Origin of the sequence: Streptosporangium sandarakinum (assembly GCF_013409935.1) — a bacterium.
Taxonomy (GTDB): Bacteria; Actinomycetota; Actinomycetes; order Streptosporangiales; family Streptosporangiaceae; genus Streptosporangium; species Streptosporangium nondiastaticum.
Map to the genome: position 1 here is coordinate 1,253,622 of NZ_JACCCO010000001.1, position 56,436 is coordinate 1,310,057.

Annotated in this window: 52 protein-coding genes and 1 pseudogene (2 of these 53 running past the window's edge); 15 read left to right on the forward strand and 38 right to left on the reverse strand. The window is 72.6% G+C overall.

Going from position 1 to position 56,436, the window contains the following annotated elements; all coding sequences use genetic code 11:
* Nucleotides 1–490 carry the 5' portion of an NADPH-dependent F420 reductase gene (npdG, locus tag HDA43_RS05435; RefSeq protein WP_179818626.1) on the reverse strand. Its footprint begins 176 nt before the window's first position, so the window shows 490 of its 666 coding nt (coding positions 1–490); it begins with the start codon at nt 488–490; its stop codon lies beyond the left edge, outside the window.
* A 129-nt stretch (nt 491–619) separates the two neighbouring features.
* Between npdG and HDA43_RS05440 the strand changes: the two genes are divergently transcribed.
* A complete protein-coding gene (locus HDA43_RS05440; RefSeq protein WP_179818627.1) occupies nt 620–1,198 on the forward strand; it encodes a hypothetical protein in 579 nt (192 codons plus the stop codon).
* A gap of 143 nt (nt 1,199–1,341) precedes the next feature.
* Here the strand turns inward: HDA43_RS05440 and HDA43_RS05445 are convergent, their stop codons facing one another.
* Nucleotides 1,342–1,521 carry a hypothetical protein gene (locus HDA43_RS05445; protein WP_179818628.1) on the reverse strand — a complete coding sequence of 60 codons (180 nt, stop codon included), beginning with the start codon at nt 1,519–1,521 and terminating at the stop codon, nt 1,342–1,344.
* Between the two features lie 44 nt (nt 1,522–1,565).
* Here HDA43_RS05445 and map point away from each other — a divergent pair, with 44 nt between their 5' ends.
* The gene (gene map / locus HDA43_RS05450; RefSeq protein ID WP_179818629.1) at nt 1,566–2,414 is read left to right on the forward strand and encodes a type I methionyl aminopeptidase; all 849 of its coding nucleotides are present in this window, start codon (nt 1,566–1,568) and stop codon (nt 2,412–2,414) included.
* A 30-nt stretch (nt 2,415–2,444) separates the two neighbouring features.
* Here map and HDA43_RS05455 read toward each other — a convergent pair whose 3' ends face one another.
* The 4 genes from HDA43_RS05455 to HDA43_RS05470 form a co-directional block, all read right to left on the reverse strand.
* Nucleotides 2,445–2,855 carry a sensor histidine kinase gene (locus HDA43_RS05455; protein WP_179818630.1) on the reverse strand — a complete coding sequence of 137 codons (411 nt, stop codon included), beginning with the start codon at nt 2,853–2,855 and terminating at the stop codon, nt 2,445–2,447.
* 176 nt (nt 2,856–3,031) lie between these two features.
* Entirely contained in the window at nt 3,032–5,092 is a 2,061-nt protein-coding gene (locus HDA43_RS05460) for a bifunctional copper resistance protein CopD/cytochrome c oxidase assembly protein (protein ID WP_312873026.1), read from the reverse strand.
* Complete coding sequence (locus HDA43_RS05465; protein WP_179818631.1) at nt 5,089–5,715, reverse strand: copper resistance CopC family protein; 627 nt, start codon at nt 5,713–5,715, stop codon at nt 5,089–5,091. Before HDA43_RS05465 ends, HDA43_RS05460 begins: the two co-directional genes overlap by 4 nt.
* Before the next feature lie 145 nt (nt 5,716–5,860).
* Entirely contained in the window at nt 5,861–7,153 is a 1,293-nt protein-coding gene (locus HDA43_RS05470; RefSeq protein ID WP_179818632.1) for a helix-turn-helix domain-containing protein, read from the reverse strand.
* A gap of 991 nt (nt 7,154–8,144) precedes the next feature.
* Between HDA43_RS05470 and HDA43_RS05475 the strand changes: the two genes are divergently transcribed.
* On the forward strand, nt 8,145–11,048 hold the full coding sequence (locus tag HDA43_RS05475; protein WP_179818633.1) for an AfsR/SARP family transcriptional regulator: 2,904 nt from the start codon (nt 8,145–8,147) through the stop codon (nt 11,046–11,048).
* On the opposite strand, the gene HDA43_RS05480 is transcribed toward HDA43_RS05475, so the two are convergent.
* Nucleotides 11,035–12,789 carry a PucR family transcriptional regulator gene (locus HDA43_RS05480; RefSeq protein WP_179818634.1) on the reverse strand — a complete coding sequence of 585 codons (1,755 nt, stop codon included), beginning with the start codon at nt 12,787–12,789 and terminating at the stop codon, nt 11,035–11,037. The genes HDA43_RS05475 and HDA43_RS05480 overlap by 14 nt on opposite strands.
* Nucleotides 12,790–12,885: 96 nt before the next feature.
* On the opposite strand from HDA43_RS05480, the gene HDA43_RS05485 reads away from it, so the two are divergent.
* Both HDA43_RS05485 and HDA43_RS05490 read left to right on the forward strand, forming a co-directional pair.
* A complete protein-coding gene (locus tag HDA43_RS05485) occupies nt 12,886–15,279 on the forward strand; it encodes a molybdopterin cofactor-binding domain-containing protein (RefSeq protein ID WP_179818635.1) in 2,394 nt (797 codons plus the stop codon).
* Nucleotides 15,280–15,330: 51 nt separating this feature from the next.
* A complete protein-coding gene (locus HDA43_RS05490; RefSeq protein ID WP_179818636.1) occupies nt 15,331–16,707 on the forward strand; it encodes an NCS2 family permease in 1,377 nt (458 codons plus the stop codon).
* Nucleotides 16,708–16,816: 109 nt separating this feature from the next.
* Here the strand turns inward: HDA43_RS05490 and HDA43_RS34285 are convergent, their stop codons facing one another.
* A complete protein-coding gene (locus HDA43_RS34285; RefSeq protein ID WP_218911606.1) occupies nt 16,817–18,010 on the reverse strand; it encodes an excalibur calcium-binding domain-containing protein in 1,194 nt (397 codons plus the stop codon).
* 382 nt (nt 18,011–18,392) lie between these two features.
* Here HDA43_RS34285 and ald point away from each other — a divergent pair, with 382 nt between their 5' ends.
* The 3 genes from ald (at nt 18,393) to HDA43_RS05510 (ending at nt 21,166) form a co-directional block, all read left to right on the forward strand.
* Entirely contained in the window at nt 18,393–19,508 is a 1,116-nt protein-coding gene (gene ald / locus HDA43_RS05500; RefSeq protein WP_179818637.1) for an alanine dehydrogenase, read from the forward strand.
* Nucleotides 19,509–19,826: 318 nt separating this feature from the next.
* Nucleotides 19,827–20,303: a vitamin K epoxide reductase family protein gene (locus HDA43_RS05505; RefSeq protein WP_179818638.1), complete on the forward strand. Its 477-nt coding sequence runs from the start codon at nt 19,827–19,829 to the stop codon at nt 20,301–20,303.
* A 50-nt stretch (nt 20,304–20,353) separates the two neighbouring features.
* Nucleotides 20,354–21,166, forward strand: coding sequence for a DsbA family protein (locus HDA43_RS05510; protein WP_179818639.1), 813 nt, complete (start codon nt 20,354–20,356; stop codon nt 21,164–21,166).
* Between the two features lie 119 nt (nt 21,167–21,285).
* Here HDA43_RS05510 and HDA43_RS05515 read toward each other — a convergent pair whose 3' ends face one another.
* Entirely contained in the window at nt 21,286–22,020 is a 735-nt protein-coding gene (locus tag HDA43_RS05515; RefSeq protein ID WP_179818640.1) for a thioredoxin-like domain-containing protein, read from the reverse strand.
* Nucleotides 22,021–22,140: 120 nt separating this feature from the next.
* Between HDA43_RS05515 and HDA43_RS05520 the strand changes: the two genes are divergently transcribed.
* Both HDA43_RS05520 and HDA43_RS05525 read left to right on the forward strand, forming a co-directional pair.
* Nucleotides 22,141–22,791, forward strand: coding sequence for a DUF305 domain-containing protein (locus HDA43_RS05520; RefSeq protein WP_179818641.1), 651 nt, complete (start codon nt 22,141–22,143; stop codon nt 22,789–22,791).
* A gap of 121 nt (nt 22,792–22,912) precedes the next feature.
* Nucleotides 22,913–23,212: a DUF3467 domain-containing protein gene (locus HDA43_RS05525; protein ID WP_218911607.1), complete on the forward strand. Its 300-nt coding sequence runs from the start codon at nt 22,913–22,915 to the stop codon at nt 23,210–23,212.
* A gap of 163 nt (nt 23,213–23,375) precedes the next feature.
* On the opposite strand, the gene trpS is transcribed toward HDA43_RS05525, so the two are convergent.
* The 10 genes from trpS to HDA43_RS05575 form a co-directional block, all read right to left on the reverse strand.
* Nucleotides 23,376–24,413, reverse strand: a complete 1,038-nt coding sequence (trpS, locus tag HDA43_RS05530; RefSeq protein WP_179818642.1) for a tryptophan--tRNA ligase — start codon at nt 24,411–24,413, stop codon at nt 23,376–23,378.
* Between the two features lie 153 nt (nt 24,414–24,566).
* Nucleotides 24,567–25,631: a threonine aldolase family protein gene (locus HDA43_RS05535; RefSeq protein WP_179818643.1), complete on the reverse strand. Its 1,065-nt coding sequence runs from the start codon at nt 25,629–25,631 to the stop codon at nt 24,567–24,569.
* 166 nt (nt 25,632–25,797) lie between these two features.
* Nucleotides 25,798–26,439, reverse strand: a complete 642-nt coding sequence (locus HDA43_RS05540; protein WP_179818644.1) for an SDR family oxidoreductase — start codon at nt 26,437–26,439, stop codon at nt 25,798–25,800.
* Nucleotides 26,436–28,508 (reverse strand): DUF6421 family protein, encoded by a 2,073-nt coding sequence (locus tag HDA43_RS05545; RefSeq protein ID WP_179818645.1) that lies wholly within the window; start codon nt 28,506–28,508, stop codon nt 26,436–26,438. The genes HDA43_RS05540 and HDA43_RS05545 overlap by 4 nt, the downstream gene beginning before the upstream one ends.
* A gap of 255 nt (nt 28,509–28,763) precedes the next feature.
* Nucleotides 28,764–30,203 carry a sigma-70 family RNA polymerase sigma factor gene (locus HDA43_RS05550; RefSeq protein ID WP_312873027.1) on the reverse strand — a complete coding sequence of 480 codons (1,440 nt, stop codon included), beginning with the start codon at nt 30,201–30,203 and terminating at the stop codon, nt 28,764–28,766.
* A gap of 4 nt (nt 30,204–30,207) precedes the next feature.
* Entirely contained in the window at nt 30,208–30,543 is a 336-nt protein-coding gene (locus tag HDA43_RS05555) for a YciI family protein (protein WP_179818646.1), read from the reverse strand.
* A 246-nt stretch (nt 30,544–30,789) separates the two neighbouring features.
* Nucleotides 30,790–31,629 carry a phosphotransferase family protein gene (locus tag HDA43_RS05560; protein ID WP_312873028.1) on the reverse strand — a complete coding sequence of 280 codons (840 nt, stop codon included), beginning with the start codon at nt 31,627–31,629 and terminating at the stop codon, nt 30,790–30,792.
* Nucleotides 31,630–31,643: 14 nt separating this feature from the next.
* The gene (locus HDA43_RS05565; RefSeq protein WP_179818647.1) at nt 31,644–31,973 is read right to left on the reverse strand and encodes a glyoxalase superfamily protein; all 330 of its coding nucleotides are present in this window, start codon (nt 31,971–31,973) and stop codon (nt 31,644–31,646) included.
* A 92-nt stretch (nt 31,974–32,065) separates the two neighbouring features.
* On the reverse strand, nt 32,066–32,578 hold the full coding sequence (locus HDA43_RS05570) for an AAA family ATPase (RefSeq protein ID WP_179818648.1): 513 nt from the start codon (nt 32,576–32,578) through the stop codon (nt 32,066–32,068).
* Nucleotides 32,579–32,722: 144 nt separating this feature from the next.
* Nucleotides 32,723–33,673, reverse strand: coding sequence for a phosphotransferase family protein (locus tag HDA43_RS05575; RefSeq protein ID WP_179818649.1), 951 nt, complete (start codon nt 33,671–33,673; stop codon nt 32,723–32,725).
* A gap of 149 nt (nt 33,674–33,822) precedes the next feature.
* Between HDA43_RS05575 and HDA43_RS05580 the strand changes: the two are divergent.
* Nucleotides 33,823–35,015 (forward strand): annotated as a pseudogene (locus HDA43_RS05580) (RNA-guided endonuclease InsQ/TnpB family protein); the annotation flags it as partial.
* Between the two features lie 42 nt (nt 35,016–35,057).
* On the opposite strand, the gene HDA43_RS05585 reads toward HDA43_RS05580, so the two are convergent.
* From HDA43_RS05585 to HDA43_RS05595, 3 genes are all read right to left on the reverse strand, one after another.
* A complete protein-coding gene (locus HDA43_RS05585) occupies nt 35,058–35,765 on the reverse strand; it encodes a hypothetical protein (protein WP_179818651.1) in 708 nt (235 codons plus the stop codon).
* A 180-nt stretch (nt 35,766–35,945) separates the two neighbouring features.
* Complete coding sequence (locus HDA43_RS05590) at nt 35,946–36,581, reverse strand: DUF47 domain-containing protein (RefSeq protein ID WP_312873029.1); 636 nt, start codon at nt 36,579–36,581, stop codon at nt 35,946–35,948.
* The gene (locus HDA43_RS05595; RefSeq protein WP_312873030.1) at nt 36,578–37,531 is read right to left on the reverse strand and encodes an inorganic phosphate transporter; all 954 of its coding nucleotides are present in this window, start codon (nt 37,529–37,531) and stop codon (nt 36,578–36,580) included. Before HDA43_RS05595 ends, HDA43_RS05590 begins: the two co-directional genes overlap by 4 nt.
* Nucleotides 37,532–37,760: 229 nt before the next feature.
* Here HDA43_RS05595 and HDA43_RS05600 point away from each other — a divergent pair, with 229 nt between their 5' ends.
* Entirely contained in the window at nt 37,761–38,606 is an 846-nt protein-coding gene (locus tag HDA43_RS05600; RefSeq protein ID WP_179818653.1) for a class I SAM-dependent methyltransferase, read from the forward strand.
* 210 nt (nt 38,607–38,816) lie between these two features.
* The gene (locus HDA43_RS05605; RefSeq protein WP_179818654.1) at nt 38,817–39,470 is read left to right on the forward strand and encodes a TetR/AcrR family transcriptional regulator; all 654 of its coding nucleotides are present in this window, start codon (nt 38,817–38,819) and stop codon (nt 39,468–39,470) included.
* A gap of 120 nt (nt 39,471–39,590) precedes the next feature.
* Here the strand turns inward: HDA43_RS05605 and HDA43_RS05610 are convergent, their stop codons facing one another.
* The 3 genes from HDA43_RS05610 to HDA43_RS05620 are packed head-to-tail and all read right to left on the reverse strand — an operon-like array spanning nt 39,591 to nt 41,831.
* Nucleotides 39,591–40,403 carry a class I SAM-dependent methyltransferase gene (locus HDA43_RS05610; RefSeq protein WP_179818655.1) on the reverse strand — a complete coding sequence of 271 codons (813 nt, stop codon included), beginning with the start codon at nt 40,401–40,403 and terminating at the stop codon, nt 39,591–39,593.
* Between the two features lie 9 nt (nt 40,404–40,412).
* Entirely contained in the window at nt 40,413–40,868 is a 456-nt protein-coding gene (locus HDA43_RS05615; protein WP_179818656.1) for a GbsR/MarR family transcriptional regulator, read from the reverse strand.
* Between the two features lie 33 nt (nt 40,869–40,901).
* Nucleotides 40,902–41,831 carry an alpha/beta hydrolase gene (locus HDA43_RS05620; protein WP_218911608.1) on the reverse strand — a complete coding sequence of 310 codons (930 nt, stop codon included), beginning with the start codon at nt 41,829–41,831 and terminating at the stop codon, nt 40,902–40,904.
* A 453-nt stretch (nt 41,832–42,284) separates the two neighbouring features.
* Between HDA43_RS05620 and HDA43_RS05625 the strand changes: the two genes are divergently transcribed.
* The gene (locus HDA43_RS05625; protein ID WP_179818658.1) at nt 42,285–42,989 is read left to right on the forward strand and encodes a hypothetical protein; all 705 of its coding nucleotides are present in this window, start codon (nt 42,285–42,287) and stop codon (nt 42,987–42,989) included.
* Here the strand turns inward: HDA43_RS05625 and HDA43_RS05630 are convergent.
* The 10 genes from HDA43_RS05630 to HDA43_RS05675 form a co-directional block, all read right to left on the reverse strand.
* Nucleotides 42,929–43,618: a response regulator gene (locus tag HDA43_RS05630; protein WP_179818659.1), complete on the reverse strand. Its 690-nt coding sequence runs from the start codon at nt 43,616–43,618 to the stop codon at nt 42,929–42,931. The genes HDA43_RS05625 and HDA43_RS05630 overlap by 61 nt on opposite strands.
* 168 nt (nt 43,619–43,786) lie before the next feature.
* Entirely contained in the window at nt 43,787–45,001 is a 1,215-nt protein-coding gene (locus tag HDA43_RS35765) for a histidine kinase (RefSeq protein ID WP_179818660.1), read from the reverse strand.
* A gap of 79 nt (nt 45,002–45,080) precedes the next feature.
* Nucleotides 45,081–46,688, reverse strand: a complete 1,608-nt coding sequence (locus HDA43_RS05640) for a serine/threonine-protein kinase (RefSeq protein WP_312873031.1) — start codon at nt 46,686–46,688, stop codon at nt 45,081–45,083.
* A 5-nt stretch (nt 46,689–46,693) separates the two neighbouring features.
* Nucleotides 46,694–48,454, reverse strand: coding sequence for a hypothetical protein (locus tag HDA43_RS05645; RefSeq protein ID WP_179818661.1), 1,761 nt, complete (start codon nt 48,452–48,454; stop codon nt 46,694–46,696).
* A gap of 174 nt (nt 48,455–48,628) precedes the next feature.
* On the reverse strand, nt 48,629–49,225 hold the full coding sequence (locus HDA43_RS05650) for a Uma2 family endonuclease (RefSeq protein ID WP_179818662.1): 597 nt from the start codon (nt 49,223–49,225) through the stop codon (nt 48,629–48,631).
* A 39-nt stretch (nt 49,226–49,264) separates the two neighbouring features.
* On the reverse strand, nt 49,265–49,942 hold the full coding sequence (locus tag HDA43_RS05655) for an adenosylcobinamide amidohydrolase (RefSeq protein WP_179818663.1): 678 nt from the start codon (nt 49,940–49,942) through the stop codon (nt 49,265–49,267).
* Between the two features lie 25 nt (nt 49,943–49,967).
* Nucleotides 49,968–50,912, reverse strand: a complete 945-nt coding sequence (locus tag HDA43_RS05660; RefSeq protein WP_312873032.1) for an ABC transporter ATP-binding protein — start codon at nt 50,910–50,912, stop codon at nt 49,968–49,970.
* A 56-nt stretch (nt 50,913–50,968) separates the two neighbouring features.
* Nucleotides 50,969–51,973 (reverse strand): FecCD family ABC transporter permease, encoded by a 1,005-nt coding sequence (locus HDA43_RS05665; RefSeq protein ID WP_179822825.1) that lies wholly within the window; start codon nt 51,971–51,973, stop codon nt 50,969–50,971.
* 204 nt (nt 51,974–52,177) lie between these two features.
* Complete coding sequence (locus HDA43_RS05670; protein WP_179818664.1) at nt 52,178–53,140, reverse strand: helical backbone metal receptor; 963 nt, start codon at nt 53,138–53,140, stop codon at nt 52,178–52,180.
* A 405-nt stretch (nt 53,141–53,545) separates the two neighbouring features.
* Nucleotides 53,546–54,406 (reverse strand): Gfo/Idh/MocA family protein, encoded by an 861-nt coding sequence (locus tag HDA43_RS05675; protein ID WP_179818665.1) that lies wholly within the window; start codon nt 54,404–54,406, stop codon nt 53,546–53,548.
* A 196-nt stretch (nt 54,407–54,602) separates the two neighbouring features.
* Between HDA43_RS05675 and HDA43_RS05680 the strand changes: the two genes are divergently transcribed.
* Nucleotides 54,603–55,184, forward strand: coding sequence for a histidine phosphatase family protein (locus HDA43_RS05680; RefSeq protein WP_179818666.1), 582 nt, complete (start codon nt 54,603–54,605; stop codon nt 55,182–55,184).
* On the opposite strand, the gene HDA43_RS05685 is transcribed toward HDA43_RS05680, so the two are convergent.
* The 3 genes from HDA43_RS05685 to HDA43_RS05695 all read right to left on the reverse strand — a co-directional run.
* Complete coding sequence (locus HDA43_RS05685) at nt 55,181–55,486, reverse strand: hypothetical protein (RefSeq protein ID WP_218911609.1); 306 nt, start codon at nt 55,484–55,486, stop codon at nt 55,181–55,183. The genes HDA43_RS05680 and HDA43_RS05685 overlap by 4 nt on opposite strands.
* Nucleotides 55,487–55,610: 124 nt before the next feature.
* Nucleotides 55,611–55,847, reverse strand: a complete 237-nt coding sequence (locus tag HDA43_RS05690; RefSeq protein ID WP_179818668.1) for a DUF397 domain-containing protein — start codon at nt 55,845–55,847, stop codon at nt 55,611–55,613.
* On the reverse strand, nt 55,848–56,436 hold the 3' portion of the coding sequence (locus HDA43_RS05695) for a Sco1979 family transcriptional regulator (RefSeq protein WP_376770491.1). 272 nt of this gene lie beyond the right edge of the window; 589 of the gene's 861 nt are visible here — the last part of the coding sequence; its start codon lies off the right edge, out of view — the gene reads right to left on this strand; its stop codon occupies nt 55,848–55,850.

Sequence of the window (56,436 nt, forward strand, 5' to 3'; positions counted from 1 at the left end):
CGCCCAGCACGAGCACGTCCAGGTCGATCCGCTCCACCTCCGGGTCCAGCAGCAGGACGGCCGAGACGTGGTGGAAGGCGGCGACCACGCGGCTCTCCGGCAGGATCGAGGCGGCCTGCTGGGCGGCGCTGCCCTCCTCGACGTCCAGCGCGTAGGCGCCCTTCTTGTCGAAGCCGAGCGGGTTGACGCAGTCGATCACGATCTTGCCGGCCAGCTCGTCCCGCAGGGACTCCAGGGTGGGCCGGTGCCCCTCCCACGGGGTCGCCACGATCACCACGTCGGCCTCGGCCGCCACGGCCCGGTTGTCGGCGCCGCGGACCGGCCCGCCGACACTCTCGGCCGCCTCCCGCGCCCGGTCGGCGCTGCGCGAGCCGATCAGCACGGTGTGACCGGCCAGGGCGAACCGCCGGCCCAGTCCCTTGCCCTGGTCGCCGGTCCCGCCCAGGATGCCGATCGAGATGCCGCTCACGTCCGGGATATCAGTGCTCACTCATCGCTCCTCATGATCGTCGGCCGGCCGGACGCCCGGGGACGCCCGGCCCCGCCACATCCCCAGATCATGCCAGGCGCGTCCGGAGATCTCCTGGCGGGACCCCGGCGGCTGGTGCACGATGATCGGATGGACGCTCGGTCGGTCGCACTCCTCCGCGACATCCTCGGCTCGACCGGCTGGGTGGAGCGCACCCGCGCGCTCGGCCTGGCCCTGCGCACCACCCGGTCACCCGGCGGCCTGCTGGTGGTCGGCACCCCCGCCGAGGAGCCCTGGCACCTGGCCGCGCACCTCGGGGACGAGGCCCGGCTGGCGGGCCTGCCGCAGCTCGCCCCGACGCTGGTGCGCTGGAGCCCTCCCCCGGGCGCTCCCGCGCACCTGCGGATCGGGCTGGACCGGATCGAACGGGCCGGGCGGGGCGAGACCCTGTTCGTGGTGACCGAGGACCGGGCCCCCGAGGCGCTGCTGGAACGGGTCGGCGACGCCCGCCGTACCGGCGCGACGATCCTCGCCCTGGACGGCGGCGACCCCGACCTGGAGGGGCTGGCCCACGAGGCGCTGGCCGTCCCCGAGCGGGCGCCGCTGTCGTTCGACGGCGCCCAGCACCTGGTCAGCATGGCCGCGGGCGAGACCGGCCGGCGGCCGGGCCTGCGCGAACGGCTGGCCCGGCTGCTGGAGAGGGTCAGCGGCCCACAGATCGCCGAGTGACGGCGCGACGGCCGTCATCCGGCCGCTCCCGGTCCGGCCGCTCCCCCGCGCGATCATCCTCCGGGACACCGTCCGGAACGATGTCCGGGAGGATGTCCGGCGACCTCCTCGGCCGCCGGCCCCCGGCGCGGCCGGCCCGCCGTTCAGTCGTCGTCCCAGGCGCGGTCGGCCTCCCGCCACGCCTCGTTGCGCTCGGCCGCGGTCTTCATCGCGTCGGCCGCGGCCTCACGGGTCCCGTAGGGGCCCATCCGGTCCTTGTTGGGGCAGCCCTCGTCGGGCTCGACCGCCATGTGCTTCAGGCAGAACCACCACTGATCCCTCATGAGGGCAATCCTGCCCAGTGGGAAGCCAACTAGACTGGGGGACCATGACGACACTGCTCCAGCCCGGACGGATCTCACCCACCCGCAAGGTTCCCGCCGACATCGCGCGGCCGGAGTACGTCGGGAAGAAGGCCCCCAGGCTCGGCGAGTCCGACGTCAAGACCCCGGAGATCATCGAGCGGATGCGGGTGGCCGGAAAGCTCGCCGCCCAGGCCCTGGAGGAGGTCGGCCGGCACGTGGCGCCCGGCGTCACCACCGACGAGCTCGACCGGATCGGCCACGAGTTCCTCTGCGACCACGGCGCCTACCCCAGCACCCTCGGCTACCGCGGATACCCCAAGTCGCTGTGCACCTCGATCAACGAGGTGATCTGCCACGGCATCCCCGACGACACCGTGCTGCGCGACGGCGACATCGTCAACGTCGACATCACCGCCTTCATCGACGGCGTGCACGGCGACACCGACGCCACCTTCCTGGTCGGCGACGTCGACGAGGAGTCGCGCCTGCTGGTCGAGCGCACCCGCGAGGCGACCGCCCGCGCCATCAAGGCCGTCGCCCCCGGCCGCCAGCTCAACGTCGTGGGCCGGGTCATCGAGGCGTACGCCAAGCGGTTCGGCTACGGCGTGGTCCGCGACTTCACCGGGCACGGCATCGGCACCACGTTCCACTCCGGCCTGATCGTGCCGCACTACGACGACCCGTCGGTGGCGGTCACGCTGGTGCCGGGCATGACGTTCACGATCGAGCCGATGCTGACCCTCGGCACCATCGAGTACGACGTCTGGCCGGACGGCTGGACCGCCGTGACCAAGGACCGCAGGCGGACCGCCCAGTTCGAGCACACCATCCTGGTCACCGAGACGGGCCACGAGATCCTGACCCTGCCCTGACGCCCTGACGCCCCGCCGCTCCGGACCCGCCTACCGGCGGGGCAGCGTCCCGGTGACGGTGGTGCCCTCCCCCTTGACGCCGTGGACGCTCAGCGTGCCGCCGAGGGCCTCGAACCGGTCGCGCATGGCGTCCACCCCGCGTCCGGCGGCCTGCCCGGCGAAACCGGCGCCGTCGTCGCTCACCGTCATCCGCAGGCCGCCGCGGCCCAGGGTGACCGCGACGGAGACCACCCGGGCCCGGCTGTGCCGTTCGACGTTGGCCAGGGCCTCCTCCAGCACCGCCAGCACGGCCCCGGCCACCTCGGCTGACGCCTCCTCGCCGGGCAGCGCCCAGGTCTCGACGGCGATCCCGGTGCGACCGCTCCAGGCGTCCAGGCGCTCCCGGAGCTCCCCGGCGAGAGCCGGCCTCCACCCCTCGCGCGTGCGCGGTTCCTCGGACACTCCTCGACCTTCCCGGCGCGCGTGGCGCCCGCCGGCCCTCCGGCCGGCCACGTGGCTGATCCGTGAGCGGGCGCGCCGCGCCTCGTTGCGCGGCCGTCGCTGCGGATGCCCGAACCCCCTGAACTCAGGCTACCGGAGCCATCGCCGCGAAAGGGAGGAAGTGTCCGTCGTGCCGCCTACTCGGGCTCGGCGGTGCGGTCCCGCCGGTTGAGCCTGGCGAGGTAGTCGTTGTAGGCGTCCAGCTCGGCGTCGCCGGTGCCACCGGTGCGGGCCGCCACCGCGTCGGCCCGGCGGTCGTTGCGGCGGGCCTTGCGGTCGTCGTCGCGCCACCACTGGAAGCCCAGCGCGAGCAGCACGAGCAGCGTCGGGATCTCGCCGAAGCCCCAGGTGATGGCGCCGCCTGTCCGCTGGTCCGCCAGGGCGGAGGTGCCCCAGGCGCGGCCGAGCTGCTCGTACCACTCCGGGGCGAGGACGGTGCCCATGCTCATCAGCGCGATGCCGAAGAAGGCGTGGAAGGGCATCGTGACGAACAGCAGGAGCAGCTTGGCGAAGTGCGGCAGCCGGTGCGGCGCCGGGTCCACCCCGATGATCACCCAGAAGAACAGGGAGCCGCTGATCAGGAAGTGCAGCGTCATCGCGATGTGGCCGAGGTGCTCCTCCATCGCGGCCGGGAACAGCGGGGTGAAGTACAGGATGTAGAACGACGCGATGAAGATCGCCGTGGCGATCCCCGGGTGGGCCACGAAGCGGACGAACCGGCTGTGCAGGATCGTGGTCAGCCACTCGCGGGGGCCGCGGTCACCGCGCCGGGCGGCGGGCTTGAGCGCGCGCAGCGCCAGCGTGACGGGGGCGCCCAGCACCAGCAGGATCGGCACCAGCATGGACAGCGTCATGTGCTCGGCCATGTGGGCGCTGAACAGCACCTTGGCGTAGCGGGCCACGCCGCTCTGGGTGGAGAGCACCAGGATCAGCACGCCGATGGACCAGGAGACGGTGCGCCCCCAGGGCCAGGAGTCGCCGCGCCGCCGGAGCCGTACGACCCCGGCGAGGTAGAGGCCGCCGAGGACGGCCGCCACGGTGGCGAAGAACAGGTCGAACCACCACAGCGTGGCCAGGTTGGCCACCGAGATCTCCGGCGGCATCCTGAAGCCGAGCGCCTCGAAGGCGCGGTCCACCGGCAGGACCGCGGGGGGCGGCGCGGTACGGCCCAGCGCGACCGCCAGCCCGACCGTCGCGAACATGACGAGGAGCTCGACGGAGGCGAACCGGGCGAACCCGCCGCGCCCGCCGCCGGCGAGCCCGGGGAGGGTGCGCTTCCTGTGCCACCACCCGAAGACGCCGAGCAGCGCGAACGCCACCGTCTTGGCGACCAGCAGCAGGCCGTAGGCGGAGGTGAAGAGCTCCGAGATCGAGGTGAGCCGCGCGATGACGCTGAACAGGCCGGACAGGCCCACCGCGACGTAGCACCACAGCGCCATCGCCGAGAACCGGGCCGCGGCGACCTCCAGCTGCGGCTGTCCCCGCAGCGCGTGCACGCACAGTGCGGCGAGCCCGCCCACCCACAGGGCGAGGGCCAGCAGGTGGAGCGCCACACCGCTGGTGGCCAGGTCGTGGTTGGGAGAGGAGGCGGAGTGGCCGGTCAGCGCGGGCGGCAGCATCGTCACCAGGGCCAGGGCCAGCAGCCCCGCCGCGGTGCCGGCGGTGATCGCCCCCCGGGCGAACAGCGCGATCGCCACCCCGAACAGCACGACCAGGGTCAGGGCGATGCCCTGGGACACCTGGCTGGCGAAGCTGGTGAGCTCGTCGCCGCCGAGCACGTCGGCGACGGGCAGGCCCAGCACCTCGGACAGGGTGAACACCATCGTCGCGGCCGCCGCTCCGGCCCACACGAGCGCCGACCACGACGCGGCCCTGACGTAGCCGAGGGCCGGCTTGCCGAGCAGGCCCTTGTCGACCGGGAAGAAGAAGGCCGCGGCCAGCAGCGTGCCCACGGTGACCACGCCCGCGGCGTCCATCGTGAGCTTGGCCACCGGCAGGCCCCACCGGGTCACCGCGCCCTCGTCGGGCAGGCCGGGGATGATGCGCGGGGTCGCCGCGCCGCCGGCGAACATGGCGATCACCAGCGCGACGAGGGCCGCTCCGGCGACGGCGAGCCCCAGCCACACCGCCCGGGTGGTCCACCCCCGCTCGTCCGGCGCGTCCGGTACGGCCCGCGCGGCCTCCTCCCGGGTGCTCACGACTGCTTCCGGCCCTTTCCTCGCAGGCTGAAGAACATGCCGATGCCGATTCCGGCCAGGCCGCCGACGACCAGCCACAGCCAGCCGGGCATCCCGCCCGAGGAGGCCGGCTCACCGGCCGCCGCCGGGGCTTCCGCCGCACCCGTGGCACCGGCGGTCTCCCCGGAGGCTCCCGGGCCGGAGACGGCCGGGGGCGTGGAGGCGGCCGGGGACGGCGACGCCTCCGCCTCGGCGGTCGCCGTGGCGGAGGGCGAGGGCGATCCCTTCAGCGTGAAGGGGATCTCCCCCTCGATCGGGTGACCGTCGGAGGAGACGACCCGGTAGGCGATGACGTAGCGGCCCGGCGGGAGGTCCGCCTTGACCTTCTGCGTCACCACCGGGCCGTCGACCACCGGCTTGCCGTCCTGGTGGGCGGCGTCGTCCGGGCCCCGGACGACCACGGCCGGGAAGCGCACCGAGGAGGTGAACGTCAGCTTCACCTCGTCGAGGCTCTCGACCTTGGCGTCCTTGGCGGGCGAGCTGCTCTTGAGGGCGTCGTGGGCGAGGGCCGGCGAGGCGAACGCCGTACCGAGTACGAGAGCGGCGAGGAGCGCGAGCACAGCCGCGACTGGGGAAGTCTTCATGGCGATTCCCAGGCTACCGACGCCACCAAGCGGTCCCGAAGTCCCCGCCCCGGTCCCACGGCGCGCCGTGGGACGCCGTAGGACCGGGGAGGCGGGGCGGGACGGTGTGAGAGCTGAGGTGCGGCCTTCACAGGCACCGGGCGGCCTACAGGTCGACGCAGGCCAGCGCCCGCCGGTAGGCGTCGGCCCCGCGCGTGGGCTCGTCGATCCGCTCCAGGACCTGCGCGGCGGACAGCCAGAGATGGGCGGTGGAGCGGGTGGACGGCAGATACGTCAATGCCTGCTCCGCCTTGCCGAACTCCCGCAGAGCCTCCTCGTGCATGCCGACCTCCGCGAAAGTCTCACAGAGGAGAACACGCGCCTCAGCCTGCAGCGCATGCGGCAATCCGTTGAGGATGTCGTAGGCGGCACGGATGTGGGCATTCGCCTGCTCGGGACGCGAGAGCATCAACTCCGCACGAACGAGGTTCATCGTGCAACGCAGCTTGTTGATCGGGGTGGAGGAACTCTCCCGCAGCTCGCCCTCCAGCTTCACCAGGCTTTCGCGCCAGGTCTCGGCTTGCGCGGGACGTGCCAGCAGCATGACCTGGAGGTAGTCGGTACGGAGCAACGCGAGAAGGCGGGGATCCTCCTGCTCGGACTGGACGGCGAAAGCCCTTTCCGCGTATGCGACCGCCTCGTCTTCGTGCCCGGTCTCAACAGCGACGATGGCTGCGCTCCAGTTCGCCCAGGAGATCGCCAGCGGGGTACCGAGAAGCTCCGCCGCAGCGAGCAGTTCGGCGGCGAACTGACGGGAGCGGAGCATGTCCCCCCGGTCTATGTAGGCCGCCAGAAGCTGGGTGCCCAGCTTCACCAGATCATTGGTCCAGGCGGGCCGTACCGCGCCACCCAGGATCTGCTCGACGACCTCCACCGCCCGACCCAGGTCTCCTTGCTCTCGGTAACAACGCGAGAGTGCGACCACGATGGCGACGTGACGCTCGGGCGACATCGTTCCCGCGTCGTCCCGGCGGAGCCCGTTGAGCAGGGTGATCGCCCCGTCCAGGTCGCCGCACGCCTCGGTCGCGAGTGCCAGACCGTATTCGGCCTCCTGCCTGAGCTGAGGGAGCCCGACGACGCCCTCATCCGCCAGGACCTCCGCGTAACGTGCCCGTGCCTCTACGACCTCGCCGTTGTCCAGGGCGATCCGGGCGTAGCCGATGTTGAGCTCGATCTCCTGCATCTGCTCGGTCGTCACACCGTTAACGAGGTAGGTGAGAGAGCAGTCGAGTTTGCGGGCCAGAAGTTCGAGAACCGCAGGCGTCGGGGTACGCTTCCCGCTCTCAATGAGAGAGACATAGCTATCCGACAATTCCGGGTGGGCGAGCTGGGCCTGCGAAAGGCCACGCTGTCGGCGCACGGTTTTGATGCGTTGCCCGACCAAGTCTTGACCAGTCACGTTACTCCTTGAAAAATGTCTTTCCAGCAGCAGAACCCACGACAGGAGCCTCCCCCGTGCGCCGACGCCTCACTTTGCCCGCCCTCGCCGTCTTCTTGGTCGCAGCGTTCTCCGTCGCAGGCCATGCTACGGCCGCCAGTGCCGATTCGTCTGCCCCCTTACAGGGAAGCACCCAGCATGCATCGGCTCTGTACGCAGGGTCGATGCTCGGCTGGAACCAGCCCGGCTGAAGCGGGGTCGGCTGTCCGCACTCCTCCACCCCGGAGCCGGCCACGTGACCTCGCAGCGACCCGGCGCCCTATGTGCTTCCACGGCTCCCCCACCGTGGAAACACATAGGGCGCCCGTTTCGTCCATGGGTGAATAAATGCTTCGAGCGAGGCGACTCCCACACCTCCGCCGATCGAAACCGAGCCGGCTTGGAGTGAATATTTTCCAGACATTGGAAGCAAGAAAAGAATCCTTGACAAAAATGCAGCGAGCGGAAGCACGGAAAGAAATTTTCAGCCGGCTCCTCCGCCAGATGCTCCGACATGACACTCGGCCGCACGCCTGAAGGAAAGCATGCGCTTCACCCGACGGATCGGCCATGCCAATCGTCACACCCTTTGGCCTGCCCACCCCCACTCCTTCTGCGCCCCTGATCCCCCTCCCATCCGGCATCAGGGCAACCGGCACCCCGCGTGACCTGCGAGTCATCCCTTCCAAAAGCGGCCACCGACCGCCAGTCGCCGCCGGACGAGACTCACGGACCTCGGAGCCCTCCAGGGAAAGCACGCTCAGCTCCACCGCCCCCGCCTCATAGGGGTCATGCATTCGACATCTCGCCGATGTCAGCGGCGAACAAAAATCTGAGATACACCGGGGATACATTATGAGCGGAAAATTTTTGCCTTGACACCTTGATCGGTAAGCTGAATGCCATCAAGCTGGATGAATTCGTTGGAGACGCCCGGAGAACCCTGGGCGCACTTGACCATGGGACTCAACGAATGACATTTCTGATGCTCGGCGGTCTGGAGGTTCGCAACGGCGAGGGGCGGCTCATCCCCATCCCCCGCCTGAAACAGCGCCAACTCCTGGTGGCGCTCCTCCTCAAGGCCAACACCCCGGCATCCTTCGAGTATCTGACGGACGCGCTCTGGGGAGAGGAGCCCCCGGCCTCCGCCGAGCAGAACCTCAAGACGTACGTCCACACGTTGCGGCGGCTCCTCTCCCCCGACGCCCCCCGCTCGGCCCCGATCGAGACCCAGGCGAACACCTACCTCGTCACCCTCGGCGAGGAGGATCTCGACCTGCTGGCCTTCCGCGAGCACATCCGCCGGGGAAGGGGCACCGCCCAGGACCACCGGGCAGAGGCCGCGCACCACCACTACCAGCGGGCCCTCGACCTGTGGCGGGGCGATCCCTTCCCGAACGCCAGGGGGAGCCGGGTCCTGAACGACGCGGCGGCCTGCCTGGGCGAAGAGCGCCTCACCGCGCTGGAGGAGTTCTCGGAGATCCGGATCGGACTGGAGAGGTACGCGGAGGCCGTACCGGACCTGCGCGCCGCGGCCGGCGCCAACCCGACGCGGGAGCGGCTCTGGGGGCAGCTCATGCTCGCCCTGCACGGAGCAGGGGACCGCGCCGCCGCCCTCCACGCCTATGAGCGGCTGGCGAAGGCCGTCATGGAGAGGACCGGGCTGGAGCCCTCCCCCACACTCCGGGACCTCCATCGGAGGATCATCTCCTCCACCGAGGTGACGCGCCCGGTATCTCCATCCGGGCCGGAGCGTTCCGCGGGGACCTCCGTGACCGCCGGGAACGTTCCGCTCCCCCGGCAGCTGCCGCGCGACCCGGGTGGCTTCGTCGGCCGCGCCGAGGAACTGGTCCGGCTCAGGTCGTTGCTCTCCCCCTGGGACGGCGGCCTGCCCCACCACGTCGTCGCGATCACCGGGCCGCCGGGGGCGGGCAAGTCCGCCCTGGCAATCCGGGCCGCGCACGCGGTCCGCGATCGCTTCCCGGACGGGCAGCTCTACGCGAACCTGCACGGGGCCACCCCCGGCCTGCGACCGCTGGAACCCCTGGAGGTGCTCGGCAGGTTCCTGCGGGCCCTGGGGGTCGCCCCGCAGGCCGTGCCCACCGACGTCGACGAGGCCGCCGCGCTGTGGCGCAGCCTGCTCGACGGCAGGAACCTCCTCGTCGTGCTGGACGACGCGGTCGATCTCCCCCAGGTCCGCCCCCTGCTCTCGGTGCCGGAGGGCAACACGGTCCTGGTGAACAGCCGCCGGACCTTCGCCCTGGTCGACGACTGCGTCCACGTGCCGATCGGCCGGCTGCGGCACGTGGAGGCGACCACCATGCTGGCCAAGCTGGCGGGCGCCGAGCGGACCGGGCGGGACCCGGAGGCCACGGCACACCTGGTCGAGCTGTGCGGCGGGCTGCCGCTGGCCGTGGCCGTCGCCGGGGCCCGGCTGGCGAACCGGCCCCGGTGGGAGGTCGCCGACCTGGTGGAGCGGCTTCGGGACGAGCGGAGGCGGCTGCGGGAGCTGGAGGCGGGCGACATCGCGGTGCGGTCGAGCCTGGGGGTCAGCTACGACCTGCTCACCGGAAGCGCCGACCACCTCGACCGCGAGGCCGCCCGCGCGCTGCGCGCGCTGGGGGTGCTGCGGGTGCCCGATGTGACGCCGCACGTCGTCGGCGCCCTCCTGGACGTCCCCGCCGAAGAGGCCGAGCGCGCCCTGGAACGGCTGGCCGACGGCCACCTCGTGGAGGCCGACGGGGCCGGGAGGTACCGGCTGCACGACCTGGTGCGCCTGTTCGCGAGCGAGCAGGCCTTGCATCGGGAGACCCGCAAGGCCTTGGACGAGATGTTGAACCGCGCGCTGGAGTTCTACATCTCGGCGGTCTGCCTGGCGGCGAAGATCCTCCAGCATCCGCGATATCCCCGCTGGACGTCGGCGGGAGTCACCGTAGACGTGACTCCCCTTCCCCTCATTTCCCCGGATGGGGCCCATGAATGGTTGGAGCACGAGCGGGTCGCTCTCGTGGCCGCGGCCTCGCAGGCAATGGCCGCTGCAGAGGAACGGACAGCTCGTCTCGGCGTCGCTCTGGCCTTCGCGTTCTACTGGTTTCTTTACTATTCCGGAGCCTCTTCAGACCTTTTTCTGATCAGTCGGCAGACCCTTGAGACAGGGCGCCGCCTGTACGACCGCGACATCAAGGCCAACGCGCACAACTATGTAGCGATCGCCCTGGAGATGAACAACCGCGCCGCAGAGGCCGTGCCCCATCTCCAGAGGCAACTGCATCTCTGTCGGCAGTTGTCCGACCCGCACGGCGAGCAGAAGGCGCTCGGCAGCCTGGCAGTGATCTACAACTATCAAGAACGCCATGAGGAAGTGCTCCGCTGCGCTGAGGAGCAGCTGAGAGTGTCCAAGGCGATCGGCCACCGGTCAGGGGAGCACTACGCGATGGCCTACATCGGGCTGGCGCACCATCGGCTGGGCCGGTTGGACCAGGCGCTGGCCGTCCTGAACGACGCCCTTGACAAGATCCGCAAAGATGATGAGTTTCGCTCCTACCACGAAGCCATCGTGCTGGAAAAGCTTGGGGAGGTCCACGTCGACCGGGGGGACCCCGCCTCAGCCAAGGCCTGTTACGAGAACGCACTGACATGTGTGCGCGCCGCGAAGGCCAACATCGCCGAGCCGTACCTGCTGCTCGGTCTGGCCCGCGCCTCGCGTCTCCTCGGCGAGATCGACGAGGCCGCCGACCATCTGGCACGGTCCGTTGCGGGCGCACAGGCGATGGGGATCAAGGACCTGGACAGGCAACTGGCCGAGGAGCAGGCCGCGTTGCGGGAGGCGCGCGGTGCGGAGGCGGCCCCCGTACGCAGCGGGGTCATGACGCCCTGAGCGCCAGGAACAGGTCCACCCGGTCGGTCATCGTCGACAGGTCCCGCCCGGTCAGCTCCTCCACCCGGCGGATGCGGTAGCGGACCGTGTTGACGTGGACGTGCAGGCGCTCGGCGCAGGCGTTCCAGGACCCCGCGCAGTCGAGGAACGTGTCGAGTGTCCGCAGCAGCTCCGACCGGTGGCGCCGGTCGTAGTCGAGGATCGGGTCCAGCGTCCTTTCGGTGAACGACCGCCGCACGTCGCCGGGAACCGTCGCCAGCAGCAGCGCGTGCGTGTAGATCTCGTCGCTGGTGACGACTCCCCCGCCGCGCGCCTCGGCCAGCCGCCGGGCGTGCCCTGCCTCCTCCAGGCCGCCCCGGAGCGCGGGCGAGCCGGTCAGCGCGGCGCTCACCCCGATCGACACCCGTAGGCCGGGCAGCCCCTCCGCCAGCACCTTCGTCCCGGCCCGCAGCGCCCCGGCCGGTTCGTCCGCCGTCCAGGGCCGTCCGCCGGCCGCGCGGTCCGGCGACCCGGCCGCACCGGCGGCCACCTGACCCGCCGGAGCAGACCCGCCGGGGCCGCTCGCCGTACCGCGTGACGACCCGCCGGGGCCGCTCGCCGTACCGCGTGACGACCCGCCGGGGCCGCTCGCCGCGCCGGCGGCCAGCGGCACCAGCGCCAGCGCCCCGTCGGGCGTCACCGCGGCGGCAGTGGCCCGGGGGCGCAGCAGCTCCTCCAGGATCCGGCCGCCGAGTGCGGCCGGGTCGGCCTCCCGGGCCGCGCCGGGCCCGGTCACGGTCGCGCTCACCACGCGGTACGGCTCGGCCGGGCCGATCCCGCAGGTCCGCAACGCAGCCCCCAGCTCGGCCTGGCCGCCCGCCCCGGAGGCGGCCAGCGCGACGAGCTGCCCGGCGAGCCGGCGTTCGACCCGCCGCCCCTCCTCCATCCGGCCGCGTTCCAGCGCGACGCAGGCGGCCAGCTCGAAGCCCAGGTCCGTCTCGGCGATCAGGTCGCCGCCGCAGGCCAGCGCCCACCCGGCGGCCCGGTGCTCACGGCCCACGCCGAACAGGGTGAAGGTCCCGGCCGGGGTGCGGACCACGTGGGGCAGCCGGGGCGCGGTGAGGAACTCGCGGGCGAGCCGGACGGCGACGGCCTCGCCGTCCGAGCCCCGTCCCGTCCCGGCCCCGATCCGGGCGCCGGGAACGGCTGCCGTGCCCGCGTCTGTGTTCGTGTTCGTGTCCGGGAGCGTCCCGGCGATGACCGCGCCGGTGGCCGAGACGACCGCGCCGGTCATCCGCAGCTCGGCGTCCATCAGCGCGAACAGCTCCTCAAGGCCCGCGCCCTCGGCGACGGCGGCGACGATCCGGCGGTGGCGGCCGAGGGCGTCGCGCAGCTCGGCGTGCCGGGGGGTGATCGTCTCGGCGACGGTCCGGAAGGAGACCTCGACCGGCACCTCCATCAGCGGCAGGCCGTACTCCCGGCACGCCCGCACCAGGTCGTCGGGGACGGCGCCGAGCCAGGCCCGGCCGGCGCCGAGCGCGGCCACCCCGGCCTCGACCAGGCGGCGCACGAACCGTTCGGAGTCCTCGGGGCGGGTGCGCCACATGAGCCCGGACAGCACCAGCTCGCCGGGCGACAGGTAGCGTCCCGGGTCCGGCAGGTCGGTGATCTGCACGCCGGTGAAGCTCCGGTCCAGGTGTTCCTCGCCCGCGAGGAGGGTGAGCCGGAGCTCCTCGACGGCGAGCAGGTCACGTATCCGCATAATTGGATGAAACTACAAGAACCGCCGGTGGGCCCGTCCGGGGTTTCGTCGTGTCCTTGCCTGTCCGGACCTCATTCCTGCTGCTGTACTGCAGGAATGAGCGGCACCGAGACCCGGCCGGACCGGGGTCAGAGCCGGGAGCGCGGGCACGGCCCGGGCGTCGGGCACGATCTGGGCGTCGGGCGCAGCGCGCCGCGTCCCGACGGGACGCTGAAGGTGACGGGCGAGTTCGCCTACTCCTCCGACCTCTACCTCGCGGACATGGTGTGGGGGGCGACGCTGCGCGGCCCGCATCCCTCGGCCCGGATCCGCTCCGTCGACGTGGGCCCGGCGCTGGCCATGCCCGGCGTCCTGGCGGCGCTGACCTGCGAGGACGTTCCGGGCGAGCTGTTCTACGGCCTGGACCGGCGCGATCAGCCGGTCCTGGCGGCCGACCGGGTCCGATACCAGGGCGAGCCGGTCGCGATCGTCGCCGCCGACCACCCGGAGCGGGCACGGCGGGCCGCCGCGGCGATCGTCGTGGACTACGAGGTCACCGAGGCGGTCACCGACCCGCGCCGGGCCGTCTTCGACCCGTCCTGCCCGGCGGTCCACGACGGCGGCAACGTGGTGCGCCACCAGCCGGTCCGGGTCGGCGGCGACTTCACCGCCCCGGTGGTGGTCACCGGGGAGTACGAGGTCGGCATGCAGGACCAGGCGTTCCTGGGGCCGGAGTCGGGGCTGGCCGTACCGGCCGAGGACGGCGGCGTGGACCTGTTCGTCGCCACCCAGTGGCTGCACGTGGACCGCGACCAGATCGCGCCCTGCCTGGGCCTGCCGCCGGAGCTGGTACGGCTGACGCTGGCCGGGGTGGGCGGTGCGTTCGGAGCCCGTGAGGACCTGTCCATGCAGGTCCACGCGTGCATGCTGGCGCTGCGCACCGGGCGGCCGGTGAAGATGGTCTACGGCCGCCAGGAGTCGTTCTTCGGCCACGTCCACCGCCACCCGGCCCGGATGCGCTACGAGCACGGCGCGGACCGCGACGGCAGGCTGCGGTACGTCCGGGCGGAGATCCTGCTCGACGGCGGCGCCTACTGCTCCTCCACCCCCGCGGTCGTCGGCAACGCGGCGTCCCTCGGGGTGGGACCGTACGAGGTGCCGAACGTGTGGATCGACGCCTACGGCGTCTACACCAACAACCCGCCCTGCGGGGCGATGCGCGGGTTCGGCGCGGTGCAGGCGTGTTTCGCCTACGAGTCGCAGATGGACCGGCTGGCCGAGGCGTGCGGGCTGTCCCCGGTCGAGGTCAGGGTGCGCAACGCGGTGTCGCAGGGGTCGCGGCTGGCCAACGGGCAGGTGATCGACTCCCCCGCGCCGCTGGCGGGCATGCTGCGCGAGCTCGCCGCCATGCCGCTGCCCCCGGAACCGTCCCGTACGGCCGGACCGGCCGCCGTGCCGCCGCCCGCCGAACCGGCCCGTGCGACGGCCGTGACCGCGACGAGCGTCCCGGACCCGGGTGCGGCGGCCACGCCGGACCTGCTGGATCTGCCCGGCGGCGTCGCGCAGACCACCCACGGCGAGGGCGTACGGCGCGGCGTCGGATACGGCGTGGGCATCAAGAACATCTGCTTCTCCGAGGGCTTCGACGACCACTCCACCGCCCGGGTCCGGGTGGAGCTGCTCGGCGGCGAGCCGCACGTCCTGGTGCGCACCGCCGCCGCCGAGGTGGGGCAGGGCCTGGTGACGATTCAAGAGCAGATCGCCCGCACCGAGCTGGGCGTCGAACGGGTGACGGTCGCGCAGGCGGACACGACGGTCGGCTCGGCCGGGTCCACCTCGGCGTCGCGCCAGTCCTACGTCACCGGGGGCGCGGTACAGGCGGCCTGCCGGGCCGTACGGGAGCGGCTGGCGGCCCTGCGGGCGGACGGGGAGACCCTGGCGGAGACGCTGGAGCGGGCCGGGGCCGTCGAGGAGACCAGGGTCTACCGGCACCGGCCGACCTTCCCGATGGACCCGGTCACCGGCCAGGGCGACTCCCACGCCCAGCTCGCGCTGTGCGTGCACCGCGCCGTGGTGGACGTCGACGTCGAGCTGGGCCTGGTCAAGGTGGTGGAGCTGGCGGCCGTGCAGGACGTGGGCCGGGTGCTGAACCCGATCGCCCTGGAGGGGCAGATCCACGGCGGCTCGGCGCAGGGGCTGGGGCTGGCCCTGATGGAGGAGGTCCAGGTCGCGGACGGGCGGGTGCTCAACCCGTCCTTCACCGACTACCTCATCCCCACGATCCTCGACATGCCGCCCATGCGGGTGTCGGTCCTGGCCAACCCCGACCCGCACGCCCCGTACGGCCTGCGGGGCGCGGGCGAGCCCCCGACGCTGTCGTCCACCCCGGCGGTGGCGGCGGCCGTGCGGGCGGCCACCGGACTGCGGCTGCCCCGCGTGCCGATCCGCCCCCACGACATCGCGATGGACGGAAGCCGGTACGGTAACTGGGCGGGGGACCGGTCACTCTGACATAGCACTCAAGTAGCGAAAATCCGGTCATTCCTGTTCGAAAGGGATTTCATGGACCGGTTCTTCGAGCTGACGGCGCGCGGGTCGACGGTGGGCCAGGAGGTCAGGGGCGGCCTGACCACGTTCATGGCGATGGCCTACATCATCCTGCTGAACCCGCTCATCCTGGGCGGCGCCACCGACGTCACCGGGGCGAAGCTGTCGATCCCGCAGCTCACCACCTCCACCATCGTCGCCGCGGCGGTGAGCACGATCCTGATCGGCCTGGTGGGCAACGCCCCCTTCGGCGTGGCGGCCGGGCTGGGTCTGAACGCCGTGGTGGCCTACCAGGCCGCGCCGCACATGACGTGGGCGCAGGCGATGGGGCTGGTCGTGCTGGAGGGTGTGGTCATCATCCTGCTGGCCGTCTCCGGGGTGCGCCGGCTCATCATGAACTCGATCCCCCTGGCCCTGAAACACGCGATCAGCGTGGGCATCGGCATGTTCATCGCGCTGATCGGGCTGGTGGACGCCGGTTTCGTCGGCAAGGGCACGGGATCACCGGTGCAGCTCGGCACGACCGGTCACCTGACGGGCCTGCCGGTGGCGGTGTTCTGCTTCGGCCTGCTGCTGGTCATCGTGCTGTTCGTCCGCAAGGTGCCGGGTGCCATCCTGATCGCCATCGTGGTCACCGCCGTGCTGGCGATCGTGGTCAACAGCGTGGCGAAGATCGACCCGGCGAGCTGGGGCGTCGTGGTGCCGAAGATCCCCGAAGGCGTGGTGGCCATGCCCGACTTCGGGCTGATCGGCAACATCGACCTGTTCGGCGGGTTCGCCCGGGCCGGGGTGGTGACCGCGCTGGTCGTGCTGTTCACGCTGGTGCTGTCGGGGTTCTTCGACGCGATGGGCACGATCATCGGGGTCAGCGACGAGGCCGGACTGGTCGACGCCGAGGGCCGGGTGCCCCGGCTGGGCGCCATCCTGACCGTGGACGGCGTGTCCGCCGCGGTCGGCGGCTTCTCCAGCGCCTCGGCGAACACGGTGTTCGTCGAGTCGGCGGCCGGGGTCGGCGAGGGCGCCAGGACCGGCCTGGCGGCGGTGACCACCGGCGGCGTCTTCCTCGTGACGATGTTCTTCACCCCGCTGTCGTCGGTCGTCCCGGCCGCCGCGGCGGCCCCGGCGCTGGTGCTGGTGGGCGCGCTGATGATGACCCAGGCCAGGAACGTGCCGTGGGACGACCTGGCGCTGGCCGTCCCGGCGTTCCTGACGATCATCCTGATGCCGTTCACCTACAGCATCACCAACGGCGTCGGCGCCGGCGTGATCAGCTACACGGTCATCCAGGCGGCGCTCGGCCGCTCCCGCAGCATCCCGTGGCTGCTCTGGGTGGTCTCGCTGGTCTTCGTGGCCTACTTCGGCATCGAGGGCATCCGGGCACTGGTCGAGTAGGCGTCCCGCCGGGGGCGGCGCACCGACGTGCCGCCCCGCCCGGCTGGCCGGACGACGCGGCACGCGCCCGGGGTACGGGTACGGCGCGGCACGCCCCGGGGGCGGCGGGTCAGTTCCCGGTCTCGCAGGTGACGCCGTCGCCGTCCACGTCCCTGTACCAGCCGTACTCGACGTGCACGCCCCTGGTGTAGGGGCCGTACCCGGCGTCGATCGCCTCCTTGCACGTGCGGTACCGGGGGTTGTGACCGTTTCCGGCGGGCGCGATGGCGCCGTCCGGCGCGGTGGTCCGCCCGGTGCCCGTCGCGGAGGCGGTGGAGTCCGCCGGGGCGGTGGGACCGCCCGTGGCCCCCTGCGGCGGGGCCGTCGTCGCGGGCGCGGCGGCGGGGCTCGTGGCGGGCGCGGCGGGCGGCGTCACCGGAGGCGTCGCGGGCTGGGTCGCCGGGGGCGTCGCGGCCGGGTCGGAGCCCGCGGAGCCCGGGGGCGTGAAGATCGACTGGTTCGGCTGGGGCTGCCCCGGGGGCGGCGTGGACGGGACGGTTGTGCCGGGAACGCCGCCCAGCCGGGAGACGAGGGCGTCCGCCTCCTCCTTGGTGGCGAATCCGGTGATGCTCAGGCTGTCGTCGGTGATCTCCTGGGCCACCCGCGGGGCCGACACCACCTTCTCCTGCACCACCATCGCGATCTGCTGGTTGAGCGCGTCCTTGGTCAGGTCGTTGATCAGGTCGCGGAAGGCGGGGGCGAACGCGATCCTGACCGCGTAGCCGCCGTTCGCGTCGCGGACCGTCTCGATCTTCCGTACGGCGTTCACGCTGACCCCCTCGGCCAGCGTGTAGCAGGTCTGCCCCGCCTCGTCGGGCATGTCCTCGGCGCTGGCGCACGGGCCGGTCTGGGCCGCGAGGACCGGCGCGAAGTGGATGGGCGCGGCCAGCCGCTGTGGCGGCTTGGCGCCGAGCGGCGCGTCGGGGTTCCGGGTCATCAGGACGGCGAGGGTGGCGAGCACGCCGGTGACCAGCACGACGACGACGAGGGCGGCGATCAGGACGCCCGTGGTGAGCCGGCTCGCCCGGGGGTCGCCGGGCGCCTCGGGACCGGGGACGGCTCCGGGATCACCGGGCCGGCCCGGTCCGCGCGGGCCGGGCGGCACCGGCGGGATGGGCGGGACCGGTCCGGCCGGGCCCGGGGTGCCCGGGATGTCGTCTCCGGCGGGCCCGGGGGCGCCGCCGCCCGGACGGGGCACGCTCCCCGGCGCGGGATCCGGGGCGCCGGAGGGCGCGGCGCCGTACGTCCCGAGGACGTCCGGCATCCCGCCTGACGTGGGGTCGGGGACTCCGGCGGCGGGCCCCTCCGGACCCGGTGGGCCGAGGGGGGCGGTCAGGGGCGCGGTCAGGGGCTCCGCCCGCCCCGGGTGCGCGGGTGGAGCTCCCTTCGGCGCGGCCCGCCTGCCCGGACCGGCGTGCTTCCCCATCGGCATGTCTCCGCATCCCTCGCTGTGTTCGCGGCGAGCCTACCGATCAGTCAAAGGAGGGGGTAACCGGACGGTCAAGGTGGCTTCCGGAAAGATGAGGATCCACCGCGTTTGACAACCCGTCACCAAGGGGGGTCGATTCCTTGCAGCATGTGCGTAGTGCTCTCTTTGCAGGGAACCGAGAGTGAAGGAGGACACAGGCGCGAAACCTGGAGGTGCCATGAAGATCGCCGTTCCTCGCGAGGTAAAGGACCAGGAGTACCGGGTGGCCCTGACCCCCGCCGGAGCCCACGAGTTCGCCCGGCACGGCCACGAGGTCTTCGTCGAGAAGGATGCCGGAGCCGGGTCGTCCATCCCCGACTCCGACTTCGAGGCCGTGGGGGCGACCATCGTCGCCTCCGCGGACGACGTGTGGGCCGAGGGCGACCTGGTGCTGAAGGTCAAGGAGCCGGTCTCCGAGGAGTACCACCGGATGCGCAAGGGGCAGGTGCTCTTCACCTACCTGCACCTGGCGGCGTCGGAGCCGTGCACCAGGGCCATGCTGGACGCGGGCGTCACCGGGATCGCCTACGAGACCGTGCAGACCGCGAACGGCGCGCTGCCGCTGCTGGCCCCCATGTCGGAGGTCGCCGGACGGCTCGCCGCGCAGGTGGGCGCCTACCACCTGATGCGGTCCGGCGGCGGACGCGGTGTCCTGATGGGCGGGGTGTCGGGCGTGCACGCGGCCAACGTGGTGGTGATCGGCGCCGGGGTGTCGGGGATGAACGCCGCGGTGATCGCGCTGGGCATGCAGTCCGAGGTGGTGCTGCTGGACAAGAACATCGACCGGCTGCGCCAGGCCGACGTCATCTACCAGGGGCACTGCCAGACCGTCGCCTCCAACACCTTCGAGGTCGAGCGCGCGGTCCTGGCCGCCGACCTGGTCATCGGGGCGGTCCTGGTGCCGGGCGCGAAGGCCCCGAAGCTCGTGAGCAACGAGCTGGTGGCGCGGATGAGGCCGGGCTCGGTCCTGGTGGACATCGCCATCGACCAGGGCGGCTGCTTCGAGGACTCCCGTCCCACCACCCACGCCGAGCCGACCTACCAGGTGCACGACTCGGTCTTCTACTGCGTGGCCAACATGCCGGGCGCGGTCCCGCACACCTCGACGTACGCGCTGACCAACGTGACCCTGCCCTACGCGGTGTCCATCGCCGACCTGGGCTGGCGGGAGGCGCTGCGCGGCGACCCCGCGCTGGCCCTGGGCCTGAACACGCACGAGGGGCACCTGACGAACGAGCCCGTGGCCGAGGCGCACGGACTGGAGGCGGTGCCGCTGGACCGGATCCTGGCCTGACGTCCGCCCGCGCCGGGGCCCGTCCCGCCGGCGCCCGTTTCCACCTGACGTCCGCTCGCACCGGGGCCCGTTCCCGTCCGGCGCGCGCTTCGGGCCGCCGTCACGCCCGGGTGAATCCGCACCCGGGCGATACCCATGTCCGCGCGAGCCCCGGACCACCAGAAATCATCTGAAAGCGGTTAAAACGCCGCTTTATTAACGATCTTCTTATCTGTGGCAATCTAACATACGATGCCCGGCCAAGTGTCGGGCCTGCGGAGCCCGCGCCTGGACGACCGGCGGCGGAGCGCAGTCCCCTGCCCAGGAGAAGGATCATTCATGGTGGGAAACATCGACCCGCGGGTCGGTACGGCACCGGTGCGCTCGCCCGGGTTGCTGACGGCGATGCGCCTGCTGACCCTCGTGGGTCTGGCGGTCTCCGTATACCTCACCGTCGTCCACTACAACGACGTGCCGCTGATCTGCTCGGAGAGCGCGACGATCGACTGCGCCTCCGTCACCACCAGCGAGTACTCCAAGCTGTTCGGCATCCCCGTTCCCCTGCTGGGGCTGGTGTTCTTCGTCGGCTTCGGCGCGCTGGTCGTCTCGGCGGCGTGGTCCTCGACCCACCCGGTCCTGCGCTGGGGGCGCCTCGCCGCCGTGATCGTCGGAACGCTGTTCGTGGTGTACCTCGTCACCGCCGAACTCGTCCTCGGCAAGGTCTGCCTGTGGTGCACGGCCGTACACGTGATCACCGTGCTGCTGCTCGGCCTGGTGCTGACGGACGAGTACCGCAGGCTCGGCAGCGGAACCTGAGAACACCTGACCACCCGTTGAAAACCGAAAATTCCCCAGGAGACGACACGATGAGCAAGAGCGCCCGGCAAGGAACCGCCAGGGAGAAGCTCGCGGAGGAGCGCAAGCGCCAGGCGGCCCGCGACAAGCAGCGCAAACTGCTGCTGGGCGTGGCCGGAGGCCTCGTCCTGGTGTCGGCGGCGGTGGTCGGGTTCGTCGTCGTCAAGAACAACTCCGGCGACGGCGACGGCGCGCCGAAGGCGGTCGCCTACACCGGGCCGCTGGCGCCGACCACCCGGCAGGAGGACGGGTCGATCCTCATGAGCAAGGAGGGCGTCGCCGGCCCCACCCTGGTGGTCTTCGAGGACTTCCAGTGCCCCGCCTGCAAGAGCCTGGACGAGGCGGCGGGCGACGCGCTGCTGAAGGCCGCCGCGGAGGGCAAGGCCAGGGTGATCTACCGCCCGTTCCAGCTTTTCAAGGCGCCCTCCTTCGCCGAGCCCCTGCCCTCGGTCTCGCGCCGCGGGGCGAACGCGGCGTTCTGCGCCCCCGCCGACAAGTGGGTCTCGTACGCCAAGACGCTGTACGCCCACCAGCCGGTGGAGGGCAAGAACGGCTTCGAGAACGCGGAGCTGCTGTCCTGGGCCCGCGACCTCGGCTTCTACAGCGCGGACTTCGAGAAGTGCGTGACGGGGATGCAGAAGGCCGCCGACATCGACAAGGCCACCAAGTACGCCGAGGAGCAGAAGGTGCAGGGCACGCCGACGCTGAAGCTCAACGGCAAGGACCTGACCCAGGAGCAGGTCGGGCAGATCGCCTCCTCTCCGGCCGCCCTGGACGAGCTCCTGGCGGCGGCGGGCTCCTCCCCCGCCCCCTCCGACCAGTAGCCCCGCCTCGGACGACGCAGAAGACGACACAGAAGAGGCCGCCGCCCGATGGGGCGGCGGCCTCTTCGCGTGTCCGTGCGGACCGCGGTGACCGGGAACCGGCGGTCAGGAACCGGCGGTCAGGAGCTCGGGCTGGGCGAGGCCGACGGCTCGGGCGACATGCTCGGCTTCGGGGCGTCCGACACACCCGGCGAGGGAGCGTCCGACGCGCCGGGCGAAGGGGCGGTCGCCGGGATCGGTGCCTCGGCCGTGGTGGTGTCCACGCCGCCGCTGCAGGAGGAGCCCAGCTCGGGGGCCTGGTCGCCGCTGTTGCGGTACTTGGCGATGTACTTGGGCAGGCGCGGGTCGTCGGCGCTGTCCACCTTGAGCTGCCGGTTCCAGGAGCTGAGCACGATCTTCGCGGGCAGCCCCGGGTAGGGGCTCATCAGCATGTAGTCGCGGGAGGCGAGCTCCTTGAGCTTGTCCACCTGGTCCTTGGGCAGGTCGGGCCGGTAGGTGATCCACACGGCGCCGTGCTCCAGCGAGTGGACGGCGTTCTCGTTGTTGATCGGCTGGTCGTAGACGGCGCAGGTCTGCCAGGCGGGGTTGTGCTCCCCGCCCATGGGCGGGTTCTCCTTGTAGGTCACCTTGGTCTCGATGTGCTGGGCGCCGGGGTAGGCGGCGGTGGTGACGGCGTCCAGCGAGGTGGTCGTCCGCACGTTGACCATGTAGAAGGCGACCGCACCGACGAGCAGGACGACGACGGCGCCACCGATGCCCCACATCAGAAAGGCGGTCCGGCGCTCCTTGCGCTTCTGCTCCGCACGCATCCGGGCAAGATGCTCCCGCCTCGCCTGCGTCTTGTCCTTCGACATCGACCCTCCATAGCGACCAATTCCGGGTCAGACTATGCCCTAGGCGGGTGTGCCAGGAATAAACAAATCACAACGTGTGACACAGCACCGATTCAACTCAATGGGTACTCTGGGTGAGCGATGGAACCCCTTGTCGATGACGCACCCAAGCCCCGGCGCCGTACGGCGGTCGCCGCGTTGGCCGGAATCCTGGTCCTGGCGGTGGCCTTCCTGCTGGTCATGGGCCGCAACACCGACCCGACCGACGCCTCCGCCGAGGCCGGGTTCGCCCGCGACATGGCCACGCACCACGCCCAGGCCGTGGACATGGCCTTCATCGCCCGGGACGGCAGCACCGACGAGGATCTGCGGCGGTTCGCCTACGACATCATCGTCACGCAGACCGCCCAGCGTGGGATCTTCATGGGCTGGCTGCAGCAGTGGGACCTGGAGCAGTCGTCCGAACGGCCGCCGATGGCGTGGATGGCCGGCGGCCACGGCCACGCCGGGCCGGCCGCCGCCTCGGCAAAGATGCCGGGCATGGCCACCCCGGAGGAGCTCAAGAAGCTCCGCGAGGCCGCCGGCAAGGACCAGGAGATCCTGTTCCTGCAGCTCATGATCCGGCATCACGTGGGCGGCGTGGAGATGGCCGAGGCCCTGCTCAGGCAGTCGGACCGCCCCGAGGTCGCGACGTTGGCCCGGCACATCGTCCAAGGCCAGACGGGCGAGATCACGCTGATGACCGACATGCTCCGGAAGCGCGGCGCCCAGCCGCTGCCTCCCACGCGCTGACCGCCCCGCGACCGCCCGACCGCCCCTTCGACCGCCACCCCCTTGATTGCGCCGCGCTCCCGCATGGCCGGTCTCCGGCCGGGACGGCATGGCGCGATCCGGCCCTGAGGAGACAGCACCCATGGTGAACGACGAGCCCGAGAACCGCCTGGAGGTGAGCATCTCGGCCGAGGTCGAGGCGGGGCAGTACGCCAACTTCGCCTCCGTGTGGCACACCGAGGACGGCTTCGTCCTCGACTTCGCGGTGATCACCAGACCGCCGCAGCTCGCCAACGACCCTTCCTCCGGTCAGCACTTCGTGAGCGTGCCGACCCGGATCGTCAGCCGTATCCGCCTCCCCCCGAGCCAGGTGTTCGAGCTGATGAAGGCGCTGGAGCAGCAGCTCACCGCCTACGAGAAGGAGACCGGCCAGAAGAACTGAGCCGCGGGGAACCCGTCCGCCGGAGTGGATTCCCCGCGGCTCGGCCGGCGCCGGGCGACGGCCGCCACGGGCACGCCGTACCCTTCGGGGCCTCGCCTTTCAGGGCTTCGCCCTCCGGAGCGATGCCCTTCGGAACGGCATGCCCTTCAGAGCGGTGCGTTCTTCAAAGGATCGCGGCGGAGGACGGTGCGGCCGTGGCCGGAGCCGTCGAAGGCAGCGCGGCCGAGGGCAGCACGGTCGAGGGCAGGCCGATCGCCTGCCGGGCCGCGGCCATCAGGCCGGCCGTACGCTCGGCGGCCCGCGCCGCGCCGTCCGTCAGGATCCGCGACAGCTCGGCCGGGTCGGCCGACAGCTCGGCGTGCCGTTCCCGGATCGGCCGCAGCGTCTCCACCACCGCCTCGGCCACGTCCCGCTTCAGCGCGCCGTAGCCCTCGTAGGAGAACGACTCCACCGGCCTGCCGGTGCACGCCGACAGGATCGTGAGCAGGTTGGAGACGCCGGGCTTGTTCGCGGGGTCGTGGACGACCTCGCCGCCGGAGTCGGTCACCGCGCGCATGACCTTGCGGTGCGCGTCGGCCGGGTCGTCGAGCAGGTAGATCGTCCCGGCCGATCCCCGCGACTTGCTCATCTTGGCGGTGGGTTCGGCCAGGTCCATCACCCGGGCCGCCACCGGCGGATGCACCGCCTCCGGCAGCGTGAACGTCTCGCCGTACCGGTGGTTGAAGCGCAGGGCCAGGTCGCGGGTCAGCTCGACGTGCTGGCGCTGGTCCTCCCCCACCGGCACCTGGTGCGCCCGGTGCAACAGGATGTCGGCGGCCATCAGCGCGGGATAGGTCAGCAGCGACAGCCGCACCTCCTCGTTGCCCGCCGACTTCTCCCTGAACTGGATCATCCGCCGCATCTCGCCGTAGTGGGCGGTGCACTCCAGCAGATAGGACAGCTCGGTGTGCGCGGGCACCTCCGACTGGATGTAGACGAGCGAGCGGTCCATCCCGCAGGCCAGCATCAGGGTGGCCATCTCCAGGGTGCGCTCCCGCAGCAGGGCGGGGTCGTGCTTGACGGTCAGCGCGTGCAGGTTGGCGACCGCGTAGACGCAGTCGGCCTCGTCCTGGAGCCGTACGGCGGGCAGCATCGCGCCCAGGAGGTTGCCGAGCGTGAGGTGGCCGCTGGCGGTGAAGGCGGAGAAAACACGTTTCGTCATGGTCGCTCCTTTTGGTGGAAGGAGGCCGTCCGCGCCCGGCGAGCCGTACAACGCGAAACGGCCGCCGGTTCACGGCGGCCGTTCGGGTGCGCAGTCAGGCTGGCAAGCGGGTCCGCCGATGTGCGGCCCGCCACAGCCCCGTGCTGCGCGTCGTCATACCGACGACCTTATCTCCTCGGCCACCGCGGCGGCAAAAGCATCCACATCGGCCTCGGTGGTGTCGAAGGCGGTCATCCAGCGCACCTCGCCGGTGGCCTCGTTCCAGGTGTAGAAGCGGTAGCGCTTCTGCAGGCGCTCGGTGACGTCGCGCGGCAGGATCGCGAAGACCGCGTTGGCCTCCACCGGGCGCGGCACCTCCACCCCCGGGATCTCCCGGACGGCGTCGGCGAGCCGCCGCGCCATGGCGAGGGCGTTGCGGGCGTTGCGCCGCCACAGGTCCCCGGCGAGCAGCGCCTCGAACTGCACCGAGACGAACCGCATCTTGGAGGCGAGCTGCATCTGGGTCTTGCGGATGTAGCGCAGACCGCGGACGGCGTCGGGGTTGAGCACCACGACGGCCTCGCCGAACATCATCCCGGCCTTGGTGCCGCCGAAGGACAGCACGTCCACGCCCGCGTCCGTGGTGAACGCGCGCATCGGCACGTCCAGCGCGGCGGCCGCGATCGTGATGCGGGAGCCGTCGAGGTGGACGAGCATGCCCAGGGAGTGGGCGTGGTCACAGACCGCCCTGATCTCCTCGGGGGTGTAGAGGGTGCCCAGCTCGGTGGACTGCGTGATCGAGACGACCTTCGGCTGGGCGCGGTGCTCGTCGCCGAACCCCCACGCCTGCAGGTCGATGAGCTCGGGGGTGAGCTTGCCGTCCGGGGTGGGAACGGTCAGCAGCTTCAGGCCCGCCGCCCGCTCCGGCGCGCCGCCCTCGTCGGTGTGGATGTGCGCCGACTCGGCGCAGACCACCGCCTCCCAGTGCGCGGTCATCGCCCGCAGCGCCACCACGTTGGCGCCGGTGCCGTTGAACACCGGCCACACTTCGGCCGCCGGGCCGAAGTGCCGCTGGAAGACCTCCTGCAGCGCCTCGGTGTAGACGTCGGCACCGTAGGCGATCTGGTGGCCCTCGTTGGCCAGGGCGATCGCCTGGAGGATCTCCGGGTGGACTCCTGCGTAGTTGTCGCTGGCGAAGCTCTTCACCAGCGGGTCGTGCCTGCGGATGGCGTCGGTCACGTCTTCCCCTCGAACGGTACGGCCCGCCGTGCGCCGGCGGGCCGCTGTCGTGCGTCGTGCCCCCGCCCGCGGGCGGGGGACCTCGTGCGGTGCGGCGCCCGTCTCCGGGCGCCGCTCGTGGATGTCGTCCCCGCGGGAGCTCTGCCCGCGGGTTTCCCCGCGGGCGCTACCCGCGGGTGAGGTCGATCCTGGTGCCGTTGTCGTCGGTCTCCCACAGCGCGTCGAACGCCTCGGCGAGGTCGGTGACGTCGGTGAAGCCGGGGAACTTCCGCTCCGGGCTCGCGGCGCGCATGGCGTCGTTCACCAGGGCCTTGACGACCAGGATATTCGCCGTGGCGTTCGTGCCGGACAGCGCGTCGGCGAAGGCCAGCGTCCACGCCTCGGAGGCGGCCTTGGCGGTGGCGTAGGCCGCGTTGCCCTGGGTGGGACGCTGGGCGCCCGTGGCCGAGACGATGGCGAACCGGCCCTTCTCGCTCGCCTTGAGCAGCGGTTCGAAGGCGAGCGTGACGTTCTGGAGGGTGCGGACCAGCAGGTCGTGCAGCAGGTCCCAATCCTCCAGCTTCGTCTCGGCGAAGGTCTTGCCGCCGCGCCAGCCGCCGACCAGGTGGGCGATGCCGTCCACGCGGCCGTGCTCGGCCTCGACGTCCCGGGCGAGCCGCTTCACGGCGTCGAGGTCGAGCAGGTCGACCGCGAGCGTGCCGTCGGCCCCGGACTTGTCGACGCCGATGACGGTGTGGCCCTTGTCCGTGAAGCGGCGGACGAACGCCTGGCCCGCGGGTCCCGCCGCGCCCGCAACGAGGATGATCATGCTCGGATCCCCTTCGTGGAGTCGATGACGTCGGTGAGCTTACGACGCAGGGCCTCGTAGAACATGCTCAGGGGGAACTCGTCGGGCAGCACCGCGTCCACCACGGCCTTCGGGAAGCCCTCCACCGGCAGCGCGTCCACCCCGCGCGCCCAGACCGAGGCCGGGTGCGGCTCGACGTAGGTCGCGACGAGCTGGTGCGCGGCCAGCCAGTGGGCGAGCTTGGAGCGGTCGATGCCGTCGCGGTAGAGCTTCTCCACCTCGGCGCGCAGGTCGGCGACGCCACCGGCCACGCGGGTCCAGTCGATGCTCAGCCGGTTGTCGGTCCAGCGGACGATGTCGTTGCGGTGCAGGTAGGCGAAGAGGAGCTGCCCGCCCAGGCCGTCGTAGTTGCGGACCCGCTCACCGGTGATCGGGAAGCGGAACAGCCGGTCGAACAGGATCGCGAGCTGGACGTAGCGGGCGTGCGGCACGCCCTCGGCCTCCAGCTTCACGGCCTCGCCGTACGCGGTCAGGTCGCAGCGCAGCTCCTCCAGGGAGTAGAGCCAGTACGGCATGCGCTGCTTGATCATGAACGGGTCGAACGGCAGGTCGCCGTGGCTGTGGGTGCGGTCGTGGATCAGGTCCCACAGCACGAAGGTGTCCTGGGCCAGCTCCTGGGAGGCGACGAGCCGGGCGGCGTCCGGCGGCAGCGCCAGTTTCAGCGTGCTCGCGGCGGCGCCGCTGACCGCGCGGAACCGGGCCGCCTCGCGGTCGCAGAAGATGCCGCCCCAGGTGAACCGGGGCGGGGTCTCGCGGACGGCGACGGTCTCCGGGAACAGCACCGCGGAGTTGGTGTCGTAGCCGGAGGTGAAGTCCTCGAAGGCGATCGGCACGAACAGCGGGTTGTCGTAGCGGGTGCGCTCCAGCTCGGCCAGCCACTCGGGCCAGACGGTGCGGATCCAGACGGCCTCCAGGTAGCGGAAGGTCGTGCCGTTCTGGGTGTACATCGGGAAGACGACCAGGTGCTCCAGGCCGTCGACCCGCTGGGTGTCGGGGTGGAAGGCGTTGAGCGAGTCCAGGAAGTCGGGCACGCCCAGACCCTGCTCGGCCCACCTGTTCAGGTCGGCGACGACCGCGGCGAGGTACGCCTCGTCGTGCGGGAAGCGGGGCGCCAGCCGGGTGACGTGACCGGCGATCTCGGCGACCAGCTCCGCCGCCCGCTCGTGGTCGCGCTCGACCGAGCCGTCCTTGGCCTGCAGCGGCCTCAGCGCCTCGACGGCCTCCTTCAGCTCGCTGAAGGCGGCCCGCGCCTCCGTCTCGCCGGTGGCGGCGGTCCGGGCGGCGGGGATCCGCGCGGCCCAGGTGACGAGGTTGCCCCACAGCGCGGCGTGGTCGTAGTCGCCGATCGAGTCGTCGCCGAACAGGTCGGAGTCGGCGAGCACGACGACGCGACCCTCGCCGTGCCGTACGGCCACGGCCAGCGGGCGGCCGGCCGGGTCGGCGGTGGGCGAGGTGGAGAACAGCACGGTCGCGTCCTCGGGGGCGGTGAGGACCCCGGCGCGGTAGAAGCAGGCGCGGCGGGCGCCGGCCAGCGGGTTCTCGCCCTCGGTCGCGGCGGGCGCGCCGAGGACCCAGGCGGCCACGCCGTTGTGGGCGTTGCGCGGGTCCTGGACGGTGAGGTGCTCGACGCCGACGCCGAAGCGGGCGAGCAGGTCGGTGAGGTTGCTGCCGTACTTCTCCTGCTCGCACTCGGCGAGCACGACCAGGCCGCCGCCGCCCCGGACGTGCTCCTCGATCGCGTCGAGCTCCTCCACGGGGAAGACGGGGCTGCCCAGGCCGGTGGTGCGCTCCCAGCGGTCGGCCGACGGGTGGGCGATCACGAAGACGTCCTGTCCCGTCAGCAGGGCCGGGGTGATCGGCCCCTCGGTGTGCGCGGTCACGGTGTGGCCGAGGCGGCGCAGGACGTCGGCGGCGCGGGCGTAGCTGTTGTCGTCGGGGTGCCCGGGATTCATCGTCTCGGCGACCTCCCGGCGGATCGTCCATGACTCGCTGTGTGCCTCGTCGAAGAGCACCCGCGGGAACGCTCGCACGATAAATCCTCCCTTAGATCAGTCCTTGCACCGAAAAATATACACACCCTGTCCGATTTTTGGTATGTCCCTTACGGCACCCTTCGGCTGGCACGGGGCCGCCCCGGTGGAGAGGTCGCGGCCGGACGGGGGTGCGAAGGATCGCGCCGCCCTCCGGGTGGCGGGCGGACCGACCCGGCCGGAGGCGTCGCGGCCGGGTGAAGGAGAGGAGGGTTCGCGTGTGCCTGAGCGTCGCGCCACGCCGCCGTCCGGGCGTCAGTGGCCCGCCGTACCGCCCGCCGGGTGACGACGCGCCGACTCGTCGGCGCGGTCGAGCAACGCCCGGCGCTCGGGTTCGGAGTGCGCCGCGGCCGCGGCCTGCCGGAACAGCGCGGCGGCCCGGTCGTGGTCTTCCCGGCCTCCCCTGCGGGCGGTGAGGTCCGCCTCGACCGCGACGACGAGGGGATGGCCGTCCAGCGCGCCCCCGGCCCGGACCCCGGCGAGCAGGGCCAGCCCGGCCTCCGGCCCGTGCGCGTAGCCGTGCGCCACCGCGCGGTTCAGCTCGACCACCGGTGAGGGCTGGATCCGGGCCAGCCGGTCGTAGCACGCGGCGATGGCGGGCCAGTCGGTGGCGTCGGCGGAGGCGGCGGTGGCGTGGCGGGCGGCGATCCGCGCCTGCAGCGCGTACGGGCCGTCCTGTGACATGTACGGATCGCCCTGCGGCGCGTATGCGCCGCCCTCCGGCGCGTACGGATCATCCTGCGGCGCGTACGGGCCGTCCTGCGGCGTCTCCGCGAGGAGGCGCAGGCCCTCGGCGATCGCGGCGCGGTCCCAGCGGCGCCGGTCCTGCCGGTCCAGGGTCAGCAGGTCACCGCGGTCGTCGCGGCGGGCGTCGCGCCGGGAGTGCTGGAACAGGAACAGCGCCAGCAGCGCGGTCACCTCGCCCTCGCCGGGCATGAGCTCCCGTAGCAGCCGGGCCAGGCGGATCGCCTCGTCGGCGAACGCGGGCCGGCCGTCCGCGTTGTAGCCGTGGGTGAACAGCAGGTACAGCACGGCCAGGACGCCGGGGAGCCGCTCGGCGAGCGCCGGGCCGGTCGGCACCCGGTAGGGGATGCCGGCGTCGGCGATCCTCGTCTTGGCCCGGGTCAGGCGGCGGGTCATGGCCGACTCGCCGACCAGGAAGACCCGCGCGATGTCGGCGGTCGGCACGCCGCAGACCGTCCGCAGCGTCAGCGCCACCCGCGCCTCCATGGAGAGCGCGGGATGGCAGCAGGTGAAGATCAGCCGTAGCCGGTCGTCCACGACCTCCTCCGCCGGCGGCTCCTCGGAGGCCGGGCCGGGATCGGTGAGGGCGAGCGCCGCCAGCTCGGCCAGCTTGCGGCGCTCGGCCGACGCGCGGCGCAGCACGTCGATCGCGCGGTTGCGGGCCACCGTCATCAGCCAGCCGCCCGGGTTGCCCGGCACGCCCTCCCGCGGCCACCGTTGCAGGGCGAGCGTCAGCGCCTCCTGGGCGCAGTCCTCGGCCAGTGTCCAGTCGGAGGTGACGCGGATCAGCGCGGCGACGATCCGCGGGTAGGCGTCGGCGCCCGCGGCCGCGACGGCGCCGGCCACGGCGGCCGCGGACGCCGCGGACGCGGACGTCGTGGCCTTGGCCGCGGGCGTTGTGGCCGCCTTGGCCGCCTTGGCCGCCTTGGCCGCGGGCGTCGTACCGGTCACGCCGTCAGTCGTCCAGGTCGACCAGCGGGCGCAGCTCCAGCCGTCCGTTGCGGGCCATCGGGTGGGCGCGGGCCACCTCGATCGCCTCGTCCAGGTCCGCGCACTCCAGCAGGTCGTAGCCCACGATCACCTCCTTGGTCTCCGCGAACGGCCCGTCGGAGACCAGCAGCCGCCCGTTGCGGACCCGGACCGTGGTGGCCGCGGACGTCGGCCCCAGCACGCTGCCCTCCAGGCGGCGGCCCCGGGAGTCGTTCTCCGCCACCCACTTCTCGATGTCGGGCATGTCGCCGGTGTCGGTGTCGGGCTCGGTGTCGCTGCACACGAACATCATGTACTTCATCTTCGCTCCCAGGTGTCTCCTGCCGGTCCCCGGTTCCGGGGCTCATCAGGATGACGAACCGGCCCCCCGTTTCCGGACGGCGTCACTCCGAAAAATCCGCGCTCCATCGATCTTCCGGGGGTCGCCCGCGTCGATCATGACGACATGGCGGGATCCGCCGCGGGTCCGGCGGCCATGCGGCCGTATCGTCATGGCCGGTGAGGCGGGCGGGCCGCGGTCAGCCGACGCTCAGCCGTACCGCCGCGGTCAGCCGTACTGCTCCAGCCAGGCGACGATGTGCTGGACGTAGCTCTCGGCGTTCGCGATCGGCCCGCCGTCGAGCGCCGCGACGAGGTGCGTGACGCCGAACGTACGGTCCCAGACCCGGGCGCGGCGGTAGGTGTCGCCGTCCACGGCGGCGCGGACGTTGTCCCAGCCGTGTATCCATCCGATGAAGGCGGCGTCGACCGCCGGGTCGAACAGGTGGGCCCGGTCCCAGTCCAGGACGCCGACCAGCTTGCCGTCCTCGCCCCAGTGGACGTTGCCGCCGCCGAGGTCGCCGTGGACGAGGGCGTCGGGGACCTCCTCCAGGGCCAGCGCGTCGTCGAGACGCCGCCGGCCCTCCTCCCGCCATCTGGCGGGCAGGCGCGGGAGCACCTCCTCGGCCAGGATCCCCGACCAGTGGTCACCGCCGGTGTAGGTGCGCGGCGCGCCCAGCACCGCCCGGAGCTCCGCGGTGACGGGAAGCTCCCGCAGCGCCCGCAGCAGCTCGCCGATCCTCTCCGGGTCGCCTTCGCCGTCGGGCATCGCGGCGCCGTCGAGCCACGAGACGGCGACGGCCGCGCGCTCCCCGAACATCGTCACCGGTGTCAGCGGCTCCGGCACCGCGAACGGCAGGCCGGCCTCGGCGATCACCCGCAGCAGCTCGGTACGGCGCGGCAGGGCGGCGGCTCCCGACGGGCGCTTGGTGACCCGCACCGCCGCGACCCCGGGGAGCAGGACGACGTCGTGCATCCCGCCGCCGAAGAGGCGGGCCGTACCGAGCGGGGCACCCGGCAGGAGGGCGTCGGCGATCTCCAGCAGGTCGTCGGGCACCGGCTCGTCCACGTTTCGCTCCTCTGTCAGGCCGTCGGGGTGCCGACCCGGACGCGGTTGCCGTCGGGGTCCAGGAGTTCGGCCTCGCGGCCCCACGGCACGTCCCGCGCCCGCGCGCCGAACTCGGCGGCCACGGCGTCGACGTCGGCCACCCGAAGGTACAGCAGTGTGCCGGGGCGCGCGTCACCCTCGTGCTCGGACAGGAAGATCCGCATTCCGCCCCGGGCGACCTCGACGAAAGCGGGAAGGCCCGGCTCGAACCGGTGCTCCCACTGCTTGGTGAAGCCCAGCCGTTCGTACCACCCGGCCGTCGCCGCGGCGTCCTCGACCCGGAGAACGGGGATCAGCTCATCCATATGATCATCTTTCCAGACCACGACAACCGGGGTCCGTGCCATACGGCCGATCGGCCTCCGGCGACCCGCGGGGCGGCGGCCGGTGACCGCGGTCAGGGTTCGCTGCGGGCGCCGGCGAGGATGGCATCCACCGTCTCGGCGGGAGTCTGGTCCGAGGTGTCGAGCCACAGGCCCATGCGGGGCGTCTCCTCGCGCAGCACGCGGTCCAGCTGCTCGATCGCCCACAGGCCGTAGGCGTCCTTGCCGCGCCCGGCCTCGCGGGCGGCCACGGCCTCCGGGCGCGGGGCGAGGACGACCACCCGGAGCGGGCGGATCTTGATCATCTCGACCGTCTCGGTCAGGAGACCGCCCAGGATGACGTCCTGCGCGACGACGGTGAATCCCGCCTCGGCGTAGGTCTCGCTCACCTGGACGGTCAGCCGGTGCCGCAGCCGGAGCTGCCGCAGGGCCTCCCCGGACGGCTCGGAGGTCATCTCCTCCCGTCCGCCGACCACCATGCGGCGGAACGCGTCTCCGCGCACGTGCACCGAGCGCGGGAGCCGCTCGGCGAGCAGCTGCGCGACGGTCGACTTCCCCGCCGCCTGGATACCAGTGATCAGAAACATCCTCATCTCCTTGTCGTTCCGGGGTTCGTCGGACGACGGACGCGCGGAGGACAACGCCTGCCGTCGCGGCCGGCAACAGCGATCAGAGGGCCGGTGGCCAGGAGGGCCGCGGCTCCCGGGGCCGGCGGGCATGGGACCCGGCCGTCACGGCAGGCGGGCGCGGAGCCATTCCAGGGCGGTCCGGCCCTGGGCCGCCTGGAAGGCGCGCAGGGTGGGCAGGCCCGGCGGGGCGGGCCGCCGGGAGTGGCCGACGAAGAAACCGGCGAGCGCGGCCAGCACCGCCGTCACCGCCTCCGGGTCGGCGTCCCGGGCGACCGGGCGGGCGGTGAAGACCTCCTCGCACGGCGGGCCGCCCTGCATTCGGACACTGGGCAGCATCAGCAGCAGGTCCAGCCACGGCGCCCCGACGAACGCCCACGGCCAGTCGACGATCATCACCTCGCCGGGGGTGAGCAGCAGGTTGTCGGCCCTGATGTCGCCGTGGAGCAGGGTCTCTCCCCTGGCGGCGGCCGTCCAGCCCGTCTCCAGGTCCGCCAGCGCGTCCAGGTGGCGCGCGGCCCAGGGGTCGAGCCCGGCCAGGTCGTCGGCGCCCTCGTCGCGGGCCGCGACCAGACGCCGCCATCCGTGGAACTCCTCGCCGAACCGCTCCTCGGGGGTGGGCGCCGCGATGGGCGACGGGGTCAGCGCGGCGGCCAGCCGGTCCAGGGCGTCCAGCACCCGCTCCAGTTCGGCGGTGTGCCACGGCTCGGCGGGCGGGTGGCCGTCCACGTCCTCGAACAGCAGCGCCACCCAGCCGCCGGAGTCGAAGGAGGCCAGCAGCCTGGGCGCGGGCGCGGCGTCGGGGAGCGCCGCGGCGATGCGGATCTCCTGCCGGTGGATGCCGGCGCTGCGCGGGTTCGGCTCCGGGCCGACGACCTTGGCGAACGCGCGCCGCCCGTCCACCAGCCTCAGCCGTACGGCGGCGCCCGGCGAGAACCCTCCGGTCTGTGTCACGGCCTCGGCGACCGGCGCGCCCAGGTGGTCCTCGACGGCCAGGCGGATCTTCTCGGGCACGGCGTGCCAGGGCAGGCGGACGCCGGTGGCGGGAACGCTCATCAGTTACCTCCGAGGAAACCCCCGCCTTTAGGCGGGGGAGGAATCGGACCCCTGCGGAGCAGGACAGGGGCAGGCGATTCGCCGCCAGGCGAACCGCCGTCTCGAACACATGCACGATTCTTAGATGATCCTGCGATAGAATGTGAGGCATGGCGCAGATCGTGAAGCGGGCCTACAAGCACCGCTTCCACCCGACCCCCGAGCAGGCCGAAGAGCTTGCCCGGACGTTCGGCTGCGTCCGCCTGGTCTACAACAAGGCCCTGGAAGAGCGCACTCGCGCCTACATCCTCCAAGGCCACCGCGTCTCCTACGTGGAGTCCTCGGCCGCCCTCACGGCGTGGAAGCGCACCGAGGAGCTGGCGTTCCTCAACGAGGTGTCCAGCGTTCCGTTGCAGCAGGCGCTCCGGCACTTGCAGGCCGGGTTCGCGAACTTCTTCGCCAAGCGCGCCAAATACCCGGCCTTCAAGTCCCGCAAGAAGTCCCGGCCCAGCGCCGAATACACCCGCAGCGCGTTCCGCTGGCGGGACGGCGCGCTGACGCTGGCGAAGATGGATGCGCCGTTGGCCATCGTGTGGTCGCGTCCGCTTCCCGAGGGCGCGGAGCCGTCCACGGTCACCGTGTCGAAGGACGCGGCGGGCCGCTGGTTCGTGTCCCTGCTGGTGGAGGAGAAGATCAGTCCTCTTCCGTCCGTCGCGGCGAGCGTGGGGATCGACGCCGGACTGAACCACCTGCTCACCCTCTCCACCGGCGAGAAGATCGCCAACCCGCGTCACGAACGCCGCGACCGGCGCAAGCTGGCCAAAGCTCAGCGCGCGTTGTCCCGCAAGGCCACGGGCGGTGCGAACCGGGCCAGGGCGAAGCTGAAGGTCGCCCGCGTCCACGCCCGCATCACCGACCGGCGGCGGGACTTCCTGCACAAGCTCACCACTCGTCTCGTCCGTGAGAACCAAACGGTCGTGATCGAGGATCTCACCGTGCGCACCATGGTGAAGAACGGCGGTCTGGCCCGCGCCATCTCTGATGCCTCCTGGCGTCAGATGCGCTACATGCTGGAGTACAAAGCGGCCTGGTACGGGCGGGAGCTGGTCGTGATCGACCGCTTCTTCCCCTCCTCGAAGCTGTGCTCGGCGTGCGGCACCTTGCAGGACAAGATGCCGCTGAACGTCCGGGAGTGGACCTGCGCCTGCGGCGCGGCCCACGACCGCGACGTCAACGCCGCGGCCAACATCCTCGCCGCCGGGCTGGCGGAGAGGTGAAACGCCTGTGGAGCCGGTGTAAGACCTCAACGAGAGTCCTCTCGGGCGGGCGACCGGCGGTGAAGCAGGAACCCCCACGGGTGACCGTGGGAATCCCCCTCGTTTACGAGGGGGAGGATGTCAAGTCCTCATCCTGGCGAAGGCGGGGCCTCGGATTCCATCCGTTTCCCCGGCCGGCGACGCGGCCCTTGGGCCCTGACGGCCGGACGGCCCTGTTCCAGCTCCCCCACCGGGGCGACGGCGTGTGACCCTCCCGCGGTGCACCGCCAGACGGCCCGTCCGCGTTCCCAGGCGACGTGCAGGCCGCGGTCGTGCTCGGGGCAGACGGGCCAGACCGTCCAGGCCATCTCCATGACGACCTCCTGCACGGCGTCGGCGACCGCGGCGAGTCCTCCCCCGCCGGGCCGGATTCCGTTGCCCTGGGTCGCCCCCCGGAACTCCACCCAGGCGTGACCGTTGTCGTCCCAGTCGGGGATGACCAGCCGCAGCTCCCCGGTGATCCCGGCGGCGCGGACGTCGCGCTCCACGACGCCGAGCTCCCGCTCCAGCTCCGTCCACAGGCCCGGGTCGAGGACGAAGCTCGGCCCGAAGCCGATGTCGCCGAGCAGCCGCCGCCCCAACCGGGCCAGGTCGGCCGGCGTGAGATGGGCGATCGGGCGTTCGACGACCTCGCGGGTGGCCGGACCGACCCGACCGTGCTCCTCCATCAGGAAGGCCAGCTCGACGACGAGCTCCGCATCGAGGTCGCCGCCGCGCAGCCCCGCGTGGATCAGCCCGCCCAGCTCCTCGATCCGCCCGCTCCGCTCGCCGGCCCACCCGCCGCCGTGAGAGATCATGCGCGCAGTCTGGCCGTCCGGCGCCGGCCCCGCAAGGGCGGCCTTCAGGGGGACGCGACCGGCCGCGATCGCCGGCGCGCATCGTCGATCGTGACGGCGTCACCGCCGCACCCGCGGTGAGCCGGCCGTATCGTCATGATCGATGTGAACCAGGCGGGACGGCAGGCGGGAGACGGCGGGTCAGCGTTTCATCGCGCCGTCGGCGATGGCGTCGGCGGCGTTGCCGATGGCGACGCCGACGATCTCCAGGCGGCGGACCAGCTCGCGTTCCTTCATCGCCTCGGCGGTCAGCTTCCCGGAGAAGATGCGCGAGATCTCGTACTGGTACATCCTGCGGATCGCGCCGCCGGCCTTCTTGGCCTCCAGGGCGTCCTCGATCACCGCCGCGGGCCTGGCGGACAGGCCGGTCACCGCGTTCTCCAGCGCCTCGATGCCGACGATCACCTGGTCGAGCAGCGGCGAGAAGCGGATCTGCTCGGGCACCCGGTACAGGTGCGACTCCCGGACGAAGTCGCGCAGCGAGTCGAGCACGTCGTCGATGGCGCGCGACAGCCGGTACAGGTCCTCCCGGTCGATGGGCGTGACGACGGCGTCGGTCAGCTCCGCCACGAGCCGCCGGCGCTCCTCGTCGCCCAGGTGCTCGATGGCGCGCATCCGCTCGTGCGCGCCGGCCCTGCCGACCTCTCCCCCGATCATGGACAGGGCCAGCCAGGCGCCCTTCTTGGTGGCCTCCAGCTGGCCGATCAACGCGTCGGCGAGCGTGCTGTCCATCCGGCCGGTCAGCAGGTCGCGGATCCGCCGCAGCCGCCGCCTCACAGCCCGGCCCCCCTCTCCGCCAGCCGTACGGCGAGCGCCACCACCCCGGCCAGCAGCCCGCCGGCGGGCAGGGTCAGCGCCCAGGCGACGACGATCCTGAGCGCGGCGGGCCAGCGGACCCTGCCGCCGCCCCGGGAGACGCCCGCCCCGATCAGGGCGCCGGCGATGGCCTGCGTCATGCTCACCGGCATCCCCGCCGCGGCGCAGCCGACCACCGCGGCGCCGGAGGCCAGCTCGGCGGCGACGCCGTGCAGCGGCCGGGAGACGATGATCTCCCGGCTGAGCGTACGGCCGGCCCGGGGCAGGCCGTACAGCGTCCCGGCGGCGAACAGGGCGGCCGCGGCGGACGTGACGGACAACGGGGCCCGGGAGACGCCCAGCGCGATCATGAAGACGGAGAGCGTCTTCTGTCCGTCGTTGGCCGCGTAGGCGACGCACTGCAGGGCGAATCCGGCCAGGTGCCAGCGGCGCAGGCCGCGCCGGGTGGCGAGGCCCAGCAGCCGCGCCACGACCCAGGCGACCAGCGCCCCGACGAACGGCGCGGCCAGGGCGACGGCCAGGACCAGTGCGACCGCCCCGCCGGAGACGGGCAGCCCCCAGCCGATGCCGGCGCCGGCCAGGCCGCCGACGACGGCGAGCGTGAGGCTGGTCGGGCGGCCCGAGCCGCTGAGCACCGCGACGACGACCAATGCGGAGAGCACGGCGATCGTCATGGCCTGCCGGCCGCCGGGACCGCCGAACCCGCCCAGCCGGGTCACGAACGTCAGCGCCACCCGCTGGGAGGCCAGCGGCACGAGCACGAGCGCCGCCGTCAGGGCGAGGATGCCCGCCGCCGGGCGCACGCTGGGCAGTTTGAGGCCGGTCGCCAGCAGCGCGCCGCCGTCGTTCGCCCCGGACACGACCGCGAACACGCACGCGACCGCGCCCAGCACGACGACGTCGAGCTGCACACGTCCCCCCATCCGGCCGGCGGCGGCGCCGCGTCGGGTGGCGCGCCGTCTCTTCAAGCTTGCCCGACCGGACGTTCCCCGACTCCGTTTCCGGACGATTCCCCACCCGCACCCGTGATTGACACGGGCCGTTGCGCGTCCCATTATGAACGAACGTTCATGAACATACGTTCATAACGACTGGAGAAGCACGTACGGTCGCCCCGGGGCGGCCCCGAGAGGAGATCCGATGGGATCCGTCGTCAACACCCACCAGGCCGAGGCGTGGAACGGCTACGAGGGCGAGCACTGGGCCGGCAACCAGGACCGCTACGACGCCGTCAACAGCGGGTTCAACGACCACCTGCTCGACGCGGCGGCCGTCGGCGAGGGCGACCGGGTGCTCGACATCGGGTGCGGCAACGGCCAGGTGACGCGCCTGGCCGCGCGGCGGGCCCCGCTCGGCCACGCCACCGGGGTGGACCTGTCGGCGCCGATGCTGGCGCGGGCACGGGCGAGTGCCGCCGCCGAGGGCCTGGCCAACGTGACCTTCGAGCAGGGGGACGCCCAGGTCCACCCCTTCCCCGCCGCCGGGTCCGACGTGGCCGTCAGCCGGTTCGGGATCATGTTCTTCGCCGACCCCGTGGCCGCGTTCGCCAACATCGGCCGCGCGCTGCGCCCCGGCGGACGGCTCGCGTTCCTCTCCCTGCGCAGGATGGAGGACAACGAGCTGGGCGAGGTCTTCGCGGCGATGGCCCGGCACCTGCCGCGGCGGCCCGCCACCACCGAGCACGGCGGACCCGGGCCGGAGTCGCTGGCCGATCCCGGCCGCGTCCGGGAGGTGCTGTCCGGCGCCGGATTCGGGAAGGTGGACGTGACGGCCGTGGACGCGCCCCAGCACTGGGGGCGCGACGCCGAGGACGCCGGGGCGTTCCTCGGCGCCTGGGGCCCGGTCCGCTTCCTGCTCGACCAGGTCGATCCGGCCGCCGCCGCCCAGGCCCGCGAGGCGCTCGTCGAGGCGCTGCGCCCCTTCGAGCAGGCAGGCGCCGTACGGCTGCGCGGCGCCGCCTGGCTGGTCACCGCCGCCCGTCCCTGACCTCGCGGCCCACCCGCACGATCGGCCGGTCCGCCCGGTCCGTCCCCGCCCGCCGCGCGGCCCGCTCCCATGGCGCGCTCATGGGCCCTGCTGAACGGCGTCCGTCCCCGGACGCCGCGCGGCCCGCTCACCCGGCCGGGCCGTCCCCCGTCCCCGCCCCGGCCCCGCGGGGGCGGCCGGGGCGGGGACGCCTGACTACGATGGGACGCGATGTCACCGAGAAAAGCGGCCGTCCTGCGGGACGGCGAGGGCGAGGGCGGGCAGAGCCTGCGCGAGCACCTCGTCACCACCGCCGAGCGCCTGATCTCCCGGCGCGGCACCGCCGGGCTCACCGTACGGGAGATCGCCCGCGAGGCGCGGGTCGCCGACGGCGTCCTCTACAACCACTTCGCGGGCAAGGAGGAGCTGATCGCGCTCGCCCTGCACGCCCACGTCCGCAACGTCGAGCGGGCACTGGGCGGCCTGCCGGTCAGGGCGGGCGAGGGTGACGTCGAGGCCAACCTCCGCGCCTGCGTCGGGTACGGCCTGGCCCTGCACGCGGCGTTCCTGCCCGCGTTCGCGGGTCTGTTCTCCCAGCCCGAGGTCATGCGGCTGTTCGACGCCATGCCGAACCCGCTGGGAGACGGGCACGGGCTGAAGGCGATCCTGGCCGGCTACCTGCGCGCCGAGCAGGACCTCGGCCGCCTGTCCCCGGACGCCTCCGCCGAAGCCGCCGCGATGCTGATCGTCGGCGCCTGCCACGAGCAGGTCCTGCCCCGCCTGCTGCTCGGCTCCGGCCCGGCTCCGGCCGAGGCGGAGCCGGACTTCGCCGAGGGCGTCGTCACCACCCTCATGCGCGGCATCGCCCCGCGTCCCGCCTCCTAAGCGGGTACGGCCGGAATACGACGGAAACACACCGCGTCCTGACGATCGATCGTTAGGGTGAGCGTCGTCATGTCGATGACGGTCTGGGAGGTTGCTGGTGACCTCGCCGCCCGCACGGGCTCAGAACCGGTAGCGGAGAATGCGTGCCCCTTGCCGAGACAAGGCCGTGCTGCGGGCGGTGAGACGGGTCAGCGCGCGTAGGGGTTGCGGGAACCGGGCTGTTTCCGGTGCGCGGGTGAGGATCTGCTCCTCGATCAGTTCGAGGCCGGCGTCCCAGGACTCTGGTTCGTGCGGGTCGTCGAAGCCCTGGGCGGCTTTGATGCCGAGCGCCTTGATGGTCGGGTGGTACTTCATGGCCCAGGCGGCGAAGCGGGTGTAGCCGTTGAGCGCGAGCTCGCCCGAAGGGAAATGCCCGGCCAGCGCGCGGGTCATCGCCTGGAAGGAGTCGCCGGGCATGAAGGGGAGCAGCCCCTCGGCGACGACCATCGCCGGCCGGTCACCGGGGATGGCCGTGAGCCAGTCGGAGCCGGTGAGGTCGGCTCCGATCAGGTGGGAACGGCCGGGCAGACATCCGGCCCGCAGGTGCACCACTTCCGGGAAGTCGATGTCGTACCAGTCGACGCCGGGCGGGGGATCACAGCGGAACATCCTGGTGTCCAGGCCGCAGCCCAGGTCGAGCACCACGCATCCGGGATGAGCGGCGATGTAGGCGCGGACGACGCCGTCGAGCTTCTTGGCGCGCAGTGCCGTGGTGAGGACGAGGTTGGGCTTGACCTTCAGCTTGCCGAAGTCGTAATCGATGTCGCCGGCCAGGTCGGCGGAGAGCGTGTCGCCGAGGATCGGGCTGGGCCGCCCGGCGTCCAGGGCTCTGGCGTAGAGGGTGAGCAGCAGCGTTTCCTGGATCAGCCCGAGCTTGGGTTGCCAGCGGTGCATGGGGATTCCTTAACGGCGTAGCGGATGACGGGCCGCGAGGCTCTGCAGCCACGTCAGGGAGTCGTGGGCGGCCTTGATGCGCTCGGTGCGGTCCCCCTCGCCGCCCGCGATGTCGAGCCCTTCGTCGGCGATCTCGCCGAACGCGCTCAGGCTTTCGAGCTTGCGCTGGATGACCTTCTGCCAGGCGTCGTCTTCGATGCGGTAGTAGGAGACGCGATCGCCGGGCCTTCTCACCTTCTTGACCAGGCCGATGGCCGTGAGAAACCGCATGTTCGAGGTGAGCGAGGCCCGGCTGGCCTGGATGACCTCCGCGATCTGCCCGGCGGACTGCTCGGCCGGATCGCAGATCATGAGCCAGCCGAGGATGCGTCCGGTGATGGGCGGCAGCCCCCACTCCTCGACGCAGAAGGCGGCCACCCGCTCCACCCAGCGGAGCAGCCGGTCCTGCTGTTCCTCAGTGCTCATCGTCGTATCCTCCGTTGTTGACCGTGTGCCGGTTCACTGTGTCATGGCGGCCACCGACTCGTAGGTGGGTGTCGGGGTGATGTCCGCGAGCCGGGTCCTGCGCAGGTAGAGGTCGAACCAGTCGATCGCGAGCGCCATCGCCTCCTCCAGTCCCGGGCCGGTGTAGAGGCCGAGCACGTCGTAGGGCAGCACCGCGAGCCGCTTGGGCTCGCCCGCCTTGGCGAAGGCGCTTTGCGCCTCCTCGAGCATGTGGTACGGGTCCCAGCCGCCGTTGGCGATCATCAGCAGCGGCGTCGGCGCGAGCCGGTGGATGAGGTTCTCCGGTGCGAAGGTGAGCAGGTGCTCGGCCGAGTCGAGGGTCTTCTCGTTGCGGTAGGTGGGAAACAGGCGGGTCGACATGTCCGGGGTGTCCTTCACGCTGTCGCCCTCCAGCGTCAGGTGCGGCACGCGAGCGCTCTGCCCGCCTTCGTAGCGCCGCTGCCAGTCCTGCTGCAGCCGGTCGCGCAGCGCGTGGACACCGGCACGGCTCAGGAGGCGTTCCATGTACCGCCATCCGTTCCACACGCTGGGGCTCTGCACGACGACGCACTTGATGCGCCGATCGAGCACGGCGGCCTGGGTCGCCACCGAGCCGCCGATGCTCACCCCCCACACCCCGATCCGCTCCGGCTGCACTTCGGGACGGGTCTGCAGATAGGACACGGCGCTGCGGAAGTCCTCCACCTGCCGTTCCGGGTGGTCCAGGCCGCGCGGCTCGCCTTCGCTGGAGCCGACCGTGCGGTAGTCGATGGCCAGCACCGCGAAGCCGGCCTTGACGAAGTACGGCGCGAAGAACGCCAGCGCCTCTTTGACCATCACCCCGCTGTGCCCGAGCACCAGCCCGGGGACCGGGTCGTTCGTCTCGGGCAGGTAGAGATCGCCCGCGCAGCGGGTGCCGAGGCTGTTGAAGGTCACGTGTTCCATGGCTTGCTCCATACTTGTTTGCTAGCTATTTCAAACATGACTGAAATAACTAGCAATGTCAATCTGGAAGCCGCATCACCGGACCGGTGTTCCTGGCCGACCGGCGCGCTCCTGCCTCCGGCCGCCGCGCGCCCGCCGGCGTCTGCCCCGTCACCGGACGGGGCGTTAGCCCGCGTGGGGGACGGCGGATCAGCCGGGAGGCGGACGACCCGGGGCGGGGCAGCGGCCTACCTTCCTCTGGACGGTCCGGAGAAGAGGGACCGTCGCGGGCGGTCCTGAAAAGAGGGGCCGTCGCGGGTGGCCCGGAAGAGGGGCCGTGACCGCGGCGGCTCCGGGAGAAGGACCGTCGCAGGCGGCCCGGGAGGGCCGCGAGCCCCGCACAGGCATCAGGGGCGCGGAAACGCCCCGCGGACGCGGGGTGGGAAACGCCCCGTGAACCCGCAAGGAAACCCCATGTTCAAGGACTCCGCCACGTTCCGGCGCGTCGCCTCCGGCACGCTGCTGATCGTCGCACCCCTCCTGCAGGCGATCGCCGTCGTCATCGACCCCGGCACCTGGGGCGACAGCCGGGAGGCCGTCAGCTACGGCGACAACCCCGCGCTCGCCCAGGTCCAGTCGGTGCTGTACCACTGGGCCTACCTGCTGCTCGGCCTGGCCGCCCTCGCCCTGATGCACGTGATGCGCCGCCGCGCCGCGGTCTTCGGGCACATCATGGGCCCGCTGGTCGCCCTCGGCTTCGTCAACCTCTCGGGCCTGCTGCTCAGCGACCCGGTGGAGTGGTGGCTGGGCCGCCACTACAGCCCCGAGGAGGCCCAGCGCATCCTGAACGAGATGATGGACCTCCCCGGCTTCGTCTTCGGCTTCCAGATGCCCTGGATCTTCCTCGCCATCTTCGGCCTGCCGATCCTGCTGGTCGGCGTCTGGCGGGCCGGTTTCGCGCACTGGTGGGTCCCGCTCGTCGCGGGGATCGGATACGTCGCCTCCATGCTCGTGGAGTACGGTCCCGTCACCGTGGTGCTGTGGGCGGCCCCGGTGGTCGCGCTCGGCTCGCTCGGCGTGAAGATGCTCCGGATGAGCCGTGAGGAGTGGGTCTCGTACTACCCGACCGCGGCGCCGGGCCGTACGACCCCCGACTCGTACGCGAACACCACCGCCTGAGCCCGGTCGCGCAGGTGGAGCTTCATCAGCACCCGGGCCACGTGGGTCTTGACCGTGGCTTCTCCGACGAAGAGCTCGCGGGCGATCTCGGCGTTGGTCAGGCCACGGGCCAGCAGGCGCAGGACCTCCAGCTCCCGGGGGGTGAGCTCGGCGAGGTGCGGCGGCGGCGCGGGCTCGTGGCGGCCGGCGAAGGAGGCGATGACGCGGGTGGTGACGGCCGGGTCGAGCAGCGCGTCACCGCCCACGACGACGCGGACGGCCTCCACGAGCTGCTCGGGCGGCGACACCTTGAGCAGGAAGCCGCTGGTGCCCGCGCGCAGCGCCGCGTAGAGGTTCTCGTCGGTGTCGAAGGTGGTGAGCATGACGACCTTCGGCGGGTCGGGCCAGCCGAGGATCTGCCCGGCCGCGGCGAGGCCGTCCATGCGCGGCATGGAGATGTCCATCAGCACGACGTCCGGCCGGGTACGGCGGGCCACCGCGACGGCCTCCACGCCGTCGGACGCCTCGCCCACCACCTCCATGCCCGGCTCGCTCTCCACGACGAGCCGCAGCCCCGCGCGCACCATCGCCTGGTCGTCGGCGATCACGATGCGGACGACGCCGGTGTCCGTTCCCTGTCCGCTGTTCATCTCCGCTCCTCATCCGGCCGCGCCGCGGCCCGCAGGGATCGTCTGGTCTTCCCGCCCGCTCCGCGGGCCGGCTCACGCACCGGCCCGCCCGACCCGCTCGGCCCGCCCGGCCCGCTCGGCCCGCTCGGCCCGCTCGGCCCGCCGACGGAGCGGACCGGTCCGCCCGGTCTATCCGGCCCGTCCACCGGCGAGCACCTCCTGCCTGATCGGCAGGGACGCGTGGACCCGGAACCCGCCCCCGGGGCGCGGGCCCGCCTCGAAGCCGCCGCCGAACAGCTCGGCGCGCTCCCGCATGCCGATCAGGCCGTTGCCGGTCGACAGGCCGGCCGACAGCTCCGGCGCGGCGGTGCCGCCGCCGTCGACCACCTCGATCTCCAGGCGGTCGGGGAGGTAGGAGAGCGTGATCCGGATGTCGGACTCGCCGGCGTGCTTGACGGCGTTGGTGAGGGCCTCCTGCGCGATGCGGTAGGCCGACAGGTCCAGGCCCGGCGCGAGCCGTACCGGCTCGCCCGTCACGTCGAGGGCGACGCTGAGGCCCGAGGAGGCGAGCGTGCCGACCATGCCGGTGAGCATGTCCAGGCCCGGCTGCGGGATGGCCTCGTCCAGCGGCATGCGCAGCGCGCCGAGCATGACGCGCAGCTCCTCGACCGCCTCGCGGCCCGTCCGCTCGATGCCGAGCAGCGCCTCGCCGTCCCCGGAGCCGGTACGGCGCAGCACCCCGGCCTGCATGACCATCATGCTGACGCTGTGCGCGACCACGTCGTGCAGTTCGCGGGCGATGCGGGTCCGCTCCTCGGCGACCGCCTCGGCGGCCCTGCGTTCCCTGTCACGTTCCACACGCTCGGCGTGCTCGGCCAGGCGGCGGGCCCGCGCGGCGTAGGCGTGCACGGCCAGACCGGTGAGGTAGGCGGCGCCGAAGATGACCGTCAGGAAGATGACCTCGTCGAAGGGGAGCCAGCGGTGGTCGACCGCGCCGGAGTCGAAGACCAGGATCCCGGCCGTGGCCCAGGCGAGGCCCCGCTTGAGGTTCAGCTCGGCGCCGACCGTGTGGAAGACGATCAGCAGGGAGGCGAGCTGCCAGGTCTGGCACGCCTCGTAGCCCTGCCGGTGCCAGACGTACTGGGCGAGGATCATCAGGATGAAGACCGCGACGGGCGCCTTGCGCCGGAACCAGATCAGCAGGCCCGTGACGAGGGCCTGGCCGATCCACCACAGCTCGGGGGTCTCGGTGGCGCCGTAGTCGGCCGCCACGGTGAACGCCTCCAGCGTGCCCAGGGCGATGACCGCGCAGCCGATCAGCAGGTCGGGGGTGGGCAGTGTGCGGAGATGCCGGACGAGCGGCGCCGCACGGAGGCGCCGGGGAAGGGGGAGGGGAACCGCCATGCGGGGAGACTAGACCGCCGCGCCCCTTCTTCATATAGGGCGGATCGCCCGGCCAACCCGTTTGCAAGCCGCCTGCAAGTCAGAACGTCTGAAATGAGACACTCCGCACAAATCGGTCGGCGAGCGCGTCGTCGCACGCGGTCGGCGCGCAGAAGTAGATCACAAGGGCCGGTTCGTCCGGTCGCTCCACGGCCCAGCCGGTGAAGTCCAGCCGGCCGCCGCGCTGCGGGTCGGCGATCGACCCCTCCAGCCGCACACCGGGCTGCCCGCCCACCCGCACCTGGACCACCTCGGAGAACACGTTGACCGTGCCCGGCAGCGACGACTGCAGGGTCTCCTGGAGCTGCTGGGCGTTCCCCCGCGGGTCGAGCGTGCCCAGCGTCTGCGCGTAGACGCCGACGGCGTCCTCCGGCGCGTCCCGGATGATCCGGTTGACGGTCGCCCAGTCGGCGGTGACCGGCGTGCCGAACAACGCCCGGAAGTCCTCCGCCCGGGGCGAGGCCACCACGAACACGTCGGCGTGCGGGCGCGGCTCCCAGCCGCCGGGATGCTCGAAGGCGATCGGCACGGCGGGCGAGCCCGGGTAGGAGTCCCACTCGTCGCCGCCGCGCAGGACCGTCGCCAGCGTCGCCACCAACGCGACGATCAGCGCTATCGCCACCGCCGCGCCGACGACGATCCGCCGGCCGCCGGGCCGCGCCGGCCCGCGCCCCGCCGGGTCGCTCTCCGGTGTCCCGCTCCCCCGCCCGGTCCGCTCCCCCGTCCGGTCCGACCGCGCCTCGGGCCGCCCCGCCGCTCCCGCCGTCCCCGCCGGCGCGATGCCCGCGACGGGCTCGTACGGCCGGCCGCTGATCGCGTCGCGCAACTCGGCGACGAACCGGGCGCAGGTGTCGTAGCGCTGCTCGGGTGACTTGGCCAGCGCCCGCGCCATGACCCCGTCCACCTCCAGGGGCAGCTCGGGCCGGAGCGCGGTGAGCGGGGTGGGCGTCTCGGCGAGGTGCGCCCACAGCAGCGCGATCTCGTTGTCGCGCTCGAACGGCAGCCGCCCGGACAGCGCCTCGTAGACCACGCAGGCCAGGGCGTACTGGTCGCAGCGGCCGTCGATGTGCTCCTTGTTGATCTGTTCGGGGGCCATGTAGCGGGGCGTGCCGATGAACTGGTCGGTCTCGGTCAGCCCGGACAGCGAGGTGCGGTGCTTGGTGATGCCGAAGTCGGTGAGGTAGGCGTGGTCGCCCTCGGCGTGGCCGGCGATCAGGATGTTGGCGGGCTTGACGTCGCGGTGGATCAGGTCGTGCGCGTGCGCGGTGTCCAGCGCGGCGGCGACCTGCGCGAAGATCCGGTTGACCTGGCTGACCGGCATCGGCCCCCGGTCGTAGAACAGGCGCCGCAGGTCGGGCCCGTCGACGTAGCGCATCGCGATGTAGAGGGTGCCGTCGGCGGCGGCGTCGGCCTCGTAGATCGGGATGATGTTGGGGTGGTCCATGCTCGCGACCGTCCGCGACTCCAGCACGAAGCGCCGCCGGAACCGGTCGTCCTCGCTGAGCAACGGGTTGAGGATCTTCAGCGCCACCCGGCGGTTGAGCCGGGGGTCCACCGCGAGGTAGACCACGGCCATGCCGCCCTTGCCGATGACGTCCTCGATGCGGTATCCGGCCATCTCCTGGCCGATCAGGCTTCTCTCGTTCACGGTCGTCACGTCTCACAGGGGTGGCCGCAGTAGCCGCAGAACCGGTGCGCGGGCCCCAGCCGCATGCCGCAGGCGGTGCAGTACCGCTGCGGGCCCGTTCCGGTGGGCCGGGTCTCCTGCTCGGAGAGGGTGCCGGGGCCGCGACCCTCCGCCGCCCCGCCGCCGGTCTCCGCGCTCCGGGCACCCGTCCCGCCTGTGTCCGCGCTCCGGGCGCCCGTCCCGCCGGTCTCCGCGCTCCGGGCGCCCGTCCCGCCGGTCTCCGCGCTCCGGGCGCCCGTCCCGCCCGGGTCCGCTCCGGGGTCGCGGGCGACCAGCACCGAACGGCCGGGGCCGGAGGGCGTCCTGGGCAGCGCGGGGAAGGACCGGTTGACCGCCACCGTGGGGTCGGCCGCCTCCGCGGGCGGCCGGAACGGCGGCGGGACGGGCGTCGGCGGCCCCGCCACCTCGGTCTCCTCCCCGGAAGGCCCCTCGGACGTCCCGGACGCCCCGGACTTTCCGGATGCCCCGGGCGCCTCCGTCGCGGCGCCGCGGCGCCAGAGCAGCAGCGCGGCGGCCAGCACCGCGGCCACCAGCACGCCGCCTGCCGCGAGGAACATCCACAGGGGCGGTCCGCGACGGTCGTCGGCCAGGGAGGACCGCGCCTGGGCGGCGCCCTTGTCCTCGGCGGTGCCGCGCTTGGCCTGGGCCTCCTTCAGGCGGGTCGCGGCCACGGTGTGCCCCGGGTACAGCTCCAGGACCCGCTGGAAGGCCGGTACGGCGTCGCCGTAGTAGCCGGTGTGGAAGCGGGTCAGCGCCTGCTCGAAGGCGGCGTCGATCGGGCCGCGCCGGGGCGTGACCCGGGCCTCGGCCAGCGCCCTGGCCACCTCGCGGATGCCGAGCATCCGGGCGTCGTCACCGCCGCCGGCCAGCAGCCCGACGACCTCGCCCTTGTGGTCCTCGATCACCGGCCCGCCGAGCAGACCCCGGTCGATGAGGGCGCCCAGCTTCTTCGGCTCGTCGGCCTTGCCCTCCGGGTCCTTGAAGCGCCGGCCGCCCTCGCCCGCGCCGCCGGCGCGCAGGTGTGCGATGTCCACGGTCTCCGGCAGGTTCGCGGCGGGCCGCCCGGTGAAACCGGCGACCGACACCGGCGAGCCCTCCTTGTCGGGCACCGAGGCCGCCAGCGGGGCCGTGGGCATGCCCGTGCCGCCGTCGGCGCGGCCGGCCGGGGCCAGCACGGCGGGACCGTCGGGGCTGTCGGCGGTGGTGACGATCTCCGCCTTGAACCCCTTCCGGTCGGGGGGAGAGATGTTCGGGAACACGCGGATCTCGGTGGTCACGTCGAAGATGCAGGTCGCCGTGGGCCGCTTGGGCGGATAGCACTCCTGCAGGTGGTGGTCGATCCGGTCGTCCTTGGCGTGGTGCCGCTCGAAGTCGGCGGGGATCTTGACCTTGTGGTGCTCGGCGAAGATCCTGTTCGCGGCGTAGACCTCGACGTCCTTGGCGCTCTTGACCACCCGGGTGAGGGTGACGACGGTGCCCTCGGGGGTGACGACCGTCCCGGTGCCGGAACCGATCGGCACCTCGTAGCTCCGCTCGACGTGGACGAGCTCGCCGATGTGGTCGAGCAGTGTGACGTCGACGCGCGCCGTCGCCTCGACCCGCACGACCGCGGGGGTCACCAGATCGGTGATCCCGCTGGGATGCTCGTGCGCCAGCGCGGGCGCCGTCATGGCGACGACCACACCGAGGCCGCCGAGGAACACCAGAGCCGAGCCCAACCGCCGCATGGCCACTCCACAGGGGGGATAAGGACAGCCTGGCAACCGTAGAGCAGAAGTCAAGGGCGCGGAAGGGATACGGAGGGAATCCGTCCGCTCACACCCGGGAAGCCCGGTCCCACCTGGCCGGGAGGGCCCGGTCCAGGGGCCGGGGAGCACCGGCCCGCGGGACGGCCGCCGGGGTCAGCCGCGGGGTCGCAGGAGCACCGCCGGGTCGAAGCCCACCTCGAAGGGGGCCACCAGTCTCGCGGTCTCACCGGCCTCGTGTTTCACCGCGGGCTTGTACTCGTCGTCGGCCAGCTCGTGAACGTACAGGCACGGACCCTCGGCGAGTTCGATCCGCCAGTAGAAGGGGATCCCGGCGGCGGCGTAGGCCGAACGCTTCATGTGCCGGTCGCGCTTACGGGTGGTCGGGCTGACCAGCTCCACGGCCAGGAGGATGTCGTCGGGGGCGAACATGAGCTCCGTCTCCTCGACGGCCTCGGTCGGCACCACGACGAGGTCGGGGATGAAGAAGTCTCGGGGGCCGATCCCGAGGTTGGCCTCCGGCAGCGGCTCGAACTCCGGCGGCGCAGCGTCCTCAAGAAGCCTCAGCAGGCGGGCGAGGGCGCGCTGGTGCATGGGGGTGGGAGAAGGGCTCACCAGAAGGCTCCCGTCGAAGAGCTCGTAGCGGTTCCCGTCGTCGGGGAACGTCAGCAGGTCGTCGACGCTGAACGGCGGTTTTCCGCGGAGAACCGTCCGTTCGGGGGCGTGCCCTGTCGTAGGTTCTGTCGTCGCCATAGCGGTCACCTGCCCAAGTATCGGGAGTCCGGCCCTCGCTCACATGGTAGTTCCGGAAACCTCCTCACCCCGGGTAATGCTCCGGTCACGCCCCGCCCAGTCGCGGGCGCCTCGCCGTACGGCGGAGTGGACGGCGCGGGCGACGCGGGCGCCCCAGAGCGAGCGCGGGCCGCCGAACGGCTCCTCGGGCCCGTCGTCGCGTACGGCCACACAGACCGCGTCGGAGGCGGTGCCCGTGCAGGGGAACCCCTCCTCGACGAGCGCCTGGGTCTTGGCCTCGGTCACCGTCATGACCGTGTTGACCAGGGCCGCGTCGCTCATCGCGACCGGCACGGCCACGATGATGTTGATCGTGCCGGGCAGGTGCATCGGGGCCAGTTCCGGGTCGGCGGCGCCCTCGGGGGCGGCGGCCCAGGTCGGGACGCGCAGCCCGGTGGTGGCGGCCACCTCCACTCCCCCGTCGACGGCCCGGGTGAACCTCTCGACGGACGCGGCGGTCAGCATGCCGACGCCGCGGCCCGGCGGGGCCATCTCCAGCAGGTGGGCGACCGGGTCCATCCGCGCGTAGCCGCCCGGGACCTGGGCGTTGAGCACCCACTCCACCGGGCCGATGCCGCCGCCGACCATGGCCGAGGAGATCGCCCGCCAGCCGGGGCCGAACTTCCACAGCAGCGAGGCGAGCCGTACCCCGTCCTCGACACGGTGACTCAGCAGCACGGGCCCTCCTGGGGAACGCGGTGGATCAGCGGCACGGGTCCTCCCCGCGGGCACCGGGCCCGGACGGCGTGTCCGGATGTCCCTCCCGGTCCGTACGGTCCTCCCGATCCAGGCGGTCCGAGCGGTCCTCCCGGTCCGGACGGCCTCGCCGTCCGGGGCGGCCGGGCCGTTCCAGGTGGACCTGCGGCCGGCCCCAAGGGTCCGTCTCGACGCGGACATGGGCGTCGAAGTGCTCGGCGATCAGCTCGCCGGTCAGCACCTCCGCCGGGGAGCCCGACGCGGCGACCCGGCCCCCGGCGACCAGCGTCATCATGTCGGCGTACTGGCCGGCGACGCCCAGGTCGTGCAGGGTCGTGACCACGGTCAGCCCGTCGGCGAGCCGGAGCCGGTCGACCAGCTCCAGGACCTGTTGCTGGTGCCCCAGGTCGAGGGCGGTGGTGGGTTCGTCGAGCAGGAGCACCGGGGCCTGCTGGACCAGCGCCCTGGCGAGCACGACGCGCTGGCGCTCGCCGCCGGACAGCCGGCCGAGCGGGCGGCGGGCCAGGGCCGACAGGTCGAGGCGCTCCAGCACCGACGCGGTCACCTCGCGGTCGCGGCGGCCCTCGCGCCCCAGGTAGGGGATGTACGGCGTGCGGCCCAGCAGGGCGTAGTCGAAGACGGTCATGTCGCCCGGCAGGGCGGGTGCCTGGGGGGCGTAGGCCAGCAGTCTCGCCCGCTCCCGGGGTTTGAGCGCGCGGACCGGCGTGCCGTCGATGAGCACCTCCCCCGAGTGGGGCAGCATCCCGGCGACCGCCTTGAGCAGCGTGGACTTGCCCGCGCCGTTGGCCCCGATGACGGCCAGCCAGCCGCCGAGGCGCACCCGCAGGCCGACGCCGGACAGCACGGTCCGCGTCTCCAGCACGACCTCGAGATCGCGTACCTCGACACCGCCCGCCGTGTCCCGGCCGTCCCCGCCGTCTCCGTCGTCCACGCCGCTCCCACCCGCGATTCGGCGGATCGCCGCTCCCCCGCCCATGTCCCGGCCGCTCACGCGTCCGCCCTCCTGGTCACGCGGAGCACGGCGACGAAGAACGGCGCGCCGACGAAGGCGGTGACCACGCCGATGGGCAGCTCGGCCGGGGCGAGGACGGTCCTGGCCAGGAGGTCGGCGAGGACCAGGAAGGCGCCGCCGCCGAGCAGCGAGAGAGGAAGGACGACCCGGTAGGACCCGCCGGCGAGACGCCGGACCGCGTGCGGGACCACGATCCCCACGAACCCGATCAGGCCGCTGACGGCCACCGCCGAGGCGGTGGCCAGTGAGGCGGCGAGCAGTACGGCGAACCGGACCCTGGCCACGTTGAGTCCCAGGCTCGCGGCCTCGTCGTCGCCGACGGACAGGACGTCCAGCAGTCTGCCGTGCAACAGCATGATCGCCACCGAGACCGCCGCGTAGGGGGCGACCAGCCCGAGCTGGCTCCAGCCTCCGCCGACGTTGCCGAGGATCCAGGAGTAGATGCGCTGGAGCTCCTCGACCCGGAGCTGCTGCAGGAAGGTCTGGATGGCGGTGAGGAAGGAGGTGACGGCCACGCCCGCCAGGACGAGCGTGGCGGTGCCCCCGCCGGGGCCGGCGATGTTGCCCAGCGCGTAGGCGAGCAGGACCCCGCCGATCGCCCCGGCGAACGCGGCCGCCGGGATCATCAGCGACTGGTCGTCGCCCCTGGCGAACACGACCGTCGCCGTGGTCGCCAGGCCCGCGCCCGCCGCGGCGCCCAGCAGGTACGGATCGGCCAGCGGGTTGCGGAAGACGCCCTGGTAGGCGGCTCCGGCGCAGGCGAGCAGGCCGCCGACGACCGCGGCGAGCAGGACCCTGGGCAGCCGCAGCTCCCACAGCAGGCCCTGCTCGACCGGCGCCAGTCCCGGGTCGGCCGAGACGAACGGCAGCCAGTCGAGCAGCTGCAGCGCCACCTTTCCCGGCGGGATGTCGGCGGCGCCGACCAGCAGCGCGGCGAGGGCGCTCGCCAGGAGCGCCCCGACCGCGGTCAGCGCCGCCACCGGCCGGAGCCGGGCCGCGCGTCCCGGGTGTCCGGCGCGGTCGCCGGTTTCCGCGCGGCGGGAGGACCCGGCCGTTCCCCGGTCCGGGTCGTGCGACGGCGGCCCCCCGGGAGCGGTGTCCCCGGCGCGGGCGTCTTCCTCGGTGCGGACGGTGTCCCCGGCGCGGGCGCCGGGGACACCGGAGGAGCGGGCGGAGCGGGTCAACTAGTCGGCCGCGGCCTTCCGCACGGCCTCGCCGACCTTCTCGGCGAGGTCCACGACGCGCGGTCCCCAGCGGGAGGCGACGTCGTCGTCGAGCTCGACGACCCGGTCCTTCTTGACGGCCGAGAGCTTGGACCAGCCGGGGCGCTTGGCGAGGGTGGCCGCGGTCTGGGCGCAGCACTTGGTGTCGGCCAGGAAGACCAGGTCCGGGTCGGCCTGGGCGACGAACTCGGCGGAGAGCTTGGGGTAGCCGCCGGCCGGGTCGGGCGCCTTGTCCGCGATGTTGGTCAGGCCGAACAGCCCGTAGATCTGTCCGAGGAACGTGCTGGACGTCACCGAGTAGGGCGTGGTGTCCAGCTCGTGGTAGTAGGTGAGGTTCTTGTCCTTGGGCGCGGCGGCGGCCAGCTCGTCGATCCGCTTGCGCATCCCGGCCACGACCTCGTCGGCCTTGGGCTTGTTGCCGGTGGCGGCGCCGAGGTCGCCGATCTGGTCGTAGGTCTCGTCGAGCTTGGTGGCCGCGGGCTCAAGCAGGACGGGGACGTTGACCTTGGTCAGCTTGGCGACGATGCCGTCGATGTCGTTGGCGAGCACGACCAGGTCGGGCTTCTGGGCGATGATCGCCTCGGCGTTCGGCTTGAACCCCGACAGGTCGGTCTTGGGGGCCTCGGCCGGGTAGGTGGACTGGTCGTCCACCGCGACGACCTGGGTCCCGGCGCCGACCGCGAACAGGCTCTCGGTGGCGGTGGGCGACAGGGAGACGACGCGCTCGGGTTTCCTGGCGATGGTGACCGAGCCGTTGCCGGCCTGGACCGTGACGGGGAACCCGGCCGCCTGGGCGGCGGGCGCGGAGCCCGTCCCCGAGGAGACGGCGGGGGACGCGGGGGACGAAGAGGAGTTCTGGCCGCATCCGGACAGGGCCAGCACGCCGAGGAGGGCGCCGGCGAGAACGGGGCGTACGGGCCTCAACCGAGGTCCTTTCAGTTGCCGGAACCGAGAGACCCGTAGAGATGACGGATCACCCTTTTCCACGAGGGTTGACGACGTCGGCACAGCGGAGGCGACCTGGCTCGGCCCCTTGGGGACCATGACAGTTGCGGGACAGCGCCGGACTCACACCGGACTTCGCTACACGCTGCGCGTCGGGCAAACGTTACCAATTCCCCGGGGAGTCGTGACATGGGGTCCTCGGATCGGCTCCGCACCACCCGGCCACGTCCCCGTGCCGCCCGGGGACGCCTCGGGCCGCCCGGTCACGCCCCCGCGCCGCCCGGGGACGCCTCGGGCCGCCCGGGGACGTCCGGACTCCGCCCGCGGTGCGCCGCGCGCCGCCGCACGGTGTCCCATGGCGCGGGGCGGCACGGCGCCCGGCCGTCAGGCCCGGGTGAGCTGCTCCTCGGCGGCCGAGATGATCTCCTGCAGGCGCAGGCCGTGGGCGGCGTCGAGGGGGTGGCCGCCCCCGCCGTGCACGGTCTCGGCGAACTCCGCGAGCATCACGGAGAAGACGTCGGGGCCGAGCCGGTCGCCGTCCATGGCCTCCGTGCCCAGCTTGCCGTAGACCTCGACGGTGGCGGGCGGCTTGTCGCCCGGCACGCTCATGCACAGCGACGCCTCACTGACCGCGCCGCCCTCGTGCTCCAGCAGCAGGCCGACCCAGCCCCGCGTGTTGCCGTGGGCGCGGACCGCGGTGACCCGGCCGAGCGCGGCGTCCAGCATGTCGATCATGTGCGGGCCGACGTCGAGGATCGCGCCGCGCTCCAGCCGCCAGGGGCTGGTGAAGCCACTGCCGAGCAGGGCGCCGGAGATGTGGGCCGCCCGGCCCCCGAAGGGCTCGATCGCCGAGACCCGGGCCAGGAACGCCCGGGTGGCCGGCGAGTAGCGCCAGGTGAGGACCATCTGGGAGGGCACCCCGGCCTCGGCGATGGCGTCCGCCAGCCGCCGGGCCCCCTCCAGGTCGGCCGCGAGCGGCTTCTCCAGCAGCAGCGCCTTGCCCTCCTTGGCGGCGCGCACGCCCAGCTCGGCCTGTACGGCGGGCGGCACCGCGAACGCGACCGCCTCGCAGCTGTCGAACAGCTCCTCGATCCGCTCGAAGACCGGGACGCCGAACCGGGCCGCCGCCCCGGGCCGCCGCGCCCACACGCCGGTCAGGCGGGTGTGCGGTCCGGCCGACAGCATCGGCGCGTGCACCTTCTCGGCCCACGGCCCGGCACCCACCAGGCCCACAGATATCGTCACGCCCCCAAGTTTCTCACGGGGCGGTCCGCCGGACGGGGTCGCTCCGCCGGAGCGGAGGGGCCGGACGGCGGAAGGGCCGGGCGGTCGCGCGGGGCTCCCGCCGGGGCGGCGAAGACGCCGGACCGGCCGCGCGAGGGGCGCCTCGGCCGGGGCGGCGGGGGTGCCGGGCCGGCCGTACCGGCATGATGGGTGGCATATGAGAGAGATGTTCCTGCTACGGCATGGTGAGACGGAGTGGAGCCGCAACGGCCGCCACACCGGGCGCACGGACCTGCCGCTGACCGAGAAGGGGGAGGCCCAGGCGCGGGCGCTCGCCCGGCTGGTCGCGGAGCGATCCTTCGACCTGGTGCTGGTCAGCCCGGCGACGCGGGCCCGCCGTACGGCGGAGCTCGCCGGCCTCACCGACTACGAGATCGACCCCGACCTGTGGGAGTGGGACTACGGCGGGTACGAAGGGATCACCACCTCGGCGATCCGCGAGGACCGGCCCGGCTGGTACCTGTGGCGCGACGGGGTGGTCCCCGGCGACGCCGACCACCCCGGTGAGGGCGCGGCGGAGGTCGGGGCCCGCGCCGACCGGGTGATCGGCCGGGCCCGCGCCGCCGGCGGCGAGGTGGCGCTGGTGGCCCACGGGCACTTCCTGCGGGTGCTGTGCGCCCGCTGGCTGGACCTTCCCCCCGCCGACGGCAGGCTCTTCCGGCTGGACACCGGCACCTACTCCCGGCTGGGGTACGAGCACGCCGAACCGGTCGTGCTCAGCTGGAACGCCCCGCTTTAGCGGACCGGCCCGGCGGGAACCCCCGGAGCGGCGGGTGCCGGTTCGCCGGGGACCGCCGGGCCGGGCTGCGGTCCGCGGCCCGTCAGCCATTCGATGACCCCGTGGTGGCCGCGGCGGGCCTCCTCGAAGTGCCGCCACCGCCAGTAGCGGGGCCGGTCGCGCACCCCGGTGACCCACGTGCGGTAGGTCACCGGGGCGGGCGTCCCGTCCTCCGCGGCCGGCGAGGCCACACCGTAGGTGCGGATCACGACGCGCCCGCCCGGTGCGAACAGCACGTCGTCGGACACGGGATACAAGGTCATCTGGTCGAGCACGGTCGGAAGCCCCCAATCAACTGTGGGACCCACTCTCGTCCCTCGTGCCACTCCCCCGGTTACGCCTCCGGCGCGACCCTGTTAACCAGATGAGCCGGATGTAAAAACACTGTTACACGGTGAGGCTGTCGAACTCCCCGTCCTTCACCCCGAGCACCAGGGCGCGGATCTCGTCGCGTGTGTAGATCAAGGCCGGGCCGTCGGGAAAACGCGAGTTGCGGACGGCGATGCTGCCGTCCGACAGCTCGGCCAGCTCGACGCAGTTGCCCTGCGAGTTGCTGTAGCGGCTCTTGCGCCACCTGGCTCCCGCCAGATCGGTGGCGGGCATGCCGTTGTAGGTCTTCTCCATTTAGATCTCTCCGAGAAGGTCGCCGAGGATCTCGGCGGTGCCCCCGGGCGTGGTGCTTTCCACGCACAGCTGCTCCATGGCCGTGAGGTAGGGATCGACGTCCTCACGTTTGTCCAGGTAGAGGGCACCCCAGAGCTGCTCGACGTAAACGACGTCCGACAGGTCGGACTCGGGAAACCGTAAGATGCTGAACGCGCCCCCCTCGGCCGCGTGCATACCGAACCTGAAGGGCATCACCTGGAGGGTGATGTTGGGCAGCGCGGCGACCTCCAGCAGGTGCTGGATCTGCTCGCGCATGGTCTCCTTGCCCCCGATGGGCCGGCGCAGGGCCGCCTCGTCGATGACCGCCCACAGGCGCGGGCCGTCCTTGCGGGTGAAGCGCTCCTGCCGTTGCATTCGCATGTGCACACGGCGCTCGATCTCCGCCTCCGGCGCGTCCGGGTAGCCGAGCCGGATCACGGTGCGCGCGTAGTCGGACGTCTGGAGCAGGCCGGGCACGAACTGCACCTCGTAGGTGCGGATCACGCTCGTCGCCTCCTCCAGCCCCACGTAGGTGGTGAACCAGTTCGGCAGCAGGTCGCCGTACTTG

Bases quoted from the DNA above. Each gene is read 5' to 3' on its own strand.
- HDA43_RS35765 (WP_179818660.1), bottom strand. From the start codon at position 45,001: ATGGCGGTTCCCCTCCCCCTTCCCCGGCGCCTCCGTGCGGCGCCGCTC.
- HDA43_RS05475 (WP_179818633.1), top strand. From the start codon at position 8,145: ATGACATTTCTGATGCTCGGCGGTCTGGAGGTTCGCAACGGCGAGGGG.
- HDA43_RS05510 (WP_179818639.1), top strand. From the start codon at position 20,354: ATGAGCAAGAGCGCCCGGCAAGGAACCGCCAGGGAGAAGCTCGCGGAG.
- HDA43_RS05605 (WP_179818654.1), top strand. From the start codon at position 38,817: ATGTCACCGAGAAAAGCGGCCGTCCTGCGGGACGGCGAGGGCGAGGGC.
- HDA43_RS05625 (WP_179818658.1), top strand. From the start codon at position 42,285: ATGTTCAAGGACTCCGCCACGTTCCGGCGCGTCGCCTCCGGCACGCTG.
- HDA43_RS05520 (WP_179818641.1), top strand. From the start codon at position 22,141: ATGGAACCCCTTGTCGATGACGCACCCAAGCCCCGGCGCCGTACGGCG.
- HDA43_RS05445 (WP_179818628.1), bottom strand. From the start codon at position 1,521: ATGAGGGATCAGTGGTGGTTCTGCCTGAAGCACATGGCGGTCGAGCCC.
- HDA43_RS05680 (WP_179818666.1), top strand. From the start codon at position 54,603: ATGAGAGAGATGTTCCTGCTACGGCATGGTGAGACGGAGTGGAGCCGC.
- HDA43_RS34285 (WP_218911606.1), bottom strand. From the start codon at position 18,010: ATGCCGGACGTCCTCGGGACGTACGGCGCCGCGCCCTCCGGCGCCCCG.
- HDA43_RS05615 (WP_179818656.1), bottom strand. From the start codon at position 40,868: ATGAGCACTGAGGAACAGCAGGACCGGCTGCTCCGCTGGGTGGAGCGG.
- HDA43_RS05540 (WP_179818644.1), bottom strand. From the start codon at position 26,439: ATGATCATCCTCGTTGCGGGCGCGGCGGGACCCGCGGGCCAGGCGTTC.
- HDA43_RS05505 (WP_179818638.1), top strand. From the start codon at position 19,827: ATGGTGGGAAACATCGACCCGCGGGTCGGTACGGCACCGGTGCGCTCG.
- HDA43_RS05525 (WP_218911607.1), top strand. From the start codon at position 22,913: ATGGTGAACGACGAGCCCGAGAACCGCCTGGAGGTGAGCATCTCGGCC.
- ald (WP_179818637.1), top strand. From the start codon at position 18,393: ATGAAGATCGCCGTTCCTCGCGAGGTAAAGGACCAGGAGTACCGGGTG.
- HDA43_RS05565 (WP_179818647.1), bottom strand. From the start codon at position 31,973: ATGGATGAGCTGATCCCCGTTCTCCGGGTCGAGGACGCCGCGGCGACG.
- HDA43_RS05585 (WP_179818651.1), bottom strand. From the start codon at position 35,765: ATGATCTCTCACGGCGGCGGGTGGGCCGGCGAGCGGAGCGGGCGGATC.
- HDA43_RS05575 (WP_179818649.1), bottom strand. From the start codon at position 33,673: ATGAGCGTTCCCGCCACCGGCGTCCGCCTGCCCTGGCACGCCGTGCCC.
- map (WP_179818629.1), top strand. From the start codon at position 1,566: ATGACGACACTGCTCCAGCCCGGACGGATCTCACCCACCCGCAAGGTT.
- HDA43_RS05600 (WP_179818653.1), top strand. From the start codon at position 37,761: ATGGGATCCGTCGTCAACACCCACCAGGCCGAGGCGTGGAACGGCTAC.
- HDA43_RS05685 (WP_218911609.1), bottom strand. From the start codon at position 55,486: ATGACCTTGTATCCCGTGTCCGACGACGTGCTGTTCGCACCGGGCGGG.
- trpS (WP_179818642.1), bottom strand. From the start codon at position 24,413: ATGACGAAACGTGTTTTCTCCGCCTTCACCGCCAGCGGCCACCTCACG.
- HDA43_RS05440 (WP_179818627.1), top strand. From the start codon at position 620: ATGGACGCTCGGTCGGTCGCACTCCTCCGCGACATCCTCGGCTCGACC.
- HDA43_RS05480 (WP_179818634.1), bottom strand. From the start codon at position 12,789: ATGCGGATACGTGACCTGCTCGCCGTCGAGGAGCTCCGGCTCACCCTC.
- HDA43_RS05485 (WP_179818635.1), top strand. From the start codon at position 12,886: ATGAGCGGCACCGAGACCCGGCCGGACCGGGGTCAGAGCCGGGAGCGC.
- HDA43_RS05465 (WP_179818631.1), bottom strand. From the start codon at position 5,715: ATGAAGACTTCCCCAGTCGCGGCTGTGCTCGCGCTCCTCGCCGCTCTC.
- HDA43_RS05650 (WP_179818662.1), bottom strand. From the start codon at position 49,225: ATGGCGACGACAGAACCTACGACAGGGCACGCCCCCGAACGGACGGTT.
- HDA43_RS05645 (WP_179818661.1), bottom strand. From the start codon at position 48,454: ATGCGGCGGTTGGGCTCGGCTCTGGTGTTCCTCGGCGGCCTCGGTGTG.
- HDA43_RS05630 (WP_179818659.1), bottom strand. From the start codon at position 43,618: ATGAACAGCGGACAGGGAACGGACACCGGCGTCGTCCGCATCGTGATC.
- HDA43_RS05515 (WP_179818640.1), bottom strand. From the start codon at position 22,020: ATGTCGAAGGACAAGACGCAGGCGAGGCGGGAGCATCTTGCCCGGATG.
- HDA43_RS05620 (WP_218911608.1), bottom strand. From the start codon at position 41,831: ATGGAACACGTGACCTTCAACAGCCTCGGCACCCGCTGCGCGGGCGAT.
- HDA43_RS05610 (WP_179818655.1), bottom strand. From the start codon at position 40,403: ATGCACCGCTGGCAACCCAAGCTCGGGCTGATCCAGGAAACGCTGCTG.
- HDA43_RS05490 (WP_179818636.1), top strand. From the start codon at position 15,331: ATGGACCGGTTCTTCGAGCTGACGGCGCGCGGGTCGACGGTGGGCCAG.
- HDA43_RS05570 (WP_179818648.1), bottom strand. From the start codon at position 32,578: ATGTTTCTGATCACTGGTATCCAGGCGGCGGGGAAGTCGACCGTCGCG.
- HDA43_RS05555 (WP_179818646.1), bottom strand. From the start codon at position 30,543: ATGAAGTACATGATGTTCGTGTGCAGCGACACCGAGCCCGACACCGAC.
- HDA43_RS05690 (WP_179818668.1), bottom strand. From the start codon at position 55,847: ATGGAGAAGACCTACAACGGCATGCCCGCCACCGATCTGGCGGGAGCC.